Source organism: Streptomyces sp. NPDC006368, assembly GCF_040612535.1.
Classification (GTDB): domain Bacteria; phylum Actinomycetota; class Actinomycetes; order Streptomycetales; family Streptomycetaceae; genus Streptomyces.
The window spans coordinates 1-57,671 of sequence record NZ_JBEXQK010000033.1 but is presented as its reverse complement, the minus strand read 5'-3'; the positions used below and the strand labels follow the sequence as shown (position 1 = coordinate 57,671).

33 protein-coding genes and 14 pseudogenes (1 of these 47 running past the window's edge) are annotated in these 57,671 nt (G+C 69.2%); 19 read left to right on the top strand and 28 right to left on the bottom strand.

Going from position 1 to position 57,671, the window contains the following annotated elements; genetic code table 11:
• The 5 genes from ABZZ38_RS22435 to ABZZ38_RS22415 all read right to left on the bottom strand — a co-directional run.
• Nucleotides 1-3,152: the 5' end (the start) of an SDR family NAD(P)-dependent oxidoreductase gene (locus ABZZ38_RS22435; protein ID WP_356742694.1), read on the bottom strand. It extends 4,300 nt beyond the left edge of the window; the window shows 3,152 of its 7,452 coding nt (coding positions 1-3,152); its start codon is at nt 3,150-3,152; its stop codon lies beyond the left edge, outside the window.
• Nucleotides 3,153-3,215: 63 nt separating this feature from the next.
• Nucleotides 3,216-4,364, bottom strand: a complete 1,149-nt coding sequence (locus tag ABZZ38_RS22430) for an SDR family oxidoreductase (protein WP_356742692.1) — start codon at nt 4,362-4,364, stop codon at nt 3,216-3,218.
• Between the two features lie 284 nt (nt 4,365-4,648).
• Nucleotides 4,649-6,448: an ABC transporter ATP-binding protein gene (locus ABZZ38_RS22425; protein ID WP_356742689.1), complete on the bottom strand. Its 1,800-nt coding sequence runs from the start codon at nt 6,446-6,448 to the stop codon at nt 4,649-4,651.
• Nucleotides 6,445-7,260 carry an SDR family NAD(P)-dependent oxidoreductase gene (locus ABZZ38_RS22420; RefSeq protein WP_356742686.1) on the bottom strand — a complete coding sequence of 272 codons (816 nt, stop codon included), beginning with the start codon at nt 7,258-7,260 and terminating at the stop codon, nt 6,445-6,447. The genes ABZZ38_RS22425 and ABZZ38_RS22420 overlap by 4 nt, the downstream gene beginning before the upstream one ends.
• A 36-nt stretch (nt 7,261-7,296) precedes the next feature.
• The gene (locus ABZZ38_RS22415; protein ID WP_356742684.1) at nt 7,297-8,697 is read right to left on the bottom strand and encodes a hypothetical protein; all 1,401 of its coding nucleotides are present in this window, start codon (nt 8,695-8,697) and stop codon (nt 7,297-7,299) included.
• Nucleotides 8,698-9,215: 518 nt separating this feature from the next.
• On the opposite strand from ABZZ38_RS22415, the gene ABZZ38_RS22410 reads away from it, so the two are divergent.
• From ABZZ38_RS22410 to ABZZ38_RS22400, 3 genes are all read left to right on the top strand, one after another.
• The gene (locus ABZZ38_RS22410) at nt 9,216-16,691 is read left to right on the top strand and encodes an SDR family NAD(P)-dependent oxidoreductase (protein ID WP_356742681.1); all 7,476 of its coding nucleotides are present in this window, start codon (nt 9,216-9,218) and stop codon (nt 16,689-16,691) included.
• Between the two features lie 31 nt (nt 16,692-16,722).
• Entirely contained in the window at nt 16,723-19,089 is a 2,367-nt protein-coding gene (locus tag ABZZ38_RS22405) for an MMPL family transporter (protein ID WP_356742677.1), read from the top strand.
• 371 nt (nt 19,090-19,460) lie between these two features.
• Entirely contained in the window at nt 19,461-20,063 is a 603-nt protein-coding gene (locus ABZZ38_RS22400) for a hypothetical protein (RefSeq protein WP_356742724.1), read from the top strand.
• A 186-nt stretch (nt 20,064-20,249) separates the two neighbouring features.
• Here ABZZ38_RS22400 and ABZZ38_RS22395 read toward each other — a convergent pair.
• The 3 genes and pseudogenes from ABZZ38_RS22395 to ABZZ38_RS22385 all read right to left on the bottom strand — a co-directional run.
• A pseudogene (locus ABZZ38_RS22395) lies at nt 20,250-20,660 on the bottom strand (hypothetical protein); the annotation flags it as partial.
• A 530-nt stretch (nt 20,661-21,190) separates the two neighbouring features.
• Nucleotides 21,191-22,063, bottom strand: a complete 873-nt coding sequence (locus tag ABZZ38_RS22390; protein ID WP_356742675.1) for a helix-turn-helix transcriptional regulator — start codon at nt 22,061-22,063, stop codon at nt 21,191-21,193.
• A gap of 334 nt (nt 22,064-22,397) precedes the next feature.
• Nucleotides 22,398-23,492 carry a hypothetical protein gene (locus ABZZ38_RS22385; RefSeq protein WP_356742673.1) on the bottom strand — a complete coding sequence of 365 codons (1,095 nt, stop codon included), beginning with the start codon at nt 23,490-23,492 and terminating at the stop codon, nt 22,398-22,400.
• 1,245 nt (nt 23,493-24,737) lie between these two features.
• Between ABZZ38_RS22385 and ABZZ38_RS22380 the strand changes: the two are divergent.
• Nucleotides 24,738-24,902 (top strand): annotated as a pseudogene (locus ABZZ38_RS22380) (IS5/IS1182 family transposase); the annotation flags it as partial.
• A gap of 191 nt (nt 24,903-25,093) precedes the next feature.
• Here ABZZ38_RS22380 and ABZZ38_RS22375 read toward each other — a convergent pair.
• From ABZZ38_RS22375 to ABZZ38_RS22360, 4 genes are all read right to left on the bottom strand, one after another.
• Nucleotides 25,094-25,510, bottom strand: coding sequence for a hypothetical protein (locus ABZZ38_RS22375; protein WP_356742668.1), 417 nt, complete (start codon nt 25,508-25,510; stop codon nt 25,094-25,096).
• 403 nt (nt 25,511-25,913) lie between these two features.
• The gene (locus ABZZ38_RS22370; RefSeq protein ID WP_356742666.1) at nt 25,914-26,375 is read right to left on the bottom strand and encodes a hypothetical protein; all 462 of its coding nucleotides are present in this window, start codon (nt 26,373-26,375) and stop codon (nt 25,914-25,916) included.
• A gap of 97 nt (nt 26,376-26,472) precedes the next feature.
• The gene (locus tag ABZZ38_RS22365) at nt 26,473-27,498 is read right to left on the bottom strand and encodes a hypothetical protein (RefSeq protein ID WP_356742664.1); all 1,026 of its coding nucleotides are present in this window, start codon (nt 27,496-27,498) and stop codon (nt 26,473-26,475) included.
• A gap of 107 nt (nt 27,499-27,605) precedes the next feature.
• Entirely contained in the window at nt 27,606-27,830 is a 225-nt protein-coding gene (locus ABZZ38_RS22360) for a hypothetical protein (protein WP_356742662.1), read from the bottom strand.
• 11 nt (nt 27,831-27,841) lie between these two features.
• Here ABZZ38_RS22360 and ABZZ38_RS22355 point away from each other — a divergent pair.
• Nucleotides 27,842-28,006 (top strand): annotated as a pseudogene (locus ABZZ38_RS22355) (IS5/IS1182 family transposase); the annotation flags it as partial.
• A 73-nt stretch (nt 28,007-28,079) separates the two neighbouring features.
• Here ABZZ38_RS22355 and ABZZ38_RS22350 read toward each other — a convergent pair.
• Nucleotides 28,080-28,268, bottom strand: a complete 189-nt coding sequence (locus tag ABZZ38_RS22350) for a hypothetical protein (RefSeq protein ID WP_356742660.1) — start codon at nt 28,266-28,268, stop codon at nt 28,080-28,082.
• A 244-nt stretch (nt 28,269-28,512) separates the two neighbouring features.
• Here ABZZ38_RS22350 and ABZZ38_RS22345 point away from each other — a divergent pair.
• A pseudogene (locus ABZZ38_RS22345) lies at nt 28,513-29,269 on the top strand (IS5 family transposase); the annotation flags it as partial.
• A 37-nt stretch (nt 29,270-29,306) separates the two neighbouring features.
• On the opposite strand, the gene ABZZ38_RS22340 reads toward ABZZ38_RS22345, so the two are convergent.
• Nucleotides 29,307-29,483 carry a DUF6193 family natural product biosynthesis protein gene (locus ABZZ38_RS22340; RefSeq protein WP_356742654.1) on the bottom strand — a complete coding sequence of 59 codons (177 nt, stop codon included), beginning with the start codon at nt 29,481-29,483 and terminating at the stop codon, nt 29,307-29,309.
• A gap of 381 nt (nt 29,484-29,864) precedes the next feature.
• Between ABZZ38_RS22340 and ABZZ38_RS22335 the strand changes: the two are divergent.
• From ABZZ38_RS22335 to ABZZ38_RS22320, 4 genes and pseudogenes are all read left to right on the top strand, one after another.
• A pseudogene (locus ABZZ38_RS22335) lies at nt 29,865-30,140 on the top strand (transposase family protein); the annotation flags it as partial.
• Nucleotides 30,141-30,167: 27 nt separating this feature from the next.
• Complete coding sequence (locus tag ABZZ38_RS22330; protein ID WP_356742722.1) at nt 30,168-30,338, top strand: hypothetical protein; 171 nt, start codon at nt 30,168-30,170, stop codon at nt 30,336-30,338.
• Nucleotides 30,338-30,592: pseudogene (locus tag ABZZ38_RS22325) on the top strand (transposase); the annotation flags it as partial. The gene ABZZ38_RS22330 and the pseudogene ABZZ38_RS22325, both read left to right, overlap by 1 nt.
• A gap of 172 nt (nt 30,593-30,764) precedes the next feature.
• Nucleotides 30,765-31,478 carry a transposase gene (locus ABZZ38_RS22320; RefSeq protein ID WP_356742717.1) on the top strand — a complete coding sequence of 238 codons (714 nt, stop codon included), beginning with the start codon at nt 30,765-30,767 and terminating at the stop codon, nt 31,476-31,478.
• A gap of 50 nt (nt 31,479-31,528) precedes the next feature.
• Here ABZZ38_RS22320 and ABZZ38_RS22315 read toward each other — a convergent pair.
• Nucleotides 31,529-31,937: pseudogene (locus ABZZ38_RS22315) on the bottom strand (serine/threonine-protein phosphatase); the annotation flags it as partial.
• 255 nt (nt 31,938-32,192) lie between these two features.
• Here ABZZ38_RS22315 and ABZZ38_RS22310 point away from each other — a divergent pair.
• On the top strand, nt 32,193-32,573 hold the full coding sequence (locus ABZZ38_RS22310) for a RidA family protein (protein WP_356742652.1): 381 nt from the start codon (nt 32,193-32,195) through the stop codon (nt 32,571-32,573).
• A gap of 28 nt (nt 32,574-32,601) precedes the next feature.
• Here the strand turns inward: ABZZ38_RS22310 and ABZZ38_RS22305 are convergent.
• Nucleotides 32,602-32,982: pseudogene (locus ABZZ38_RS22305) on the bottom strand (IS5/IS1182 family transposase); the annotation flags it as partial.
• A gap of 67 nt (nt 32,983-33,049) precedes the next feature.
• Here ABZZ38_RS22305 and ABZZ38_RS22300 point away from each other — a divergent pair.
• The gene (locus ABZZ38_RS22300; RefSeq protein WP_356742714.1) at nt 33,050-33,373 is read left to right on the top strand and encodes a hypothetical protein; all 324 of its coding nucleotides are present in this window, start codon (nt 33,050-33,052) and stop codon (nt 33,371-33,373) included.
• On the opposite strand, the pseudogene ABZZ38_RS22295 reads toward ABZZ38_RS22300, so the two are convergent.
• Nucleotides 33,260-33,963, bottom strand: a pseudogene (locus tag ABZZ38_RS22295) (IS5 family transposase); the annotation flags it as partial. The gene ABZZ38_RS22300 and the pseudogene ABZZ38_RS22295 sit on opposite strands and share 114 nt — an antisense overlap.
• Before the next feature lie 210 nt (nt 33,964-34,173).
• Here ABZZ38_RS22295 and ABZZ38_RS22290 point away from each other — a divergent pair.
• Entirely contained in the window at nt 34,174-34,371 is a 198-nt protein-coding gene (locus tag ABZZ38_RS22290) for a hypothetical protein (protein ID WP_356742650.1), read from the top strand.
• A gap of 15 nt (nt 34,372-34,386) precedes the next feature.
• Here the strand turns inward: ABZZ38_RS22290 and ABZZ38_RS22285 are convergent, their stop codons facing one another.
• Nucleotides 34,387-35,664 (bottom strand): PQQ-binding-like beta-propeller repeat protein, encoded by a 1,278-nt coding sequence (locus ABZZ38_RS22285; RefSeq protein ID WP_356742648.1) that lies wholly within the window; start codon nt 35,662-35,664, stop codon nt 34,387-34,389.
• 883 nt (nt 35,665-36,547) lie between these two features.
• Nucleotides 36,548-36,706 (bottom strand): annotated as a pseudogene (locus tag ABZZ38_RS22280) (snapalysin family zinc-dependent metalloprotease); the annotation flags it as partial.
• Nucleotides 36,707-37,220: 514 nt separating this feature from the next.
• On the opposite strand from ABZZ38_RS22280, the gene ABZZ38_RS22275 reads away from it, so the two are divergent.
• Nucleotides 37,221-38,603: a S41 family peptidase gene (locus ABZZ38_RS22275; protein ID WP_356742646.1), complete on the top strand. Its 1,383-nt coding sequence runs from the start codon at nt 37,221-37,223 to the stop codon at nt 38,601-38,603.
• A 195-nt stretch (nt 38,604-38,798) separates the two neighbouring features.
• On the opposite strand, the gene ABZZ38_RS22270 is transcribed toward ABZZ38_RS22275, so the two are convergent.
• Nucleotides 38,799-39,887, bottom strand: a complete 1,089-nt coding sequence (locus tag ABZZ38_RS22270) for a hypothetical protein (protein WP_356742644.1) — start codon at nt 39,885-39,887, stop codon at nt 38,799-38,801.
• 157 nt (nt 39,888-40,044) lie between these two features.
• Here ABZZ38_RS22270 and ABZZ38_RS22265 point away from each other — a divergent pair.
• Both ABZZ38_RS22265 and ABZZ38_RS22260 read left to right on the top strand, forming a co-directional pair.
• Nucleotides 40,045-40,397 (top strand): annotated as a pseudogene (locus tag ABZZ38_RS22265) (hypothetical protein); the annotation flags it as partial.
• A gap of 35 nt (nt 40,398-40,432) precedes the next feature.
• A pseudogene (locus tag ABZZ38_RS22260) lies at nt 40,433-41,277 on the top strand (IS5 family transposase).
• A 321-nt stretch (nt 41,278-41,598) separates the two neighbouring features.
• On the opposite strand, the gene ABZZ38_RS22255 reads toward ABZZ38_RS22260, so the two are convergent.
• The 3 genes and pseudogenes from ABZZ38_RS22255 to ABZZ38_RS22245 form a co-directional block, all read right to left on the bottom strand.
• Nucleotides 41,599-42,303: a replication-relaxation family protein gene (locus tag ABZZ38_RS22255; protein ID WP_356742642.1), complete on the bottom strand. Its 705-nt coding sequence runs from the start codon at nt 42,301-42,303 to the stop codon at nt 41,599-41,601.
• Nucleotides 42,304-44,573: 2,270 nt separating this feature from the next.
• Nucleotides 44,574-45,097: pseudogene (locus ABZZ38_RS22250) on the bottom strand (HNH endonuclease family protein); the annotation flags it as partial.
• A gap of 645 nt (nt 45,098-45,742) precedes the next feature.
• The gene (locus ABZZ38_RS22245) at nt 45,743-46,894 is read right to left on the bottom strand and encodes a hypothetical protein (RefSeq protein ID WP_356742640.1); all 1,152 of its coding nucleotides are present in this window, start codon (nt 46,892-46,894) and stop codon (nt 45,743-45,745) included.
• Nucleotides 46,895-47,093: 199 nt separating this feature from the next.
• Here ABZZ38_RS22245 and ABZZ38_RS22240 point away from each other — a divergent pair, with 199 nt between their 5' ends.
• Nucleotides 47,094-47,354 carry a hypothetical protein gene (locus ABZZ38_RS22240; RefSeq protein ID WP_356742638.1) on the top strand — a complete coding sequence of 87 codons (261 nt, stop codon included), beginning with the start codon at nt 47,094-47,096 and terminating at the stop codon, nt 47,352-47,354.
• Between the two features lie 1,179 nt (nt 47,355-48,533).
• Here ABZZ38_RS22240 and ABZZ38_RS22235 read toward each other — a convergent pair.
• A complete protein-coding gene (locus tag ABZZ38_RS22235; protein ID WP_356742636.1) occupies nt 48,534-48,686 on the bottom strand; it encodes a hypothetical protein in 153 nt (50 codons plus the stop codon).
• Between the two features lie 82 nt (nt 48,687-48,768).
• On the opposite strand from ABZZ38_RS22235, the gene ABZZ38_RS22230 reads away from it, so the two are divergent.
• Nucleotides 48,769-49,071, top strand: a complete 303-nt coding sequence (locus ABZZ38_RS22230; RefSeq protein WP_356742710.1) for a hypothetical protein — start codon at nt 48,769-48,771, stop codon at nt 49,069-49,071.
• A gap of 413 nt (nt 49,072-49,484) precedes the next feature.
• Here ABZZ38_RS22230 and ABZZ38_RS22225 read toward each other — a convergent pair.
• From ABZZ38_RS22225 to ABZZ38_RS22215, 3 genes and pseudogenes are all read right to left on the bottom strand, one after another.
• A pseudogene (locus ABZZ38_RS22225) lies at nt 49,485-49,940 on the bottom strand (TniQ family protein); the annotation flags it as partial.
• Between the two features lie 539 nt (nt 49,941-50,479).
• The gene (locus ABZZ38_RS22220; RefSeq protein WP_356742634.1) at nt 50,480-51,418 is read right to left on the bottom strand and encodes a hypothetical protein; all 939 of its coding nucleotides are present in this window, start codon (nt 51,416-51,418) and stop codon (nt 50,480-50,482) included.
• Nucleotides 51,415-51,765 carry a hypothetical protein gene (locus tag ABZZ38_RS22215; RefSeq protein ID WP_356742632.1) on the bottom strand — a complete coding sequence of 117 codons (351 nt, stop codon included), beginning with the start codon at nt 51,763-51,765 and terminating at the stop codon, nt 51,415-51,417. The genes ABZZ38_RS22220 and ABZZ38_RS22215 overlap by 4 nt, the downstream gene beginning before the upstream one ends.
• A 99-nt stretch (nt 51,766-51,864) precedes the next feature.
• On the opposite strand from ABZZ38_RS22215, the gene ABZZ38_RS22210 reads away from it, so the two are divergent.
• Nucleotides 51,865-54,906 (top strand): CHAT domain-containing protein, encoded by a 3,042-nt coding sequence (locus ABZZ38_RS22210; protein ID WP_356742627.1) that lies wholly within the window; start codon nt 51,865-51,867, stop codon nt 54,904-54,906.
• 582 nt (nt 54,907-55,488) lie between these two features.
• On the opposite strand, the gene ABZZ38_RS22205 is transcribed toward ABZZ38_RS22210, so the two are convergent.
• The gene (locus ABZZ38_RS22205; protein ID WP_356742623.1) at nt 55,489-57,543 is read right to left on the bottom strand and encodes a Helicase associated domain protein; all 2,055 of its coding nucleotides are present in this window, start codon (nt 57,541-57,543) and stop codon (nt 55,489-55,491) included.
• Between the last annotated feature and the right edge of the window lie 128 nt (nt 57,544-57,671).

The window sequence follows — 57,671 nt, the reverse complement described above, 5'->3', positions numbered from 1 at the left end:
ACCTGGAAGGTGGGGCCATAGGCGAGGCCGGCCTGTCTCGCGTGCGCGTAGTGCGGGCCGGCCTCGACCACCGGTCCGGTAAGACGGGCGCGGACCGCGGCCACGTCGAGCGCCTCAGGGCGGGACATGAGCAGGCGCCGTGCCCGCCCGCGGGCATGGAGGGTCCACTCGCTGCCGGAGCCGGTACACGAGGCGAAGGCCACGATGCCATCTTCGACGGACAATGAGGTCTGTACCGTCAGCTGCGCGGGATCGTCCTCTCGCGGGAGGGCAAGGGGCCGGACGATGTCCAGGTCGGTGACCTCGCATGGCGTGGTGAACGCGTGCCGGGCGGCGGCGAGGGCGGCCTCGAGGTAACAGGTACCGGGCATGACGGTGCTGCCGTCGACCTGGTGGTCGGTCACCCAGGAAAGGCGGGCGGTGCTCAGCGACTGGTGCCACGTCGGTTCCGCGACTGCGGCGCGGCGTCCCAGCAGAGGGTGGACAAGCGTCTTGTCCTGCGGCACCGTCACCCACCAGTCCGGCTGGCCGTTGAAGCAGCGTTCCCGCTGGAACGGGTAGGAAGGCAGCGACACCACCTGGCCGGGCTGCGGGAAGCAGCCCTTCGGCTGTGCCCCGGCGGCGATCAGCCGGGCGGCGGCACGGCGTACCGCGGCAGCCGCGTCCTGGTCGCGGCGGCAACCTGGCACGACCGCCTCGGCTCCCAGCAGACGGCGAAGATAGCCGGTCAGAACCGTGTGCGGGCCGATCTCCAGGAACTGCGTGCACCCTTCGTCGGCCAGTGTCTGCACCGCTCGAGCAAACTGCACCGGTTCACGTACGTTGCGCCACCAGTAGTCGGTGTTCAACTGTCGGCCGTCCAGCAGTCCGCCGGAGACGGTCGACGCGAAGGCACACCGGTGCCCGCCGGGCCGCAACCCGGTGAGGGCCTGCCTCACAGACTGCTGGATGGGGTCCATGGCCCTGCTGTGGAAGGCGTAGTCGAGGTCGAGCTCCCGGAAGAAGACCTCCCGCGCGGCCAGCTTCCGCCCCAGCTCGATGATGGCCTGGGCGTCACCGGCGACAGTGACGTCCCGGTCGCTGTTGATGCCAGCGATCTCGATACGCCCGTCGAACGGGTCCAGCTCCTCAAGCGCCGCCTCATAGGTCAGTGCGGCGGCCGCCATCCGTCCTGTCCCGGCGGTCACCGCCTGGGACGCGCTGCGGGCGGCCACCACCTGGCATGCCTGCCGCAGATCCAGACTGCCGCTCGTGTAGGCGGCGGCGATCTCTCCGACACTGTGCCCGGCCACTGCGTCCGGCTCCATGCCGTAGGACGCCAGCAGCCGTACCAGACCGACCTGGACGGCGAACAGCAGAGGCTGCGCCACTTCGGTCAGTTCCAGGCGCGGTGCCGGCGCGGCCAGCTCCTCGAGGACCGACCAGCCGACCAAGGGCCGCAGTTCCCTGTCGACGGCCTGAACACCAGCGCGGAACGCCGGCTCCTGCAGCAGGTCACCTCCCATGCCGGGCCACTGCGAGCCGTTGCCGCTGAAAACGAACGCGACCTTCCCCGGCCGGCCTGCCACGCCCGTCACCGCACGGTCGCTGTTTTCGCCGACGGCCACAGCCAGCAGCGCTTCGGCCGCCTCGATAGGAGTCGAGGCCATGACGGCGGCGCGGTGCTCGAAGCGGCGCCGACGCACAGTCGCCGTGTAGGCCAAGTCGTAGAACTCTTCGGGTTCGGTGAACTGCAGGTGCTGGGCCATCTGCTCGGCCGCGGCCCGAAGGGCCTCACCGGTACGCGCCGACACAACCACGGGCAGGCAGCCTGCGGTGATTCGCCCCGTTTGCAGTGCCGGTCCGGGAACGTCCGGCGAAGGGGCGGCGAGCACGATGTGGGCGTTGGCGCCGCCGAACCCGAAGGAGTTCACCCCCGCCAGCGGAAGACCCTCGTGTCCCAGACGTTCGCCGCGCGTGACCGGCCGGACGTTGAGGCCGGCGAAATCGATGGCCGGGTTGAGCTCCTCGGCGTGCAGCGTCGCCGGGATCCTCCGATGCTTGAGCACCAGCAGCGCCTTGAGCAGACCGGCCATGCCCGAGGCGGCCTCCAAGTGCCCGACATTGGACTTGACCGAGCCGATGGGCAGCTCTCCACGGTGGCGCCACCGCCCCAAGGCCTGGCCGATGGCCTCACACTCCAGTGGGTCGCCCACCTGGGTGCCCGTGCCGTGCGCTTCCAGATAGGCGACATCGTCCGCAACCAGGCCGGCGCCGTCATACACCCGGCGCAGTAGCTCCCGCTGGGCGGTGCTGCTGGGCAACGCAAGCCCTGGGGTGCGGCCGTCGTTGTTGGTGCCGCTGGCAAGGATGACACCGTGGACGCGGTCGCCGTCGGCGCGAGCGTCGGCCAGGCGCTTGAGCAGCACCAGCCCGCCGCCCTCAGCACGCACGAACCCGTCCGCCCGTGCGGAGAAAGCCCGGCACCGGCCGCTCGGCGAGAGCATGGAGGCGCCCGAGAACGCTGCAAAGCCCTGCGGGTTGATCAGAATATTGATTCCACCGGCGACCGCCATGCGGGAGTGGCCCGAGCGCAGATGCTCACACGCCTGGTGCAAGGCGGTCAGGGCCGAGGAACAGGCGGTGTCGACAGTGACGGACTGGCCCGTCCAGTCGAAGTGGTGCGACAGCCGGTTCGCCACGATGGAGGCTGCCATCCCGGAGACGGTGTAGGCGTTGCCGGACTCCGGCACGCACGCCTGCAGTTCGCCGTAGTCACGGCTGGAGCAGCCGATGAATACGGCCGTGTCCGAACCTTCCAGTTCGGTGGAGTCCAGGCCTGCGTCGTCCAGAGCCTCGACCGCCATCTCCAGCAGCAGTCGCTGCTGCGGGTCCATGCGGGAGGCTTCCCTGGGGGAGATGCCGGTGAAGAACGACGCGTCGAAGCCGGTGATGTCATCGAGGAAGCCGCCTGCGGCCGTGTAGGACCGCCCGTTGCGACGCCGTACCGGATCCACGAAGTCTTCGGGCGGGAAGCGGTCGGCCGGCACTTCCGTGACGACATCGCGGCCCGCGGACAGGACCGCCCACAGGTCTTCCAAGCTGGAGATGCCACCGGGCAGGCGGCAGGCCAAGCCCACGATCGCCAAAGCATCATCGGGCAGGAACGACACACGCGAAGACAACACTGATCTCCCCATGGGAAAGGAACATGCAGGACAAGACGGAACTGTCGGCTAACGCCGGGAAGCGGACGATGACGGCGCTTTGTAAGGTCGAGGCGGCCCGAAGCCCAGCGCGCGCCGCAGGTACGCGGAATCGACAGTGGCGGGCTCGGCCAGGCCCGGGGTGGCGGCCAGGGTGTGGGTGCGGTCGTAGGTGCGGTCGTGACGGCAGTAGCTGAGGAAGCCGTTCAGATGCGAGGCGATGAACCGTTCGGCGTCGGTCGGATCGGGAACCTCCTCGACGCACTCGATCCGCAAGCCCGGAAAGTGGTCCTCGAGCACGCCGACGAGCCGGCTCATCGGCGTCGGTTGGGGATGCACCACGTGAAACGTCTGGACGTCCTGCGGACCACGCGGCGCGTCGCATCCGATGCGGACCATGGCCTCCGTGGCGTAAGAGTCCGGCAGGATGTTGAACGTCGCTCGCGGCGATGCCTGCAGCCGCAGCCTCACACGCGCTCCCTGGGGGCGCTGAGCCGGGATTCCGGGTGCACCGCCGCGAGCGACCGTCTCCAGCAGCTGCCCGAACACCGAGAGAGGATGGCCCGGCGCTCCGTCGGACAGAGGCCTGTCGCAGGCGACCACGCTGGGGCGCAGGATGACAGCCCCACGCTGCCGGCTCCGCGCCCACTGCCGGACCAGCTTCTCCCCCTCGTACTTGGACGCGTCGTAGAAGGTCGCGAAGCCGTAGGCGTCCGTCAGATCGTCTTCCATGATGTGTCCGCGGCTTCGTCCACCGGCAACAGCCATCGTGCTGACGTGAACCAGGCGGCAGTCGGAGGTTGTCGTGTCAATGAACTCCAGCATGTGCGCGGTGCCCTGGGCATTGGTGGCGAACAGCCGTTCGCGTTCACCGGCCAGAGCGATATCCCCCGCGCAGTGCCACACTTCATCGACTTCCTGCGCCAGGCGCGCGTACAGGGCCGGCGGAAGCCCGAGCCACTGACGTGTGATGTCCCCGCTGACGCACCGCAGACGGCCAAGAGCCTGCTCCTCCAAGGCCCCCGCGCCGCAGGCCTGCAGAGCGCGCACCGTGCGTGCGCGCACCGTCGAGAGTTCCCCGCGGCCCAGGGCGATGACCCGCTGCCTCCGGTTGGTCAGAAGTGAGTGGGCGATGCGAGAACCCAGGAATCCGGTGGCTCCGGTGATCAATACCGTCACGGCAGCAGCATGTACCAGGACCTCACTCAGCACCAAACCCACAGTGATGGATCGAACGCATTGTGTATTTGCAGGATCGTGCCGCGTTGCTGCGACAGTGCAGAGCCGGTCACAGACTGCCGACATGCCCCAAGCGTGTCGCCTCCTGCCCTCATTTATGGGAACGCAGGGGCTTGCCTGGACTTCGCTGACACGTGGGACTCGGGATGGTGACTTCTCCGCGATCATGACATGCCCGGGCGGCCTTCCGCGGGAGGCGCGCCTCAGCCAATCAACGGGTGTGGTCAGAACCTGTAGCGCGCACGCGCGTTGGCACCGGCGACGAGTGCTCTGTAATGGCTGCTGGTGGTGAGCAGGGCTTCATGGTCGCCGGCGACCACTGTCCCGTCCTCCTCGAACAGGATGATGTGCCGAGCGTTGCGGACAATGGACAGTCGGTGGCTGGCGGCAATGACGCAGCGGGTGGCCGCCAGGTGATCGATGGCTAGGCTGACGCGATGTTCGCTGACCCCGTCGAGCTGGGAGTTCGGCTCGTCGAGGAGCACGATTTCGCTCTCCGTGAGAAGCGCGCGGGCCACGGCCAGGCGTTGGCGTTGACCGCCGGAGAGGTCCAGGGACCGGCCGAGGGGAGTGTCGAGGGCCCGGGGGAGGGACAGGACGGCCTCGCGCAGGCCGACCGTCTCCAGGACGTTCACCAGCTCCTCGTCGTCGACCGGTCGCGTGAGGCCGATGCGGAGGTTCTCGCGGACCGTGCCCTCGACCAGGGTGGAGTGCTGATCGACGTAGGTGGCGCGCCGACGTAGCTCGCTGAGCGGCCAGTTGTCTGCGGGCCGTCCCAGGACACGGATCTCGCCCAGGTCGGGTTCGGTCAGACGGTTGATCAAGGTCAGCACCGTGGATTTGCCCGCCCCCGAGGAGCCGACGAGGGCGGTCAGGCCGGTCGCGGGGGCGTGGAAGCTCACGCGGTCCAGGACCGGGCTGCCCCCGGGGTGGGTGAAGGAGACGTGCTCGAAGACCACCGCCGCCACTTCCCGGCGGGGTGGCGGTCGCGTGGCGGGCGGTGCGCTGTAGTCCCTCTCCGCCGCGAGGGCGAAGAGGTGGTGGAAGCGGCTCCGAGCAGCCAGACCGGTCTGTAGATGGCCGATGCCGACAGCTGCGACGGCGACGGGAGAGGAGAGGTGCAGCAGGTACAGGAAGAAGCCGCTGAAGGAGGCCAGGGACAACTCCCCGCGCGTGATCCGCTGCCCGGCGGCCAGCGCGACGGCCAGGACCGCGACCTGCTGGCCCAGGCTCACGACCGGACCGATGAGGCACTGGAGACGGGAGGCGGGCAGACACGCGGCCCGTACGTCGGCGGCGGCACGCCCGAGTCTCTGTCCGGCCGCGGCCTCGTAGCGGCAGGCCTTGACGATGACGAGTGCGGTGAGGTGGGAGGTGAGGCCTTGGGCGAGATGCCCGAGGGCGCGCTGCTGGGCACTCGCGAGGTGTTTCATACGGGCCGTCATCAGAGCGACGCAGACGCCGGCCAGGCCAAAGGAGCCCACGGCGACCAGGGTGAGCACGGGGTCGATGACGGCCATGGCGGCGAGCGTGGCCACGGTGGCGATCAGCGCCACCGGGAGGTGGACGAGGCCGCTCTCGATGAGTAGGCGCAGCAGCACGGCGTCCGAGGTGACCCTGGCGGTCAGGCTGCCGGCGCCCTCGTCGCGGACCGTACGTAGAGGCAACCGCAGGAGGTGGTCCATGGCCCGGCGGCGCAGGCGCAGGACGGTGCGCTCGCCTACCCCGGCCAGCAGCCATCCGCACAGGGCCTGGAGCGCGGCTGCGCCCAGGACGGCGACGCTCATGCCCACGGCGGGACGGATGACCGACTCGCGTTGAGTGAGGGCATCCGTGACATCCATGGCCAGCCACGGCCCGGTCAGAGCTGCGGCGGCCGAGGCCAGGGACAGGGCGGCGGCCAGAGCGAGCAGTGCCCGGTTGCCGCGAAGGAGGTCCCGGCCAATGCTCCGGCCGGATGGTGTGCCGCGGGTGGGGGAGAGGGGCGTCTCCGTCTGGTGGGTGCGAGCCGTCGGGAGGGTCACCCCGTGTCCACGGAGCGGGCGGTACCGGCTGCGGGAGGGATCGGCCGGCCGCGTGCGAGGTCCAGGCTGAACGCGGTCGTCAGGGACCGCGGCAGGTGGCGCAAGCCCCAGGCGCAGGCCCTGTATCGGCGGCTGGGAATGCTGATCAAGCGGCCTCTGGCCAGGTCCCGCAGGGCGGCAGTGACCACCTGCTCGCTGTTCAGCCACATCAGCCGGGGCAGGCGACCGACCTCTAGACCCGCCCGCTGGTGAAACGCCGTACGGACGTAGCCAGGCAGCAGGGCCATGATGCTTACCCCGCTGCTCCTGACCGGCGCAGAGCGGGCGACGGACTCGGTGAAGGCGAGCACCCAGGACTTGCTGGCGGGGTAGGTGCTGCCGAGCCAGGTCGGCCCGCAGGCGGCGACGGACGCGACGTTGATGATGCGGCCGGAGCCGCGGCGCATCATGGCGGGGAGAACGGTGTGGGTCGTGCGCAGCACACAGCCGATGTTCAGCTGCATGAGGGTCTCCTCCTCACCTAGGTCTCCGGCGGGGAAGGGCGCAGCGAGGGCCATCCCGGCGTTGTTGACCAGCAGGTCCGGGACGTTCTCGGCCAGGCTGTCGGTGAGGAGGCGACTGCCGGCGGGGGTGGCCAGGTCGGCTGCGAGCGTGGTGACCCGGCGGCCCGGGTGCCCCAACCCGGCAGCCGTGCTCTCCAGGTCGTGTTCGGTGCGGGCGACCAGGGTCAGGTCGTGACCGGTCCTGGCCAGGTGTGCGGCGAAGGCCAGTCCGAGGCCCGAGGTGGCACCGGTGATCACCGCTGAGGGCATGACGGCCTCTCGCTTCGGGGGAGGGTTGGCGTCCGTTCACACCGGCTGGGGCACGTCGTCGGGGGTGAACCGTACGGCCGTCCCGTACAGGTCGAGCAGGCCCTGAAAGGGCTGGGAGGGCAGGCCGGGCTTCCACAGTTCGACGGCCATCTCCCCGTGGTACAGCAGGGGCCAGCGGACGTAGGTCCGCGTGTCGGCGGGGCTGTTGACGGCGTGTGAGCGGCGGACAGTGTTGCGGGCGATCTCGACGGTCAGGTCGGTGCCGCAGCCGAACCCGTAGGGGAATTCCTCACGGTCCGCCTCCACGGTCTCGATCACCGTGTCGTCGCTGGAGGTGACGCCGACGTGGGCGTGGATGCCGGCTCTGATGAGGGGAACGTCGCGTTCCCCATTCGGGTCGAGGACCCAGGTACCCGACTGGTCCTTGGTGACGCGGACGGTGGGGCACGCCTCCATCAGGGCGCAAACCTCCCACGTCTCCACCGAGGGCTGCATCGGCAGCACGCCGTTCGGGGCCAGGACGCGCAGGCGTCGGCCGTCGGCCAGGCGCGGTTCGACGGCCACGACCTGCTCGCGCGTCAGGGCCCGTTTGTCGACGTCCCAGGAACCCGAGGCGCTGACCACCAGGCAGTCGAGGTCGGGGTCGAAGGCGAACAGCATGCCCTCGCTGAATCCCCGCACCCCCATGTAGATCTCGTACATGTCGGCCAGCTGCTCGGAGACGAAGTCGGACACCTTCAACGGCGGGGACAGCAGTCCCAGTTCGCCCATCCGGCGGCCAGCGGCGGCCAGGCGCTCGGGGGTGGTGCCGGCCAGCCATGCCTCTGCGGTGATGGCGTCGCGAACAGTGTCGTAGTCCTCGGCGACCTGTTGGGCGCATGCCGCGGTGACCAGCCGGTCGCGCATGCGGTCGGCGATGTCGTCCACCTCCGTGGGGTGTCCGCCCTCCATGGTGCACAGGGTCACCTCCCGCACCTGGCCGGGAGCTTCACCGCGCGACACGAACAGGACTTTGGCCGCTCCCAGCCGCCCCATGGCCGTGCGGGCGGTGGCGACGGTCTCGGCATGGGTCAGGGCACTGAGCAGTTCCGGCACTTCGACCACGGCGACGACGTGGCGCGGGTTGCGGCGAAGCCCGTGGCGTTGGCGCAGCATCGCGCTCAGCGGCGGGTACTCCTCGGGGATCCGCTCCCGCAGAGGATCGGGCCCGTCCGGAACCTCTCCGCAGATGAGCATCAGGTCGACATCGCCGTGGGAGCGGTCGAAAACGGTGTGGCCCTGCACCTCGAACGAGGCGACCAGACGGTCCAGGAACGCCCGCAGTGCCGGCTGCCCGGCCGGCACCTCCCCGATGACCTGCACCGTGCACGGACGCCACCAGCCGCATGCCGTCAGGTCGGTGCGAACGGCTGGCGCGGCAACCGGTGAACTGCTCATGGCCTACCTTCCGGAAACGTCGTCGAGGCCGCCTCAGGGCGGGCCTTCGTCGGCTCGGTGTGCCCGCCGCGCGGGAGCGCGACGGCGACACGGATCCACCTGCCTGCGGACGCGAAGGTGGCGGGCCCTGCGGGGCGGGCATCGGGACGACGGCGACCCTACCGGCGGCCGGTGTGCCGACGGCTTGCCGTCACCCTTCCGAGAGCCGACGCGCGGCAGATTGACGCCACTCCACCTCCCGATCCGGCATGTCCGCAGGTGGAGGCCGGTGGAGGAGCTACGCAGGTTCACCCGCAGTGGTGAATCCGCCAAGGCAGGCACGGGCGCTGGCAGGCTGAAGTACCCCTCGATGCGCGCCGATGTCGCCTGCACCGTTCCCCCGAATGCAGTAACGGGTGAAAGGGCCGTGCTTCCGCTCCCTAAGATCGCGGAGGCCTCGGCGGCGGAAACACATCGCCGGACCGCCTTACATGCGGCGCACCGCTGCCGCCCACCCCCTTGTGCACCGGGAGAACTCCGTGACCGTGGCCCCCGCGAACCCCGACAGGCCGGCTGTGGCGATCGTGGGCCTCTCGTGCCGCCTGCCGGGTGGCATCTTTGGATCGGACGACCTGTGGGCGGCGTTGCGTGAGGGACGCGATCTCGTGGGCGAGGTACCGCCCGACCGGTTCGATCCCGAACGATTCGTCGACACGAAGCGGCGCAAGGGCAACAAGAGCTACACGGCCGCAGGCGGGTTCCTGTCAGACGTGACCGGCTTCGACACCGGCTACTTCCAGCGCATCTCGCCCCGGGAGGCGGCGCGCATGGACCCGCAGCACAGGCTGCTGCTGGAGATGGCGGTCGATGCCCTGGACGACGCCGGCATCGACCAGGCCGCCACCGCCGGCTCGGACACGGCGGTGTTCGTCGGCATGTCGAGCCACGACTACGCCGACCTGCAGGCCTCCGGCGCGGACGCCCCCAACGCCTACACGATGGCCGGTCTCGCGGCTACCAACGCGGCCAACCGCATCTCCCACCTGCTCGACTGGCACGGGCCGAGCATGACGGTGGACACCGCCTGCTCCTCGGCGCTGACCGCCCTCCACCAGGCGTGCGAGACCTTGCGGGCGGGCCGGGCCCGCATGGCGCTGGCCGGCGGAGTGAGCGTCCTGCTCAGCCCGTTCGGCTTCACCGGCTTCTCCGCCGCCTCCATGCTGTCGCCGACCGGCCGCTGCCGAGTCTTCTCGGCCGAAGCCGACGGCTACGTGCGCGCGGAAGGCGGCGGCGTGGTGGCGCTCAAGCGCCTGACCGACGCCCTCGCCGACGGCGACCGCATCCACGGGGTGATCCTGGCCAGCGGCGTCAACAGCGACGGCAGCACCACCGGACTGGCACTGCCCAGCGCCCAGGCCCAGGCGGCACTGCTGGAGCAGGTCTACGCCCAGGCCGGAGTGACGGCCGACGACCTCTCCTACTTCGAAGCCCACGGCACCGGCACCCCCGTGGGCGACCCCATCGAGTGCGACGCCATCGGGCGAGCCCTGGGCAGCCGCCGCACGGTCAGGCCGCTGCCGATCGGGTCGGTCAAGAGCAACACCGGCCACCTGGAAGCCGCCTCCGGCATGGCCGGGCTACTCAAGGCCCTGCTCATCCTGCGCCACCGACACATCCCACCGACCCTTCACGCGCAGCCGCTGAGTCCCCACATCGACTTCAACAGTTGGCGACTTGACCCCTGCACCGAGGCCAGGCCCCTGGACCAGCAGCGGCCGGTGGTCGGCGTCAACTCCTTCGGCTTCGGCGGCTCCAACGCGCACGCCGTCCTCGCCGCCGCACCGGCGGCTGCCGTGACCGGCCCACCCCCGCAACACGGCGGCCCGCTGCCGGTGATGGTCTCGGCCCGTACCCCCGAGGCGCTGGAAGCCGCAGCCGTCCGCATGGCCGAGCGGCTCCGGGAAGAAAATCCGGAGGGCTTCTACGACGCCGCGTGGACCGCCGCACGCCGCCGCACCCTGCACCCGCACCGGGCCGTCGTCCTCGCCTCCGGCGCCCAGGAGGCAGCCGAAGCGCTGGAGTCCATCGGTCGGGGCGCGCTCCCGCTGCCCACCGCCACCGCCACCGGACAGGCGGTGACGGACGGCCGGGTGGTCTTCGCCTTCAGCGGCAACGGCTCCCAGTGGGCCGGCATGGGCGCGGACCTGCTGCGCGAGGAGCCCATCTTCCGCGCCGCGCTCACCCAGGTCGACGACGCACTCGCGCCCCACCTGGGCTGGTCGGTACGTGAGGAGATGGTCGGAGCCGACCCCCTCCGCATCCAGGCCACGGAGATCGCCCAGCCGTTGCTGTTCGCCTTCCAGATCGGCCTGGTGGAACTGCTCAAGGCCCGTGGTATCCGCCCGGCCGTCGTCCTGGGCCACAGCGTCGGTGAGATCGCCGCCGCCCACGTAGCAGGCGCCCTCGACCTGCGCACCGCCGCCCGGGTGGTCGCCGAACGCAGCCGTGCGCAGGCCGCCACCCGCGGCCGGGGTCGCATGGCCGCGATCGGCCTGTCCGCGGAAGAAGCGGCCAAGGAACTCGCCCCCTATGCCGGCAGCCTGGAGATCGCCGCCGTCAACGGCGACCACGACGTCACCGTCTGCGGTCCCGAGGACGATCTCCGCGCGTTGGGCCGTGACCTGGACATGCGCGCGGTCTTCTTCCGTATGCTGGAGCTGGACTACGCCTTCCACAGCCGCGCCATGGACCCCGTCCAGGACGATCTGCTCGCCTCCTTGGACGGGCTGCGCCCCGCCGCCACCGGCATCCCGTTCGTCTCGACGGTCACCGGTACCACCTGCCCGGGCGAGGACCTCGAAGCCCGCTACTGGTGGCGCAACGTCCGCGAACCCGTCCTGTTCGGACCGGCGCTGCACACCCTGCTGGACGACGGCTACGACACCTTCGTCGACATCGGCCCCCACCCGGTCCTGCGGCCCTACCTCCGCAAGGCCACCAAGGACCTGGAACGGCCGGTACTGGCCATGGGCACCTGCGCCCGGGCGGTGCCCGGGCCCGCCGCCGTCGACACCGCGGCTGCACAGATGCTTGCCGCCGGCGCCCGCGTCCACTGGGATGCCTTCTTTCCCCGGCCGGGCCGCACAGTGGACCTGCCCGCCTACCCCTGGCAGCGCGAACGGCACTGGCGCGGCGACCCCCAGTGGTGGCTGCGCGTCACCGGTGAGACCACTCCCGTCCAGCACCCGTTGCTGGGGGCACGCGTCTCCGTCCAGCACCCCGCCTGGTCCAATTTGGTGGAGCCCACCCGATTGCCCTGGCTGACCGACCACCAGGTGGGCGGGGCCGTCGTCATGCCCGCCGCCGCCTACCTGGAAATGGCGCTCGCCGCCGGCCGGCTCGTCCACGACGCCCCCGTCGAGGTCAACCACCTCCTCATCACCCGCGCCCTCGACCTGCCCTGGGACGACGACACCACCGACGTCCGCGTGCAGGTCTCCCTCCACGAACCCGACCAGGCCCTGGAGATCGCCGCCCGCACCGGCGACGACCTGCCCTGGCAGCCGTACGCACGAGCCCGGGTGAGGCGTCTGCTGGCCACCGCACCGGCGTCCATCGACCCCACCGCCCTGCGCGCGCGTCTGCACACCCGGCTGGACGCCGCCGAGCACTACGCCCGCGCCCGCCGCGCCGGTCTCGCCTACGGCCCCGCCTTCCAGGTCCTCACCGACCTTCGCCTGGGACAAGGCGAAGTCCTCGCCTCCTACACCCTGACCGAACCCGCCGACGACTACCACGTCCACCCCGCGCTGCTCGACGGAGCCCTGCAGGCGGGTGGCTGCCTGACCACCGTCGACGGCGAGTACCTGCCGTTCCTGCCGGTCGCCGCCGAAGCACTGCGCCTGTGGCACACCCCACCGCAGACCGGCCTCATCCACGTACGCCTGCGCGAGAGCAGCCCCCAGGAACTGTGCTGGGACATCACCCTGTCCGACACCGAAGGCCAGGTCTGCCTCGAACTCACCGGCTGCCGGCTGCGCCGCATGGGTAACACTCCCACCGAACCCGTGCAGCACCTCGTCAACGTGCTGCGCGCCGCCCCCAGCGCCACCGAGCCGGCACGGCCCGTGCCCCTGCCCTCGCCGACCGCCTTGGCCCAGGCATGTCTGCCCCACCGCGACCGGCTGGAGAACGCCTGGCGCGCAGAGGGCCACGGGATCGGACTGCAACGCCTCCGTGAGTGCTGCTCCCGCCTGACCGCCGACGCGTTCGCCCAGCTGCTGCCGCCGGGACAAGCCGAGTTCGACACCAGTGACCTGGTGGCGGGCGGCATGCAGCCCCAGCACGCCCGGCTGGCCGAGCTGCTCGCCCACGCCACTCGCGGCCTGGTGCGCCAGACCCGGCCGCCCCAGGCAGACCGCCCCGCCCGCTGGCACCTCCCCGAGACGGACGGCCCCCCGCCGCTGGAACTGTTCCAGCAGCTCGTGCGAGATTTCCCCCACCAAGCGGTTGAAATCTCCCTGTTCGGCCGATGCTGCCGGCACCTGGCCGACGTCCTGCGCGGCAAGCGCGATCCGCTGACGCTGCTCTTCGACGAACCAGATCGCCATCTGATCGAGTACTTCTACAGCGACGCGGTACAGCCCCGCTTCCACAATCAACTCTTGCGCACCCTGGTGCGGGAACAGATCCGCACCTGGCCGGCCGATCGGCCGCTGCGGATCCTGGAGGTCGGTGCCGGCACCGGCAGCAGCACGGCCCTGCTGCTGCCCCACCTCCCGGCCGAAAGGACCGCCTACACCTTCACCGACCTGTCGGCCGGGTTCTTCCCCCACGCCAAGGCCCGCTTCGCCGACTTCGACTTCGTCGACTACCGGACCCTCGACCTCAACCAGGACCCCGCCGAGCAGGGCTTCACCGAGGCGTCCTTCGACGTGGTGATCGCCACCAACGTCCTGCACGCCACCCGGGACCTGCGCGCGACCCTCGCCCGCATCACCCACCTCCTCGCCGACGGCGGGCAACTCCTCGCCCACGAGACCCATGAGCCCGGCTTGTTGGCACCCTGCTTCGGAACCCTCGCCGGCTTCTGGGACTTCACCGACACCTCGCTCCGGCAGGACTCCCCCCTGCTGTCCGCAGACGCCTGGCAACCGCTGCTGCGGGAGTGCGGATTCGACGAGGTCGCCCAGCTCGGACACGACGCGCCCCTGCCCGGTCTCGAGTACTCCGTGCTCTGCGCCCGCCGCACCGAACGGGCCGCCACCGCCGACCCCATCCCCGGTGAGCTGCCCGCCGCCCAGGACACCCGCTGGCTGCTCGCCGGCGAGAGCCCGGACAGCAACCTGATCCGCACCCTCGCCGACGCCCTCACCGGCACGGGCGCCGACGTCCACCTCGCCGGCCTGGACGACGCCCCCCAGCACTGGGGCCGGCTCGCGCGCGCCCAGCAACCGCCCCACACCGTCCTGGTCTTCGACGCCGGGCACCCCGCCGCCGACCCTTCCGAGGCATCCGAACAAGCCGTCACCCGTCTCGGCGCGCTACGGACCCTCGCCGGCACCGCCTCGCACCTGCCAGCTGGATCAACCACCAACCTGTGGATCATCACCCGCCCCAGCGGCATCCACTCCGCTCCCGAACAACCCCAGGTTCCCCAGGACGCAGTGCTGTGGGGCGCCACCCGCTCCCTTGCCAACGAGATCCCCCACCTCACCATCCGGCGCATCTCCCTGGACGCCGGACTCCGCCCCGCGGACGACGCCCGGCGCCTCGCGGCCGAACTGCTCCACCCCACCGACGAGGACGAGGTCGTCCTCACCCGTGGCGGACGCTTCCTCCCTCGCACCGTCGCCCTGCCCACGGTCACCGACACCCACGACGCCCCCGCACCCGTGCCCTTCACCCTGCGCCTTCACGACGCCGGCCTGCAGCCCCGGCTCACCTGGGCACCCGACCGCCCGCAGCGGCCCGCCGACGACGAGGTCACCATCGCCGTCGAAGCGGCAGCGCTCAACTACCGCGACGTCATGCTGGCCGTAGGCCTCCTGCCGCCCGGAGCGGAAACACCGATGCCAGAGGGCCCAGCCCTGGGCCTCGAATGCGCCGGCACGGTCACCGCCGTCGGCAGCTCGGTCACCCACCTCGCACCGGGCGACCGCGTCTACGCGCTCGCACCCCGCAGCCTCAGTTCCCAGGTGACCGTCAACGCCCGCCTCGTCGGCCCCGTCCCCGACGGGATGACGTTCGCCGAAGCCGCCACCCTGCCCGTCGTGTACTTCACCGTCCACCACGCCCTCGAACGCCTCGCCCACCTCCAGCCAGACGAGACCGTCCTCATCCACGGCGCAGCCGGCGGCATCGGGCTGGCCGCCCTCCAACTCGCCCGGGCACGAGGCGCCACGGTCATCGCCACCGCCGGCACCCCCGCCAAGCGCGACCTGCTGCGCATGCTCGGCGTCCCCCACGTCCTAGACTCCCGCACCCTGGACTTTGCTGCACAGGTCCGTGACCTCACCAGCGGCCGAGGCGTCGACGTCGTCCTCAACTCACTCGCAGGCGAGGCCATCAGCCGCAGTCTGGAACTGCTGCGGCCCGGCGGTCGCTTCCTGGAACTGGGCAAGCGCGACATCTACGCTTCCACCCCCCTGGGACTAAGGCCCTTCGGCAACAACATCGCCTTCTTCGGCGTCGACGCCCACCAGCTCATCTCCAGCCGCCTGCCCCAGGCCGGCATCTGTTTCGACGAGATGGCACAACGGATCACTGACGGCACCTACGGACCACTGCTGCACCTGCCCTACCCCGCCGCCCGGATCGGCGAAGCCCTGCGCGCCCTGCAACGCTCCCGCCACCTCGGCAAGGTCGTCATCACCTTCGAGGAGACGCCGCCCCTCGACAGGCCCCACCCGCCCCTGCGGCTGTCCCCGGACGCCACCTACCTGATCACCGGCGGACTCAGCGGCCTCGGAGCCGCCCTCGCACACCGCCTCGTCGACCACGGCGCCCGCCACCTCGCCCTCCTGGGCCGCAGGGGCGCCGACACCCCCGGCGCCGACGACCTCATCCAAGCCTTGGCCGATCACGGCGCCCAAGCAACCGCCCACACGGCCGACGTCACCCGCGAGGAGGACCTACGCCGGGCGCTGGACGCCATCGACACCGGACCCCACCCGCTGCGCGGAGTGATCCACGCCGCGATGGCCCTGGACGACGCACCGCTCGCCGAACTCACCGACGAACGCCTCCGCACCGCCCTGGAACCCAAAATGCTCGGTGCAGCACACCTGGACGCCCTCACACGCGACCGCGACCTCGACCTCTTCGCCACCTGCTCCTCGGTCACCACCTGGTTCGGCAACGCCTACCAGGCCAACTACACCGCCGCCAACGGCTACCTCGAAGCGCTCACCCGCAACCGGCGCGCCACCGGGCTGCCCGGCACGACCATGGCCTGGGGCGCCATCGGCGACACCGGCTACGCCGCCCGCCACGGCATCACCGACATGCTCACCCGCCTCGGCCTGGACAACCTCACCCCCCGCGAAGCCTGCACCGCCCTCGAGGACGCCATCGCCCGGGACACCGACGTCAGCGCCGCCGCCCGGATCGACTGGGCCCGCATCCGCAGCATGATGCCGGCCGTACAGACGCCCCGGCTAGCCGGTCTCATCCCCGCCCACACCCCCCAAGACGACGGCCCCGACCACCTGCGCCACCGTCTCGCCACCGCCACCCCCGACGAAGCCGTCACCCTGGCAGCCGACGCCATCACCCAGGTCCTCGCCGACATCCTGCAGACCGACCCCGCCCGACTCGACCGCGACCGCCGGCTGGACCAGCTCGGCCTGGACTCCCTCATGGCCGTCGAGGCCGTCATCGCCGCCCGCCGCCGACTGGGCTGCGAACTGCCGACGCTGGAGTTCCTCAACGCCCAAGGCATCACCGACCTCGCCAGGCGCGCGCTGATCCGCCTCGGCTACCAAGCCCCCAACCAGACCCCGCCCACCCACTGATCCCGCCGACGTCCCCACTTATCCCCGCACCGTGGAGGAGCCACTCGTGATGTGCGAGCAGTCCCAGCACCCAGACCGCGCGCACACCCCCGGCCCCCTCGCCGCGCTCGCCCGTTGGACCGTGCGCCGCAACCGGCTGGTCCTGGCCGCCGCCGCACTGTTCGTTGCCATCGCAGGCTTCCTGTCCAGCGACGTTTCCGCGCACCTCGGTGCCGGTGGCTGGATCGCGGAGGACACCCCGTCGGCCCGTGTACGCAGCATGCTCGGCGAGGCACCCCACGGCGGCATGCCGCCCCTTCTGTTCCTCGCCCGCACCACCAACTCCGTCGACGACGCCCCGGCGCGCGCCGCCGGCATCCGGCTCGTCGAGGACCTGCGGCACGAAGCGGGCGTCACCGCCGTCGACTCCTACTGGACGGGCCCACTCAGCCCGGCCACCGAGGTCCTGCCCGCACCTCCGCCCGACCCGCTGCTGCGTTCCACCGACGGCCGTACGGCCCTCGTCGCCCTGTGGTTCGAGGCGGACGAACGCACCCAGCTCGACGTCGCGGAACGTGTGCTCGCCCGGGCCACCGAGCGCGACGGCCCGTTGGAGACCCGGGCCGCGGGCCAGGCCGCCGTCACGCGCGCGCTGCAACTCCACAGTGAGCAAGACCTGCTGCGCACAGAGCTGCTGGCCATGCCCGCCACCCTCGTACTGCTCCTCCTCGTGTTCGGCAGCGTCCCCGCAGCGCTTCTGCCGCTGGCCGTCGGTGCCGTCGCGGTGACCGGCACCACCGCGATCCTGCGCGCCATCACCACCGTCACCCCCGTGTCCGCCTTCGCCCTCAGCCTCACCACGGCCGTCGGCCTCGCCCTGGCCGTCGACTACAGCCTGTTCATCGTCGCCCGGTACCGCGAGGAAAGAGCCTCCGGCCTGTCACACGATCGGGCCCTCATCCATGCCATTCGCACAGCCGGTCGGACCGTCGCCGTCTCGGCAGGCATCGTCGCCGCCGCGCTGCTGGGACTCCTCCTCTTCCCGCTCACCCTCATGCGCTCTCTGGCCATCGCAGGCATCAGCGTCGTCCTTCTGGCAGCGGTGGCGTCCCTGCTGATCATCCCGGCCGCCCTCGCCTGCTTCGGCGAGCGCCTGGCGAGCCGTGACGTCCTCGCCCGCTGGCGCCGCGCCGCCCGAAGCGCAGGCCGATGGCGCGCACTGGCCACCGTCGTCATGCGCCGCCCCCTCGCTGTCTTCACCCTCACCAGCGCACTGCTGCTCCTGCTCGCGCTGCCCTTCCGAGACGTCGCCTTCAGCCTCAGCGACGAGCGGGCCCTTCCCCCGCACTCGCCGGTGGTCAGGGCCATGCACGACCTGCGCACCGACTTCCCGCAAGTGGGGACGGGGGTCGATGTCGTCCTGCCCGACTGGCACCCGACGGGCCGTGACGGCGCAGCCCGTCTCGACGCCTACGCCCGCCAGCTCTCCGGTCTTCCAGGGGTGCAGGGGCTGCGCACCGCCACGGGTACCTACCTGAACGGGGAACCCCTCGGCCCGGTCTGCGTACGCTCTTCCGACCCGGCCCCCAAGGGCCCGTGCACAGGGCTGCGGCAGTTCACCTTTCCCAGCGGCACGTGGCTGGCCATCAGCTCCAAACCCCGGCCCTACAGTCCCCAGGGCATCGACCTGCTGCAGAGCATCCGCGCCCAACCAGGCCCCGCACCCGCCATCACCGGCGGAGTCACCGCCGAATTCCTCGACACCCGCACTGTGGTCTTCCAACGGCTGCCGGGCGGGCTCGCCGCCGTCGCCCTCGCGACACTGGCCCTGTTGCTCGTCTTCACCCGCAGCCTGTTCCTGCCCGTGAAGGCACTGCTGATCAACCTCCTCAGCCTGACGGCGACCTTCGGTGCGATGATCTTCATCTTCCAGCAAGGACATCTGCGCTGGCTGGTCGGTGACTTCACTGTCACGGGGACCACCGACCTCATGCTGCCGTTGATCGCGTTCTTCCTCGCCTTCGGTCTGTCGATGGACTACGAGATCCTGCTCCTCGCTCGCATCACCGAGGCCTACCACCGCACTCGCGACACGACTCGTGCGACAGCCGAGGGACTCCAGGCCGCCGCGCCCCTCTTCACCGCTTCCGCCGCCGTGGTCCTCGTCGTCCTCCTGGCGCTCGCGGTGACGGAGGTGGCCATGATGAAGGGCATCGCTGTCACGGTCGCCTTGTCCGTCATCCTGGACGCTGTGGTGATCCGCCCGCTCCTCGTACCGGCTGTGATGAAGTTGGCCGGTGCTGCCAACTGGTGGCTCCCTGCCCCCCTGCGACTTCGCCTGCCACACCCTCCGGACTTGTCATCACCCCGGCATCCCGCCACCTCGGTGACCGCAGCCGACACCTCCGCGTCGACATGAGGGCCTGGAGCACGCCGTCGGCTGCGACGAACCCGGCGGTGGTCTCGGTGTCGCCGGTCTGGACCGCGCGGAGGTGGTGGAAGGTGCTGATCACCGCCTGACATCGTTGTGACCCGTGTTCAGCTGCGCTGACCGGTGCAGTGGTAGCCGGTTCATTCCTTGGTGTCCCGGGTGGTGAGGTGACGGAAGGCGCAGGTCGTCGATGACGATCCAAAAATGCGACTTTACAGCCAAAGATCAATGGTTCCGTCGATTTACAGACATTGGATCAATGCGCAGAGTATGCAGTGTGTCGCGCTTCCCTATGTTGAGGGTTGTCGAGTGGAGACTCTCTCCACCCGCACAAACAAAGGACGTACACCATGCGCGCCATGCGCACCGCGGCCACTGCCCGGACTCTCCTGATCGCGGCGATCGCCGTGGCCGGCCTGACCGCCACTCCCGCCCTCGCCTCCGCCCAGCCCGGCACGGGCAGCGCCCGGATTCTCAACGCCGTCGGGGCACCCGGCAGCAACGGCGCCAACGGGGTCGGGATCCTCGGCGGTGTCGGCGGCCTCGGTGGCACGGGCGGCGCCGCGGGTGCCCACGGCAACGGAGGCACCGGAGGCGCTGGTGGCAACGCCACCGGCATCGCCAGCGTCGGCGGGTCCGGGGGCGCCGGGGGCGCCGGGGGCGCCAACGGCAACGGCGGCAACGGCGGCTACGGCGGAGCGGCCAAGCTCGGCGGCACCGGTGGCAAGGGCGGCGTGGGCGGCGTCGGCGATGCCGGCGCCGGTATCGCCGGTGGCAAGGGCGGCAACGGCGGCGCCTCCATCGTCGGTGGCGGCCACACGGGCGGCACGGGCGGCGCCGGCGGCGCGGCCAGCCCGGTATGCCCCGGCAAGCCCGGAGGCAACGGCACCGCCGCCACGATGTTCGCGGACGGCACCACCGGCGCCACCGGCGCTGCCGGGAAGACCACGCTCCCCTGCTGAACACCTCCGGTGAGCGGGGCGCCGCGCCAGCACAGAAGCACCGGCCCGGGACGGCACACCACCCGGCCACGAGCGGACCAGGTCAACGGTGTGTTTGTCGGCGCCCCGCGGCAGCAGCCGGCCCCACTCCCAGTACCGGCGCAGCTTGTGCACCAGGTCGTGGGCGTCCTCGGTACGGCGGTCGATCTCCAGCAGCAGCACCGGCACCCCGGCCTCCGGCGCCCGCACCAACAGGTCCGCCCGCTGCACATAGCCGCCTGCGAGCCGGTGGCCGATCTCGGTCTGGGAGCCGATCCGGTGCCCGATCCCGGCACGGTGGAGTCCGGCGGCCGTCGAGGTGACCGCCGCGGCGTGGTCGTCGTAGCCGGCACCGAGCAGCTCCCGGGTGACCGGGTCGTACCTCTCCTCGCGCAGCGCCGAGACTCGTATGCCCTTCGGCTCCAGCAGCTTCTTTGCCTCGCCGTGTCCTCGCCGGGTCAGCACCCACACCTGCCGCTGGTCTTCCCGTACCAATTCGATTCTCACCAGGTGGTGGTCCTGAAGATCCAGGAGGTTGTCCCGCGTGAGCTTGTCGTGCTGGTTGTCCGGACGGGTCAACTTCCACAACTGATCGGGCGTCGCCCTCTGGAAAATCCCCAGCGCTTGCAGCAGCTCCCGGCGGCGAGGCTCGGTCGAGTTCTTCCTATGAGTAGGACGCCTTTGGACATGAGGGTTGTCGGCGCTCCGAGGCCCCCTCGCCCGCCGGGCCTGACCTGTGGGGACGCCCGGACCCTGACGACGGGCACGGAGGGGGTGATGGAGGGGTCCACGGAGGGGGCCTCTCCGGTCCGGTCAAGGGGCTGCTCGGGCTCGTCTGCGGTGCTCGCCACAGGGTGCTCCTGAAAGGTGGGGCGGGCCAATCACGCCGTTCACCTTCTACAGGTCCGGCTCTCCGTTCTCGTGTGACGCCGGTCTTGAAGAACCCCTCCGTCGTGACCGCCTCGTGATCAGCCGGGAGGGGGGAGAGTTCTCGCGCGCGGGACACCGTGGTGGAATGCGGTGGCGGGTACGGGTTTCGCCGGCATTGCCAGTGCGACTCGTTCGGCGCCTGTCAGCGGCCAGTCAGGGCCCGCGTCTGGCCGCGGCGATCAGGGGTGGTTCGTCGCTTCGAGGTACGACTTGATGGCGTCGGTGATGAGCAGGCGGGTGCTGTCAGGGGCGAGGGCCTGGGCCTGGAGATGGGTGTACATCACGCTGTAGTGCTGCACGTCGGACGGCTTCTCCAGGTAGAGGTCGCTGGTGAACCGTTCCAGGTACACCACCCCTGCCTGGGGGCTGTCGGCGAACCGCAGGATGGAGAACTGTCCTGACAGGCCCGGGTGGGCTCCCACGTGGTGGGGGATGACCTGCACGGTGATGTGCGGCTCGGTGCTGAGTGCGTGCAGGTGTTCCAGTTGTTCGCGCATGATGTCTCGGCTGCCGACGACGCGGCGCAGGGCCGATTCGTCCAGGACGACCCACAGTCGCAGCGGGCGGGCTGGGTCGTAGATGCGGTGCTGGCGGCGCAGCCGCACCCGAAGGCGCATGGCGGCCTGCTCGGCAGTGACCAGGGGAATCGTTTCCCCGATGACCGCATCGGCGTAGGCCGGGGTCTGCAAAAGGGCGGGGATCACCATGGGCTCATAGGAGTGGACCGAAGCGGCGTCCGTTTCCAGGCCGATGTAGACGCTTTGGGGGATGTCGCCGTAGGCATGCCACCAGCCCTGCTGCCCGGATTCCCTGGCCATCTCCATCAGGGAGTCGACGACCTGCCGGTCCGTCACCCCATAGAGCGCGCACAGGTCGCGCACATCGCGGGGACTGGTCGCGCGGCGGCCGGTCTCCATGTGACTGATCTTGGGCTGGGAGACCCTCAGCCGCTCGGCCACTTCGGTGCTCTTCAGCCCACTGGCCTGGCGGAGCCGGCGCAGCTCAGCGCCCAGGCGGCGTCTCCTGACGGTGGGATTGCTGCTCGCCGCCACGGGCGGGGTACCTCCGACTCCACGTCATCGTCGTCCTGATCCGCAGACTGCCACAGGACAAGCCTGTTGATCATGCGCCATACCCCCGCGCGCGGCGCAAACCGGACTGGGCAGTGACGTTGTCATGCGCCCCTACGGGCCGCCGCCCGCAAGGGGCCTGTCCTCGATGACGGCATCCTGGCCGACACCGCTTAAGCCGTCTGAACAGCAAAGGCCCGGCAGCTGTGATGACAGTCAGCCAGTGACCACCGTGTGGTGGCCACCGGCCGATGCGAGTCAGCGGCGGGGCTGATGCGAAGGTGTCGCCCTGCGCGGGATCCGGCGATTCGGTTCGTTACTGGACCGCTGTGATCTTGGCGAGCGGCTTTCTGTCGGTCCAGCAGGGTGAGTCGTACCTGAGGAAGCCGGTGCCGCCGGCACCGCCGTCGCAGTAGGCCGAGGGGACCGAGGAGTCGAGGAATGCCGCGTCCGGGTCGACGTCGGTGCCCTGGTACGGCGCCCCGGGGAAGGTCCGCGCTCCGACGTTCAGGCTGTCGTAGGGGCAGCCGGTCGGGGTGCTGTAGCACGGTGCACCAGTGCCGATGGGGTTCGCCCCGGCGTTCGTCGTGTTGAACGCCACCGTCCAGATGACCCTGTCGGGCAGGGTGGTACCCCTGGGGAAGTCGAACTTCAGCCGGAAGGCGAAGCCGTTGTAGCAGGTGCTGTTGGTGGTGTCGAACCACCTGCCGCCTGTGCAGTTGGTGTTGTCGGCCGACGGGCGGAACGGGATGCTGCTGTTCTCGGTCCTGGAGGCCAGCAGGGCGCCCGGCGCCGGAGTGGTTCCAGAGTCGTCCACCGCGTAGATGTTCATCGTGATGGGGTGGGTGAACGTGGCGCCCGGAGTGGTCGTGCAGGTGGTCATGCTGCCGCTCTCGCATGCCCAGCTCGACATCACGACTTCCATGGAAGCCAGCTCGCGTTCGGTGCCGCCGAACTGCACGTCATCACCGAACTCGCTCGTACGCTGTGCCTGATAAGCCATGGACGACACATTCCCGGGCAGCACGTCCGGAATCGAATTGTAGATCGGCACGGCCGTCGGCGTGGGAGTTGGCGTGGGTGTCGGAGTTGGCGTGGGTGTCGGGCCGGGCGTGTTTGTCGAGGTCTGGTGGCAGTCGTTTTTCTGGTTGCCCTTGACCGTGTTGGCGTTACCGACCTGCCCGGAAACACAGTACTGAGGGGAAAGAATGGGGCCCAGGAGCCCCTCGTTTGTCGAGGTCTGGTGGCAGTCGTTCTCCTGGTTGCCCTTGACCCTGTTGGCGGCACCGACCTGCCCAGAAACACAGTACTGAGGGGAAAGGATGCCTCCCAGGAGCCCCTCGATGGGGTCCGGGTCTTGCGCCACGGCGGCTCCGGCCCCGGCGAACACGACCACTGTCGAGGTGAGCAAGGCAGCGGTATGACTTGCTCTTTTCGCCATTCCAGCACGCCGGTATCTATCAAAAACTGCGAGCACTTGCCCTCCTGAGGGAGATCCTCTGACCGGTCGGAGCGGATGCTACTGCCGGTCCAGAGGAAACCATCCAATCAACTCACCACTCGTCGACAGCTTCACTACGACAGGCGGATGAATGTCGCACCAAGGAAAACACAAAGACGCTGTCGCTTTGGAAGCCGAGATTTCCTGATTACCGGAACGGATACTGAGCGCGGTCACCGGAACCATGACCGATGCAGCACTCGCCTTGACGCCGGGGAAGAACCGAGGGCCGCAGGACAACGCACCTCACCGAGCGTTGTCTCATGGCGGGAGCGTTCAACCGTCGGTTGCCGCCATGAGGTTCAGAAACAGGCACTCACCTTGTTCTTTATCTTCCGTCCGCGTCATAGGGCGGGGACGGACGGTTCCAGACGGCGTCTGACCGGCTGACAACCTTTCGACGCTCGCGGGCGCTTCGGGGTGACATGGCCTGCATCACGGGGGCGGTCTTCGCCGAGGACATCGTCGCCAACTACCAGCGGTTCCTGAATCACCGCCGATCGCTCCGACCGGACCCCACGGGGGCGAGCGTCGCATGATCCGCCGTCGGCAGTTGTACTGGAACGGGCGTCCGGCCCGGGTGCTCGTAGCGACCTTCGACGTGCGCAACCAGGGTGGGCAGCAGCGGCTTAACGGGCCTGCTCAAGAAGGCCCGCGCGGTCGAGCTCGGAGCGATCTTCGAGCACGAGGGACACCCTTACCGGCGCACGGACAGCGCCCCCTTGAGCTCCTGCGGCCGGATCGGGCAGGGCACGACCCACTGAGCCCACTGCTCGGGCTCGTCGATCCGCCTTGAAGTCGTCCGGGTCATAACCGGGCGCAATGCTGGGCTGGACGCGGGGCCGGTGGCCACATGTTCGCCCGCAGCTGCGAGGATCTCGCCGAGACCCACCGGCTCTGCCTGCGGGTCATCCGGCCGTCGATCTCCGGCTTCCGCGCGAACAAGTTCCGGGACTACCCGCAGAGATTCCGCGAACTCCAGCCCGATCCGCTGCTGGAGAATGGCGGACCCGGATGCGGTCGGACATCCGCTGGTGGATCTCCCGCTTGCGCTTGGCGAACTCAAGCGGTGGGACCGCGACGAGCGTTGGACCCGCGCGGACGACTCCGGCATCCTTCTGGCCGTCCGCGCCCTCTATCTCGACCTGCACAGCTGGGCTGGGCAAGTTCCGCTACGTCGTCGAGCAGACCTTCGCGCTGCTGCACCAGTTCAAGCGCCTGGCCGTGCGCTGGGAACGACGCCTCGAACTCCACGACGCCATCCTCTCGCTGGCCTGCAGTCCCATCTGCTGGAGGTGCCTCAAGAAGGCCGGATCGTGATCGCGGTGCAAGCACCAGGTGTGTCCCCGTTGTTTTCACGTGGAGGGACGGATGACGGGCCGGCGACGAGTAGCCGGTCCGTGGGGAGTGCCGAAAGGCCTGTGGGCCACCGGGCGTCCCCGGTGGCCCACAGGTGGTGGTGCCCGACGCCCTGGCTGGGCGCCGGTCTCAGCTCACTGTTCGTGCGCGAATCAGTGGTCGTTGACGAACTTGACCGTCCGCGAGCCGTTGAGGGAACCGCCGCTCGTGTAGCTCTTGAGCTCGACGGTGACGGTGACGCCCTCGGGGATGTTGCGCTTGACGGGGTAGCCCTTGCCGCTGGCGGACGAGTACGCGCAGTTGTTGGCGTCGTCGCCGTCCGTCAGGGTGAACCGCGACGAGCCGCTCCAGCTGACGACAGCCTTGACGTACCCGCCCCGCTTCACGTCGCAGAGGATCATCTCGTCATTGTGCTCGATGGCGCGGAAATCGCCGTGCTTGGTGCCGCCGTTCGTGTACAGGTAGGCGGTGTGCGTGGTCGCGGCGGAGGCGGACGTGGCTGCGCCCAGGCCGATCGCGCCGGCGGCGGCGACGGTGCCTAGGGTGGTGAGGATGCGGCGGAGGTTCATGTGTGTCCCCGTTGTCTCGGAGCGATTGATGATTGATCGACGCCCAGGGTCGGTCGGTGAGACGGTCCGCGGCCAGTTGAGACGGCCAGTGGCGGATCATGATCGAAAGCTTGCTCGAACCGCAATTCTGGATCAAGTCCGGTGTCCGAATCGTTCACCGTGCCGCGCCGATCGCTACGGGTTGCACACAGGCCTGAGACGGCGGCGTGACATATGCCCGCGTACGCCGCCGCGAGCGCCCTGGAAGGTCCGGCGAGACGCACCCAACTCACGTATTCAGCCTGCGAGCTGACCCCAGATCATCACACCGGTCACGTCCGACCAGCCCCAGCGACCAAGATCTCGTTACGAGCTCTGCGTGCGCGGAGTCGCGTTCGGGGACGGCCGCCGTCCGGTCAGCCAGTCATTGAAGGACGCCCAGGAGATGCAAGCCTCCCCGCGAGTCGAGCCGGTACGAGCGGGCCCGGGTCCCCAGCCTCGCCGTGCAGAACGCGATCCGCGCCGCCCGGCCCCCGCCCGCTGCCGCACAGGCCCCACCCTGACTGGCGATCTTCTGCAGGGCACGGTCCAGGCGTGGCGCTTGGGCGGCGAGCAATCCGATCAGCTCGTCGCGCCAGCGGCGGACGGTCGACTCGGAGACGTTGTTGCCACCAGCGATGTCGGCCAGGCGCAGGTCATGCCGCAGCACGGCCAGGACGATCACCGCGATCTTCCCCGGAGGCAGGCTTCGCCACCGGGACCGTATCGCCTTCAGGTGGCGCCGCAGCAGACCGGCGAGGTGGCTGACCGTGCTCGTGGACAGCGGCAGACGGCACTGGTAGACAAGCGGGCAGGTGTCTTCGGCGCGTTCTTTGGTTTTGGTCACATAAATCCAACATCCGCCAGGGGCCGTGGTTACGCCTGCATCGCGCGTCTCCGGGGGCTCTGTTCACTCCGTTTCGACAGCACTCGGGCTCGAGGGGTTACTGGATGCTCCAGCGGTGCGGATGCTCGGGATTGTTGGGACAGGCGAATACGTTGAGCTCACCCCAGCGGCCCACAGTGACCTCCGTGGGGGTGGCACAACGGTGAGTGGGCTGGTTCCGGTCCTCCAGCGGTTTCCAGCTGCCGCCGTCCCATTCCGAGCTGTCGATGGCCAGCAGCAGGTGCATCGGTGTCGTGCAGGTCAGACAATCCATGGGATACGGGTCGGTCGCGTGCCAGGAGGCGAAGCCGCCCACGCGCCAGCCTGGCGGGATGGACAGGTCGTACTGGTAGCCGAGCGGCTCTGTCGTGCTTTCGTCCGCCGACTGCTCAGCTTCCTCTTCAAGGGCTTCCTCCCAAGCGTCGATCCGGGCACACAGGTTCTCCGGCAGAAGGCCGGCAAACGGGTAGGTGACCACCTGCTCCGGGTGCAGCACACAGGGCTCGGGCACGAAGCCATCGGACCCGACGACCAGCGGCTGCGGCTGCACGGTCAGCACCTCGCCGACCTCCCACGACCGCCGCCAGCGCAGGTGCAGCTCCAGGTCGTACCGGCCCGGGCCGTGCGCGTTGAAGGGACACCAGAACACTTGAAGTAGATCGCAGTCGCCCGGCCCTGCCGGCAGGTCTGGCACATCCCGCCGGTACAGCTGCGCGAGGCCGATCATCGGCAGCGGGTCGGTCTCGGACGCCCCGGGGATCCGGTGCTCCCGGTGCAGCTCGCCCAAGAGCTTCCGTTCCTCATCCGTCGGGCCGGGAGACTGCTCGCGGGCCCATGCGGAAGCCAGAACCTGCCGATAGCGGCGGATGTCAGCCGGGCGCCGCCCAGGCCCACGCCCATGGGCCTCGCGGCACACCGGCCACAGCTCGTCCGCCGGCCACAGCATAGGACCGCCCACGGAACTGGCTGAAAGGTCTGGTCTGCCCGGCCGTGGATGGAGCCGAGTCGTCGTCCCTCGAAAGGCGGCCAGTTCCGGGAAGAGCGCCTCGACGTCGAGAGGGCGCGCGGGCGTGGTCCTCGTCATGGACGCGACCTTAAGGGTTGTCCCGGAATTTGGCGCCGGGCCGAGGCGCGACTCACCGCATCAGCCGCCTCGTCCGAGCCACGCAAACCCTGTTGACCTGCGACCACTCAGGGCGAAAGAGGTTCGTTGGACCGCTCCTGGCGGCGGCCAACCACACCCGCGAGCACGAGGGCGGCAAAGAGGGTGCCCGCAGCCACGTAGCCCGCGAGGGTGTCGGTGGTGACCAGTACGAGCAGGACCGGGATCAGCGTCATGCCCCCGGTCCGGGACGTGGCGAAGGCGTCCAGGCGGAGGACGAGGCGCAGGAATCGTGAAGGTGCGGCGTCGGTCATGGGTTCTCCCTATCACACCGAAGATCGCCCGCCGAGACGTTCCACATGGCTCCGGTGTGGGCAAGACGCGGGGGAGTGTCGAGCACGCCTTCGCCTGCCTCCATCAGTTCAAACGGCTACGGATCCGCTACGAGATACGTGCCGGTCTTCATCTCGGCCTGCTTCAACTCGCCTGAAGCATCGTCTGCTTGAGACGACCCCGAACTTCATTCTGAAACGATCAGTTAGACCGTCTCTGTTGGATCTTGCCTATTCGGTGGCGTCCCACTCTGCGACCCAGGTCAGCTGCCCGTCGCTCAGAGGGGGGACGAACCCTGCCGGGAACATCAGCATCTTCGGCTGCGGCCACATGTTCTCCGGCCCGTGCTCGTCGCAGTGCAGAGCAATGAGATGCGGTCCTTCCCCGCAGGACTCGTGCCAGTAAGGGCGGTCATGCATCTGGCAGAAGTACCCGAACCTCCAGCAGTCATCTTCTTCGGTCGGCTCGTAGAAGCTGGGATCGCGAACGATCGTGGTTACCGGCTCCTGCCGGTTGAACCGGGGGATGGGCCGGGGGTCACACCACAACAGTCGGGGAGGTATCACGAGCCCATCCTGACCCAAGGTCGACCTGTTCGGACCATTGGGTCGTTGGCCAGGCTGAATCCCACCTCGCAGGCATCCTCATCCGGGCCGCGCGTTGATGAGGCGGGTGGTGCCGCCGACGGTGGTGATACGTCCGCAGGGTGGCGGCGACGTCGAGCGGGTGACCGTGAAGCCCTGGCCGCGATCACCTTTGTGGCGACCTCGGGCTGAACGTGGCGGTAGCTGCCGCCGGTGTTCGGTCCCGCCTGGCCCACGGTCTACCGCAGGTTCGCCCAGTGGAGCCGGGACCGGGTCTGGGCGAAGCTCTACCGCGTGATCCTCGACGGACCCGGAGTGTGGGGCGAGCTTGACTGGTCGCGGTGCGCGATCGACTTGGTCAGCCTGCGGGCCGCAAAAAGGGGGCCACTGACCGGATTGAATCCGACCGACCGCGGCAAGCTGGGATCGAAGATACACCTGATCTGCGACCGGAACGGACTGCCGCTGTCCCTGGGCATATCTCCGGCGCGAACATGCATGACAGCCAGGGCCTGGAACCACTGGTGCGCGGCATCCCGCCCATCCGATCCCGCCGCGGGCCCAGGCGGCGGAGGCCGGCGAAACTGCACGCGCCAATGGCTCCGACCACGACCACCTGCGCCAATGGCTCCGCGAGCGGTATCCGCCACCGCATCGCACGCAAGAGTGTCGAGTCCTCACAACGGCTGGGCCGGCATCGCTGGGTAGTCGAAAGAACCGTGTCCTGGCTGGCCGGCTGCCGACGGCTCCACCGCCGCTACGAACGCAAGGCCGAATACTTTCTCGCCTTCGTCGGCATAGCCGCAACTCTCATCGGCTACCGCCGACTCACCAACCAAACCAGTGTCCGACCTATTGAGGTGCCGGCCCCCGTCACAGGGAGTCGTCAGGTCCGGCGACGGCTGGGCCGAGCCCCACGGGAAGGTGGCCGGTTGCCAGAGCGACAGCCTCGCCAGCCGTTTCGGCTTCACCGATCACGCCGCCGTCGTGAAGGAACTCCTGAACCCGGTAGGGGCGGCCGTTGTACGCGGGGACGATAGCGATCTCCACCTTGGACGAATGGCCAGTGCTGACGCCCAGCGTCCAGTGAGATGCGGAGAACGTCGCCCGTCAGGACAGCTTCCCGCACACAGCCGTATGGGGTGCCCTGCCCGGCCGTGACCAGGCAGTGTGTGTCCATCCCGAGGGCGACCTCCTGGTCATCGGGCTCCTCTTCTCCCGCCATGAACATCAGGATGAAACCGCTGCCATCAGCACCCTCGGCAAGAACGGCTTCGGTGAAGTAGCCGTCAGGGTCGATCTCGGTCCTGGCGGCGCGGGCGGTGAACCGGTATGTCATGACGGGGTTCTATCAGTGTGCCCAGCCGTGCCGTGAGGAAGGGGCGAGCCCGATGTTCCACCGTCACGCTGAGGTGGTGACCGCGACACCACGTGGGGTATTACGCGGGCGTCCACACGGGCAGCGTGTGGCTGTGCTTTGTTGAACTTGCCGGTCTGTTACCGCAGTTAGCCAACGTGCTGGTGGTTTCAGCCGATGTCTCCGATGCTGTCGTGGCGGTTCGCGCCCGCACGAGGTCCGGTGTTCCAAGGGCATGTACGGGATGCGGCCAGCTCAGCGGGTGGTGCCACAGCCGCTACGTACGGCGCCTCGCCGACGTCTCTCTCGGGGGCCGGCCTGTGCGTATCGACTTGTCCGTACGCCGTTTGTACTGTGAAAACGCGACGTGCCCGAAGGTGACCTTCACAGAGCAGGTGGCGGGGCTGACCGTGCGCTACCAGCGGCGCACACCACAATTGCAGCGCCTGGTGGAGGCGGTCGGTGTGGCGCTGGCGGGCCGGGGCGGTGCTCGGATGCTGCGGATCTTGAGCACCAAGCTCTCGCGGTGCACATCCTGTCTCAGCTGATGCGGGTGCCTCTTCCGCCACTGGAGACACCACGGGTGCTGGGGGTGGATGACTTCGCGCTTTACGGCGACACCTACGGCACCCTCCTGGTCGACGCCACCACCCGGCTCCCGCTCACACTTTGGGAAGGACGCGACGCCGAACAGCTCAGCCGGTGGCTCCGCGAGCACCCTGGTGTCGAGGTCGTCTGCCGCGACGGCTCCCTCACATACCGGCAGGGCACTGCGGCCGGCGCCCCCGATGCCATGCAGGTCAGCGACCGCTTCCATCTCTGGCAGGGCCTCTTCCGCCGCGTCCAGGACCTCGCCTCCACCCACCGCCGCATCGGCCGAGGAAACCGCCGCCGACACCCGGGCCGGGCGCCATGCCCGCAGGCTGTTCGAGGCCGTCAAGGCCCTGACCCGCACCGGCCGGAGCCACAGCTCCGTGGCCCGGGAGCTCGGCCTGGACCGCCGCACGGTCAGCAAGTACGCCCGGGCCCGTACCTGGCAGGAGGTGGGGGGCCGCCCGCCCCGCAAGCCCTCCAGTCTGGATCCCTACCTCGACTATCTGCGACAACGCTGGGAGGAGGGCCAGCACAGCGCGAAGATCCTGCACGAGGAACTCCAGGCCAAGGGCTACCTCGGCCACTATCAGCGCGTGAAGATGGCCGTCGCACCCCTCCGGCGGGGCCTGCCCCTGGACGAGCCGCGCGAGCGGCCGCCTTCTCCGCGTGAAGCCGCCCGCTGGATCACCACCCACCCGAGCCGGCGCAACCTCCGCATCAACGACCGTCTGCCCCGTCTCCTCGACCACTGTCCTGAGCTCAGGCAGACTCACGACCTGGTCCGCCGTTTCGCCACCATGCTCGACAACCGCGACGCGACACCCCTCCAGGGTTGGTTGGACGACCTCGGACACAGCGGACTGACTCCTCTTGTCAGTCTCGCCGGAGCCCTGCGCGAAGACCGACACGCTGTCGCCCAGGGAATCGCCACCCCTTACAACTCCGGCGTCAACGAAGGCCGTATCACCGACGTCAAGCTGCAAAAACGACTGATGGCCGGTCGCGCCGGCGCCCCTCTCCTCCGCCACCGCGTCGTTCTGATCGCCCACCTCCGCCCCCGCTATGCGGACCGGCTGACCGTGTCACCGAGATGATCTCCGGCTACGAAAATCTTGCCAGAGCCACTATCACCAGTACGCCGACATGCCACTGCGTGCGCGGCCTCCACCACCGGTTCCGGCACCTGCGGTGTGACCTCGGTGAGGAACAGCTCCATGACGCCGATGGTGTAGCCGACATTCGTCACCGGGGCCAGCACCCGCGGCCCCTGCCCGTTGTCCGGCGCCCACACCTGCTTCTGGGTACGCAGAACCTCGTCGTAGACGCCGCTGTCGGCGAGGGGGATCCGCTCGGCGCGGTCTTCCGGAGGTGTGCCAGCGGTGTCATGGGCCCAGCACGCCCGGCCCAAGATGTCGACATAACAGAAACGACACATACCGCGCGCCGAACCGGTCCCGCAGGTTGCGCGCGACGACGAGATCGAGGGAGTCCACCGGCGCGGCAGCCTCCGTCGCCACCAGCACCTCAGCCAGCCCGATCCGATCACGCGCCACAACAGCCTCCAAGGTCGCGGGCTCTACCTCCCGCGAGACGACACATGTGGCGCGCTCGTGTGCGTGGGAAACTCTCACCCCGGCCCTGCACCATGACCTGTGCCGAGGTGAACTGTGAGCCCTCGGGAATGGATCTCGATGTTCCGTGGCTGTCGTAGGTGGATCAAGTCGGGGCTGGACCCAGCTACCCGGCTGCTGTTGCGCATTTTTGAGGGAGTGTCAGCAATGCCCGTTACACAGCCTGCTACCGAGCGTGTGCGCGTCTCCGCAGAGCACGACTGGTACGAGTCGGCCGGCATCTCGCTCGGCATCCGAGTCGGGAATTTGGTCTTCACATCGGGGCAGGCGCCCATTGATGCCCAGGGGGCCACGGTCGGCGCCGGGGATTTCGAGACGCAAGCTCGTCAGGCACTCGCGAATCTGTCGACGGTCCTGACGAACGCGGGCTCCAGCCTCGCCGACGTGGTCAAGGCGACTGTGTTCGTCACCGACATCGCACAGCAGGGCATCTTCGCCAAGCTGCGCGCGGAGCACTTCCCGGACAAACCCCACCTCGCGGAGTCGTTCGTGGAGATCTCCTCACTCGCCGACCCTGAGTGGATGATCGAGATCGAGGCAATCGGAGTCGTCCGGTGAACATGAGTACTACAGACTCCTCGGTGGGTCAGGAGTCAAACCTTAGGCGTAGTGCTGCGACGGCCACCGTGCCGTGAAAGATGTAGGTGTCGAACCCTGCTGGCCCACCGCCGGCGCTGCCGCGGCGCCAACGGTGGGCCCACTGCTCCCGGTGCTCGGGGATAGTGAGCTTGATCTGCCGACGGCACAAATACGACGATTGCGGCGTCATGGCTGTGCTTTGTCGCCCGGCAGATCATCAGGCCGTATACGCGGGCGGCCGCCGACCAGGCAGGGAACGTGTGTACCATCCAGGAGCGGTATCAGCTGTGGTGCTGTGCCCCCACTGGCGCGGTGTGATCACGAACGCGAGCGAGCCCCGCCCGCACTCACTGACCAGATGAGTTTTGGAGGTCAGTCCGCCGCCGCGGGGAGGGCCGTCTCTTTGGTCTAGGGAATAGGGCTGCCCTGGGTCGACCGGCCGGACAGCACGCTGTGTGGCTGATCTTCTGTGGGATGACGTGCGGCATTTCGCCGCCGCCGAGCCCCAGGTTCCCGAGCCGACCGCTGCCCGCATGGCTCATCCATCGCCCCGCCCGGTTCCCCCCGGCACCCGTGTGCCCATGACCTCCTACAAGAACGCCCGGCAGCAACACCTCGGCAAGATGCTCACCCGCCTCCAGCAGCATGCGTACCCTCTCGTCTGGCGGCGGACGGCCACCGAGTCGGCCTCGCCGCAGGCGGTGCCCGACTTGGTCGGACGGCTGCAGGATGACCGCGCGGATGCCCCGGCGCCGCAGGTGGCCGCGGATGGCACGTGAGGAGTACGCGCGGTCGGCCAGGACGGCCAGGGGCTGATTGCGGGGCCTGCCCAGGCCGGTGCGGGGCACGCGGATGCGGGACATCACCGTCTCGAAGGCGGGTGCGTCACCTGCCTGGCCGGCGGTGATGGTGAAGGCGAGGGGCCGTGCACGGCCGTCTGAGGCCAGGTGGACCTTCGTGCTCAGCCCGCCGCGGGAGCGTCCGAGCGCGTGATCGGCGGGCTCCCCGGAGTGAGCCGCCCCTTTTTGAGTGCTCCGGCAGCGTGCTGGTGAGCTCGGACGACCGTGGAGTCCACCGACACCGTCCAGGCGAGGTCGTCGTCAGCGTCGTCGGCAGCTGCCAGGACCGCGGCAAGGATGCGTTCCCAGGTGCCGTCCATGGCCCATCTGATCAGCCGCTTGTGAGCGGTCTGGAACGGGCCGAGCTCGTCGGGCAGGTCCCGCCAGGGCGAGCAGGTGCGGTACTTCCACGCGATGGCCTCCAGGGTCCGGCGGTGGTCGGCCCACCGCCGACCGCGGACCGGATCGGCCGGCATCAGCGGCTCGATCCGGTCCCACATCGCATCAGTGATTACTAACCGGACAGTCACATCCGATCAACTGACCAACCTCAAAGAGACACGCTCTAGTTCCAGTTCGATGGCCGGCAGGACGCCGTCGGTGTCGACCAGTGGCTTGTCACGCATCGCCGATCGGGTAATCGAGAGCCCACACCCCCGTGGTGACCCGCACCAGCTGGCTGGCGCACCCTCCCCGATACCGGCTTCACCTACATCTACACCTACCCCGAAGGCCGCTTCGTGCGGCTCATCGGCGCCCCCGAGAAGCTGCGCCGCACCGCCGAACCCCTCGACCGCACCGTAGGCGACGCTGCATGTCGCCGGGCGATCGCCGACATCGCCGCGCATGGCTGGGCGGGCTTCCTGAGCCTCGCCCCGCCCCTCGTCCCCGCTGGCTCTGACGTCTTCACCGTCGTAGCCAAAGGGGCGCGGAAGTAGTCCTTCCGACCGTTGTCACCAGGTCCGGTATGCCGAGAAGGGCCGTAGTGTTCCGTCGCCCCTGCGGACGGCGATGAACAGGTCCTCGTACCGGAACAGGCCCGCGAGCTCAGCGTTGCCGTCGTCCGTGTCACGGTCGAAGGTGCGGTCGTCCACCGTGTCGCCCGTGGCTGAGTCGTAGACATACAGCTCGTCGAGGCCCTTCCGGGCGCGGGTGAAGACCGTCACACGGCCGCTGCCGACGTGCATCGCCGTGATCTCCCGCCAGGCACCGAAGGAGTCCGAGCTCCACACCTCGCGCCCGCTCGCCAGGTCGAAGGCGACGACGCCGCCGGAAACAACGAAGAGCTTTCCGTCGGCGACGGCCGCGTCGCTGCCGATGACGTCGATCTGCCCCTGACGGCTGCCGTCCTGCCCGAAGGCGAGGTAGGCGTGCACGCCGTGCTCCACCGGCTCCTGGACCTTCAGCACCGTCGGCTCGTCGGACAGGAAGGACATGAAGGAGTTCGCCGCGACGGGCCGACGGCCGCCCAGCGGAACGGTCCATCGCTCCTTACCGTCGGCCGGGTCGAAGGCAGCGAGCTTCGCTTCGGTCTCGCACTCCAGGGCGGCGAGCACCTGCTTCGACGCAACGGCGACCTGGCGCGGCAGGCAGCCCTTCGGTACGGCGGCCCTCCAGCGCGGAGTGCCGGTCCGCAGGTCGAAGGCGCGGAGCGCCTGGTCGCCGGCGAGCACGGGCGGCATGCCCGCCTCCGGTTCCTCGCGCCAGCGCTCGTCCTCGTCGAGGAGCACGGCGAGGCCGGCCCCGGTGGCGACGACGTCGGAGTCGTCCTTCGCGTCACCAGAGCCCGGCCTGCGGTCGGTGCGCCACAGCTCGCGGCCGTCCTTCAGGTCGATCGCGGCGACGGTGCCACAGCCCTTGCCCTCCATGAGGCCGATCAGCGCTACGGAGTCAGCGGCGGTACTGGTAGCGCAGATCTCGGCCCGCCCGGGCACGGCATACTCCCAGCGCCGCTTGCCTGTTCCGGCGTCGAAGGCGGTGACGGCGTCGAAGCGGCTGCGGACGACGATGTCGCCGACGGCCCAGGCCGCGTTGCCGTACTCGGCGGCCTTCCGGTCGCGCGGAGCGTCCCAGACGCGCTCCATCGAGTCACCCGGCATGTGGCCCATCTCGGAGGCCACGCAGGAGGCGATGCCTCCGACGAGGGCGAGCGGAACACCGATCAGGACCAGCACGGCGAGCGCCCATCGCCATGGCCCCCGTGGTGTGCTGTCGTTCGTGCGCGTTGCCATACGGATCCCCACCCCTGGCTCGAGAAGGTCGAAGCCCCGTCAGGGTAGAGGACGCGTGATCATCCGCGCCGCTCGGTCGAGACGATCCGACAGACCCCGGCAACGACTGCTGCTGGAGATCGCGCTCGACACTGGCCTGTACCCCAGCGGTCTTTTCCGCCGCTGGGGCGACTGAACACCCCTACCTACAGTCGGGAGTGGGACGGGGAGCACGCGTCGGTGAGAGGTATTGCCAAACGGTCGACCCGAGCAGCCGGCAGCGCGGTCGCTGTCGGCCTGGCTGGGTATGCGGTCCGCGATCGGATCCGTGATTCGGGTGCGAAGTTCGTCTTCGGTTCCGCGCGGACATTGCGCCAGCGGACGTAGGCGGCGATGGCCGCGTTCTGCTCGGTCGCGGCTGCGATGATCGGTGCCGTTGAGCGTGCGGTAGCGCAGGGCCGCGAAATCGGCCTCGATCCACTTCAGCCAGGAGCCGTAGGTCGGCGGGAAGACCAGGGATGACATCGCGGACGTAGTCCGCACTGACCTGCATCAGCGAGGTGATGTCCTTGATCGTCTGACCCTGGGCGGACATCAGAACCACGATCGCCCGGCGGAGTCTCACCGGGCCCTTCGCCCTCCGGCTGATCCTCTGCAGCCTCCGCCCCTCCTCCATGCTCAGCGGCCGGACGAACACACTCGGTCGACGCCCCACGGCCACCTCCAAGATCAGCTGTTGGGGACAGTGTGCTGGCCGGCGGGCAGCAGGTCGATTACCCGACCGACGATGCGTGACAAGCCACTTGGTCGCCCCGGATTCGACCTCGACGTCGTAGGGCACGGCGTAGAGGTCGGTGATCTCGCCGAGGCCCCCGGGAAGCCCGTCCGCTCGACGGCCGTGTGGTCAGGGCGCGTCGATGAGGGTCAGGTCGGTGGGTGCGAGCGCGGGGGTTCCGCTCGCGTAGGCGGACTGTACGCGGGAGCGCTCTGTAGTGTTCGGCGTGGCGTTGGTGCAGGCCGTGCCGGCGCTCGACCCCGACATCAGATTGGCCAGCAGGCCAGGGGCGATGGAGGGGGCAACGGGCAGCCATGTCACGGCCTCAAACACGGGGCTGTCAGCCGCATCGAGGGAGGCGCGGCCACAGCCCCGACGTGGGCCTCTGGATCCCCAGAACACGACGATTCCGTTCACCCAGGGCCCATAAGCGAGCGCAGGATCACCCTTCGGCCAGTAGAAGGCCGTCCCGCCGCTCTCGTCCCATCGCTCGGCGGGCTGCAAACCCGCGGTCTCGGGAGCCTGAGCCGAGGCTGAGCAGTACTGCCGAACCTCGGCATGGCTGGCGGCAGCCGAGGCGCCATCCCAAATAGTCACGACCCTCCTTCACCCGGAACGACTCAACCACAGCGACCGCTACCAGCACTTCCACAACAGGCCCCTGGATGTGTGTTCCCGGGTACCGCGGGTAGCGGGGGCTGGCCACACCCCCGATCGGCCGGACAGCCGGATGGCCCGGTGGATCCCGTGTCGGCGACGATGGGGCGGTACCCAGCAAGTCGCCTACAGAGAAGGCAAGATCGTGCGCATCGTCACAGCCACCGCCGTCGTCCTGGCCCTCGTCGGCGCAGCCGCGCCGGCCGCCACCGCCCACCAGCCGGCCACCGACGGAATCTGGCGCACCGACGGCTACGGCACCGTGCTGTCCATCCGGAACGGAACCCTCCAGGAGTACCAGACCACCGCCGTCAGCTGCATCGCGGGCGACACCGCGCAGCGGACCGGCCCCGGCGCCTACACCACGCCTGGAGGCACCGTCCTCACCGTGCGCACCCGCGGGGACCGCGACCGCGCTTCCGTACGGCTGGACGGCGACGTTGGCGAACGGAACCTGCGCCGGATGACGGAACTACCCGACGCCTGCACGCGTTCCGCCCCCGGGGGTCCGCTCGCCGCCTTCGACGTCTTCTGGCAGTCCTTCGAGGAGAACTACCCCTTCTTCGCCGCCAAGGGCATCGACTGGCACGCCGTACGAGACCGGTACCGGCCCACGGTCCACGAAGGGACGACCCCCGACGAGCTCTTCGCCGTCTTCAGCAAGATGGTCGAGCCGCTCCACGACGCCCACGTCGCCGTCTGGGACGGCGACGGCGACGGCGACGGTGACCCCGACCGGGCCTTCGCGCAGGTCCGCCCAGGCACCGTCCGGCCCGACGGGAAGCTCGACGCCAAGGTCAAGAAGCTCGTCGTGGAGCGCGACCTCAAGAACGCCCGGAACCTCCAGGACTTCGCCGCCGGGCGGATCACCTACGCCGACCTCCCCGGCGGGCAGGGTTACCTGCGGATCTCCGGCTTCGGCGGCTACGCGGGTGGCGAGGCCTCCTACGCCGCCGAGCTGGCCGAGCTCGACAAGGCGCTGGACACGGTCCTCGGCCAGGAGCGCACCCGACACCTGAAGGGCCTGGTCATCGATCTGCGGATCAACGGTGGCGGCTCCGACGCCATGGGGCTCCACATCGCCGGGCGGCTGACCGACACCCCCTACCTCGCCTACTCCAAGCGGGCCCGCAACGTTCCCGCGGACCCCACCCGGCACACGCGCCCCCAGCCCCTGTACGTCACGCCCGCCCAGGGCCCCCGCTACACCGGACCGGTCGCCGTGCTGACCGGCGGCTCGACCGTCAGCGCGGGAGAGACCTTCACCCAGGCCCTCATGGACCGGCCCGGCCGGACCGTGCGGATCGGGCAGCCCACGCAGGGCGTCTTCTCGGACATCATGGTGCGCAAGCTCCCCAACGGCATGTCGGTCTGGCTGCCGAACGAGGAGCTGCTGACCCGGTCGGGCAGGACCTTCGACGGCGCGGGCATCCCGCCGCACCTCACCGAGCCGGTCTTCACCACGGAGGAGTTCGACCAGAACAAGGACTCGGCCTTCGACCGGGCCGTGAAGGTCCTGCGGGACTAGGACGGCTCCTCCCGGAGACGCCCTGGCCCCGCAGCGCCTCCTCCGACTCCCCGAAGACGGGGGAGGGGTGGCGGATCTCGAGCACGTCGATCTCGAAACCGGCGAGGATGCCCCGGCTGGTCCGGACGGTGCGCACCTTGCGGGTGTGGGCCAGGTGGCAGTCTCGGCCCGGCGAACCTGTCGGAGCGCGACCCGTCAGCAGGCGCCCCGTGCCTGTAGCACGCCCAGGAGCAACGACATGTGCGCGCGGCGGGTGATGACGTACACCGGCACGCCGTCGTCCTCGCACTCCAGGATCAGCAGACCCGGGCCACCGTAGAAGTCGCCGCTGGGAGCCGTCCAGGTCGCCGGACGGACCCGGAGCGGGGTCAGGCTGCTGGGCACCTCCCGGCGGTATGCGACACCGGCCGGGTCCGGGGTGGACGCCAGCGAGCCGTCGGGGGCCACGACCAGGGTGGCGCCGCTCCCGGCATACGGGACGTCTCCGTGGACCCTGCCCGGGAAGTGCCGCTCCTTGGTGGGCACGAGCGTCGCCACGGCGACGGTGCGATCGGGGCTCAGGCGTCTTCTCATGACCGGGGCTGCGATCGCACAGGCCACGAGGACGACCGGAACGCCGAGTCCGACGAACCCGAACGCTGCCCCGATGCCGTCGGTGGGCCACGGCGCGAGCGCGCCGAGCACGGCAAGACCGAGCGTGAAGAGCACGACGAGACCGCCCTTCCAGGGGCTCGGCCTGGCGGCGGTCCGGGCAAGCCGGGTCGTCGACACGACTCCCAGTCCCAGGAAACCCGCCCCGAAGAAGCCGACGCCGAGTCCCAGGGCCAGGAGGGGCTTGTAGTCGCCGCGTACGTCCGCCTCCGCGTACTTGCGGACGGAGCCGATGTCGACGTACCGGATCTCCCCCCGCCAGTACGTGGCCTTCAAAAGCGCGCCCGGCCCGGAGAACGGCAGGCTCTCCGGCTTGCCCCTGAGCCGGGCGCGAGCAACCGTGCCGTCCGCTTCCGTGACGTACAGCCAGTACGTGGTCTTGTTCTTCATGACCTGCTCGCCGTCGGTCCGGTCGAAGCGCACCTTGACCGTCCGCAGGCAGTCGTCGTCATGGCGGCTGGCCGGGGAGGCGCAGTCGACCGCGGCTCGGTAGGCGAGTTCCTCGTCGTACGCGGCGCGCGCGGGAAACAACACCATCCAGGCCGCCACCAGCAGGAGCACACTGAAGATCACGGAGGCGACCCGCTCGCCGCGAAGCGTCGGGAGCTGCGAGGAGTTCGACGTAGTAGTCACCCGTGCATGGTGTGCCGCTGGTGGCGCCCGGCACCATGGGTACTCCGCGCACACTTCGCATCCCTGTTGGTTGCCGGGAACCGGCAAACCGTGCGGGCCCAAGGCCGGGGGCCACCCCTCGCGAGCGGTGACGTTCGTTCCGACCACTGGAGGTGTGGTGGCCGAGCCTGTGCGGGTGCGCGGACTGACCAACCAGGAAGGGCAGAAGCTGCAGAAGATTGTGCGCCGGGGCAGTGCGAGTTCGCTGTCTACCGCCGGGCGATGATGCGCTGGTCGATCCCCAAACTCGCCGCCTGCCTGCGCCGCGTGCACGGACGCATCATCCGCATCGGCCGGGAAGCCTTACGGTGCCTGCTGCTGCGCCGCGGCATCACCTTCCAGCGCACCAAGACCTGGGAGGAGTCCCCCGACCCGGAACGCGACGTCAAGCTCGACGGGATCGAGCACGTCCTGGAGCACCTCCCGGACCGGGTCTTCGCCTTCGACGAGTTTGGGCCCCTGGGAATTAGGCGGTTTCGTTTGGATCAATCGGCCGTTGTCCGGGTGTGCCGTTGACTGACGCGCAGTGGCGCGGATCGAGCCGTTACATCCCAGACCGGACACCGAAGCGGGGTGGCCGCTGGCGGGATCATCGTGAGGTGATCGACGCGATCGCCTTCAAGTTCGAGACCGGCACGCAGTGGGTTCACCTGCCGGAGAAGTACGGCAACTGGCGGGGTGTCTACAACCGGCTGCGGATGTGGGCCGTCGATGGCACCTGGGAGCGGGTGTTCACCGCTCTGGTGGCCCAGGCCGACGCGGACGAGGACCTCAACTGGGCCGTGTCGGTGGACTCCACGGTCGTGCGCGCTCACCAGCATGCGGCCGGGGCCCGCAAAAAGGGGCCCCGGCCGGCGAACCGGCCGACCACGCCATCGGCCGGTCCCGCGGCGGACTGACCACGAAGATCCACCTCGCTGCCGATGGCGGCTGCCGACCCCTGGCGTTCGTTCTTACCGCCGGACAGGCTGGCGATGCGCCTGCCTTCACCGATGTCATGGCCCGCCTAAGCGTTCCCCGTCGACGAGGAAGGCCCCGCACGAGGCCGGACCTGGTCCTGGCCGACAAGGCGTATTCTTCCCGCGCGATCCGCGAGCACCTGCGCAAGCGCGGCATCCGGGCAGTGATCCCCGTCCCGGCGGACCAGCGCGGCCACCGGCTCCGTCGCGGCAGCCGAGGCGGCAGGCCACCGGCCTTCGACCGCGAGACCTACAAGCAGCGCAACACCGTCGAGCGGTGCATCAACCGCCTCAAGCAGTGGCGAGGCATCGCCACCCGCTACGAGAAGACCGCCACCATCTACCTGGCCGGTCTCCACATCGCGGGCATCTTCCTCTGGTCCGCTCGGTGATCCGAACGAAACTGCCTAGTGACCTGAGTCAGAGATTCTTCGGTAGATCGTCGGCTGCGGTCCATCCGCTAGATCCGACGGCGCTCACGAACGCCGCTGGCCACAACCTCTATCGGCCGCCGTCGATGCACCAGGTATCCAGCAGGAACTACCTAAGGATCTCCGACTCGGGACACTAGGATGCGACTCAGGGCGCGACCAGCGAACGGCACGGCCAGGGCCCGGCACGTCGCCATGACAGCCTCCGGGCCCTCGGTGCACCTTCTACGTGGGCGCCCGGCCCAACGAGGGGCGCCCAGGCCGGTCACGCGGCCAGCCGCTTCACCTGATCGTCGGGGCAGCCGATCGCCCGCCACTCCCACTGGTCGTACGTGGTCGCCGAAGCATCGGCAGCGGGGCGTAGTCGATGCGGATGCCGATGCCGCGGATTCGCCGCTCCAGCCGCGCGGCCCGCCGGTTCAGCGCGTCCTCGTCGCCGTTGTCCAGGACCAGGCGCACGACGGGGAACTGCTCGCTGCGCCGGTACCGCTGCCGCCACAGCAGACGGGTGGTGCCGATCGTGCCGCGCTCGCCCTCCTGGTACGTCGCCCGGCTGTACGCCTCGTACGCGTGCAGCTTCTCGACGAGCCGGGACATCGACATCGTGAAGCGGTCGACCTCGACGAACTCGACCTTGGCGCCGCGGTTGGGGCGGTACAGCACCGCATCGGAGATGACGCCGCGCACCTTGTCGATGGGGTGGGCGACCTCGACGTCCCAGTCCATGAGGGCGGCGTTCCACTGCACCAGGGTCTCGGTGACGGCCAGGCCGTGCTCGGCGAGGCCGGCGGCTATCGCCTTCTCGCCCGTCGCCGCGTTCGGACGGATCGGGATCTCACCGCCCTCCAGCACCGCTCGCTGGCCGGTCGTCGTCAGGTGGTAGACGTTGCTCCGGCCGGACTTGCCGTGGCCGACGAACCCGAGCGTCTCCAGGTCGCGCAGCGCCCTGCGGACGTAGCCGTCGCCGACCCGGTTTTCGGTCGTCACCGTGGCGATCTGCAACGCGCCATCCGCACGCGGGCCAACATGGCCATCGCCAGGCCACGCTGACGCGGGGTGGAAGTCAGAGACCTCACTCCTTCCTCCGCCGGATCGGAGTCAGGAGTAGAGGTGTCCTGCTCCCCAGACCCCCTTGACCAGGCTGCTCACCTGCGGATTCGTTGCCATCTGCGCGACGGGACGCGGACCCGGGGCCGTTCCCGGACGGGCGCCCGCCAAGCTGCCCGCCGGCAGGCCCGTCGCCCGGGGTGTCCTGGTGGTCGTGGTCACGGTTGTTCAAGGCGGTGCTCCCTCGTGATCGCGGGGCCCTCGAGCCGGGCGCCCCTCTCACCTCCTACAGGTGTGGAAGATCGGCTCGGTGTGACACTTCGCGCGGAGAACTTCGGAGCGGACGGCGACAGGGCGGGGCATGGAACTGGCGGATCGGGCAGCACCAGGCGTTGAGCGGCACGCCGAACAGGCCGCCGAGGCTGCCCGTCACCTGGCGGACGCCTCTGGCCCTGGCCGCTGGTGCCCGGCGCGTCCGGCTGCCGGGTGGCGCGCGTCCTGCCGAGACGTTGACCTCGGCGGAACACCGCGGAACACAGCCTGGCGGTGTTCGAGGCCGTACGCAGTCTGATCGGGTGATGTCGGCGTTGTTTGATTGATGCAGGTCACCGCCGTGTGCGGGGCCATGGTGCTGACGTGACTCAGATGACGCCGCCAGCGGCCCCCAGCCGGGAGAACTCCGCGCCGGAACCGCCGTTCCTGTCCCTGCACACCACTGTCGTCCTGCTCACCGCATTTGTAATTGGGATCACGGTGGGTTTCCTGACTGTCCTGACCCAAGTGCCCGTGGCGGGCGCCGTGCTGGCTGGTCTGACTGCGTCGGGTTCCTCGGTGCCTGCGCTGCGCTCCTTGATCGGGCGCCCTCAGTGAGCGGCCCCGGGCTCGATCAAGCCCTGCTAAGTGATCTTGTTTAAGAGCCGGTCGACGAAAGCATGTCGCTTAGCGAGCTTCGAGCAGCGGGCCAGCTCACCTCGGACCTCCACGGTCCACTTGGCCTGCGGGCCCATCCGCCTCTCAAGGATGTGAAGCAGCTCAGTGAGGGCGGCTGCCGCGCCGGCCGCATCTCCTGCCTTGACGCGCCATGCAGCGATCTCTTCCCAGGTGTGGAGGGTGTCAGTATGGTCCGGCCCCAGTACTTCCTGACGTACAGGAAGCAGCTCAGTGAGGGCCGCTGCCGCGCCGATCGCGTCCCCTGCCTTGCCGCGGTAGACGGCGATGAAATATTGGGTGCGCAGTGTGTCGGGATGCTTGGGCCCTAGCACTCGCTGGCGTACGGCAAGCAGCTCGACCAGTTCTGCTTTCGCGCTGACCGCATCCCCGATCCTCCCCCGCGTGTGCGCCAGGTACTCCAGTTCGGTGAGAGTGCGCGGGTCCTCCAAACCAAAATGGTCAACCGCCTTTGTGACAGTCGAGGTGGCCAGCTTCAGTGCCTCTTGGTGGTCACCTCTATCGGCCGCAGCCATGATGAATTCCGAGTAGTCGGGCAGCACGTAACCGCGAGCTTTCCGGTTGTCCGGATCCGCCTCGATGTCCGTTTCCTCGGCGACGTCGTCTGTGACGCGCGGCAGCACGCGGTCGTCGTGCTCGTTGCTGGTCGAACCCTGGGCCAGCGCTTTGGCGACGTCGTCCGCGATCGGGTCCGCATTAGCGCCCGCTCCTGCGGGCTGACGTGCCTGCGGCTCAAGGATGTCCGCAGCGGGGAGCGCGGGGCGGCGGCGGGCGGCCGCGCGCAGGGCTTCGAGGGTGTTCCAGTGCTCCCGCCATGGCTGTAGCCGGGGGTCTCGCCGCTCGGGTGGGTCGATCTCTTCGCCGTCGTCGTACGACAGCAGCGTGCGCACCAGCCACAGCAGTCGGTCGAGCGACGCGGGGCCGCGTTGTCCGGCGAAGATCTCGCTCATCGACGCTTTCGATACTGCCGAGTGCGCGCCGAGATGCTTCACCCCGCGGGTGCGGATCCTGTCGTAAGAGGGGGCCCCGCGTCGCCGTTTCAGGTCGACGAGCGCCTCTCCGAGCTCTCGGAGCGCTGCCTCGTAACTGCCGTCACTATTCCTGCCACTGACCGCCACGCCGCCCCCCGGCTTGATGCTGTGGGCAGCAGGGTAGCCCGCTGCCTCCGCAACGTCGACACGACGGTAGGCCGGGCTGGTCGATCCGCGGTCGGCGGCGGTGGCCGCTACCACCGACGTACGCGCAGTGCTGGGCCTGGGCCGGGGCATCCACTCGGCTGGGTCCTGGTCGGCCTTGGAGCGGTTGGTCTTGGCGGTGACGGCGGTCAGGGAGCGCTCGGCGTCCAAGTCGTTGGCGTACGCCTGGCGCCGCGCTGGCGTCCAGGCGCTGGCGCCGGAGTCCCAGGCCTTCGCGAGCGGGACGATGTGGTCGACGTCCAGCGTTGAGGCGGCGGTGATCCGCTGCTCGTCGTACATCGACCACCACACCCCGCCGGTCAGCGCGCACCGGGCGCCGACGGTCGGCGGCTCGCTCGCCGCGGTGATCAGGACTTCGGCGCGGGTGTTGCACCCGCCGCGGCCGGCGTCCACCCAGTGCTTGAAGAGGCTGCGGGTATCACCGTTGCGGGACTCGGCCGCATCGGCAGAGAGGCGATGGTCTGGCCCAGCGGCACGGTCACCACGGCTCGCGGCGCGGGAGCCGCGTCCGCCTTGGCCGGGGCGGTCGTCAGCGCGGTCAGGGGCAGCACGGTGAGCGCGGCCGCGGCGCGGAAAAGAGAAGTGATCATGGGGCGAGGTGTACCGGCTCCGGGGCCCTACGCCGAGTCGCTCGTCGAGGGTGTATCAGTCGCGCGGGGTGGGCAATTCGCCGGGGAAACGTTCGAGCAAGTGGTCGGACCCGTGCTCGGCTGCCGGGGTTGCCGGTTGTCCCAAGCCGAACAAGGCGGTGGCCCGCGCGTACGCGGGGCCACCGGGAGTCGCCAGCGGGGCCGGGACGGCGGAGCAGCGGTGGCGGTACGGAAGAACGGTGGCGGACTCAACGGCGCCAGCATGCGGGCGAGCGACAGACCCCGGCGGTCTCGAGAAGAGCGGCGGGAACAGCACGACGTGCCCCCGACGACGGCTGCAACGGCACGACGGCAATGCAGCGGCGGCACAGCACCGGCGGGCCGGCCGGGTACAGCGGGCGGGACCAGGGTGGCGCGGCCGGATGGCGGCAGTACAGCGGCAGACATGCCACGGATGCGGGCCAGCACTGCGGACACCGCAAGCGGCAGCCGGACGGCGAGGGAGCGGCGGCGGAACGGCGGCAGTCGCGATGCAGGACCGGCGCGGACCGTGGGAGGGAGCCGATGCGCAGTGCGGGACGGGAAAGGCCCGCCGCGTGAGGCGAGCGGCGGGCCCTTGTCATCCCGGGTTTCTCAGCCGATGGATCAGAAGCTACCCCGGTAGCCGGTCAGGTCGGCCTCCGGGCAGGCGATCGAACCGATCAGGCAGGCCGCGCTGTTGTAGCTGCGTGTGTAGACGTTGGTGACCCGTCCACCGTCGTAGATATAGATGTGGTGGTTCGGCATCAGGCGGTGCTTTCCGGAGCGAATGGTGTAGTTGCCGCTCGTGGTGAGCTGCATGGTGATGGCCCCGTCGATGGCCCCCCTGACTCCTCCGAGCCCCCTGCAGAACGGGTTGGTGGCGTGCGTGACCATCCGCACGTCTACGTAGTTGCTGCCCGAGCCCAGCTTCTTGACGTTCATGTCCTTGGCACTGGCGGTCTTCGTCGCGACCTTGCGGCCGTTCCGCTTGTCGCACACGGTGGTGGGACTTACCGACACGTTGCCCGTCACTGCCTTGGAGCTCCACGTGACGGTCGCGTGCGCCGCGGTGCGGTACTTGCTCGACTTCCAGTCGAAGGCCGTACGGTTGTCACCCCCGAACTGGTAGTTCGAGCCGTAGTCGCAGCCGGCCGCCGGGGCAGCGATCTTCGCTTGCGGGATAAAGGTCACCCAGGACAGCGTGGTGGTCCGGGCGACCGCCGCCGCCGCGGCCCTCGACGCGGCCTCCTTACGCAGGCCTGTCAGCGAGTCGGAGGCCGGGACGGACGCCTTCACCCCCCACAGCCGGGCGTCCGGGTGCCCCTCCTGCGGCAGAACCGGCACCACTTGGTAGTCATAGTCGGTGCCCGGCTTCACCTGCACGTCGCGGAACGCGGCCACCCCAGCTTCGAGGCGGGCCGCCGGCACACCATCTCGTATCACTACATAACGGGCGTCCGTCTTGTACGGCTTCCAAGACAGGTCCACGAACGAGGCGCCATATGCCACGGTGATCCCCTGTTGCACCATGGAACGGTCGACGACGGCCGCCGCACCCGAGGGGGTCTGGGCCACACCGAAGCCGTGCGTCGACGCGGGCAAGTCCTTGGTGCTCCGCGCGCTGGTCCCGGAGACTTCCTTCATGTCGTCACCGGCCAGCGCGGATATGGTGAACACCGGCGTGTCCGGCTGGGGGGCCTTCTCGGATGCTGTGGCCGCCGGCAAGCCGGTCGTCAGCAGTGCCATCGGCACCAGCGCCAGTGAAGCCAGTTTCATCGCAGACGTTCCATGCTTTTCCTCCCGTTTTCCTTCTTTGCGCTACGCCTCGCACACAGGGGCGTGAGCTTGCTCTCACAGGTTTCTTTCAGGGTGATACAGGCCGGGGACATGTGAGAGAAGTGCCATCATGGGGTCTGCGCGGGACACCTTTCCCGCGGCCTGGACGACGCTGAAGACGACCAGCGAGGAACCCGATATGACTATCCGACCCACGGACGACGCCACGGCGCTCTACGGGCGAGCCTCACTCGTTCTTGGCGCTCTCGCCCTCATCACCGCAGTGTTCACCGGCTACGTCGGTATCGCGTTCCCGCTGCTCTTCGGCAGCCTGGCCGTGACATTCGGGACGATCGGGCTGACCAAGCGGATCGACCGCGTCCAGTGCGCAATCGGGATGACCATCGGTGGCTTGGCCGTGCTCTACCCGGTCTTTCTCCTGATGACCTTCAGCGGCTGAGGCGCTCCCGCACGGCGACGTGTCGAAATGCTGCTGAACTAATGCACTTCATTCGTCCCCGCGTACAGGCCGAGCCCAAATAATGGCGCTGGTCACCGTCTGCCACGATTCCCCCGTTGTATTCCCCGTATAGTAGCCCGACGGTCCGGCCGGGCACTCAGAGTTAGATTATCTTCGGGTTTGATGACGATCAATACCCCGCCGCGTGAGCAGCATCACAGTATACTGTTTGACTTTATATCGACGTTCGCCGCGTGGGCGCCTGTCATCAATTGGAAATTCAACTAACGGGAATGTCCCGGCGCACGTCGGGTATGCCCGGACCTCCGAGAACGTTGGATGCACCAGCGGTGCATACATCGGTCGTCCGAGCAAGGACGGATGATGGACAGTGCGATACAGGCCCTGAAGTGCTCAGCAACCCCGTACGGCCCAAGAGCTACGGGGGTTGGTTGCACCTATCACCCCCCTGCGGCAAGTAGGCCGACGACGATCAGCAGCATGTCACTACGCGCCAATATGCGGCTGGATCCCACTCGGCTAGGCCGCCCTGCATGGGGCGAAGGTCGTGGAGTCAGTGTCACTCTGGGTCACTTTAATGGCTGCGTTCTGGTCGGTGACTGCCATGTTGCCAATCGGTTTTCGGCCGCTCCGGACGTGTGCCGGTCGTTGAGTAGCAATCCCGGCGACGCACTTAGCGACCGAAGCGACCTATTCAGGATTTTGCTCCGCTGTCACGCCGGAGGACATACTCCACCGTGTCGGCCAATGCGTCCCGCCACACAAACGGGCTCGGCAACAGCCCCCCGCCTCGGCAACCAGCAAGATGCTCTCAATACCGGCTCCCAGGTCGCAAAGTCGCACCCGAGTGCGTGCCCGACTTCTTTAGGGCCCCGCAGCGCCCAGGTCGATCTCCGACCGGGGCTCGTCCTCCGGCTCCGGGGCGGTCGTGGTCGGCATCCCGGTGGGCGAGCAGCAGCTCGGGCATCGCCGCTTGCCATCCGCAGCGACGGCGTATACCCCCTCCCGCGCGGCCGTGGCGGTGGAGTTGCGCAGGGGCGTACCGCAGCGCGGTGGACAACATATTGTGCACCGGCCCGGTGTCCGGTGGGCCGGCCTGCCGAGCGCGGTCGGTGGTCCGTTTCTGGAGCTGGCGGAGCCGTATGTGACTGCTGCGGTTCACCCGTTGGTCGGTACAGAGCAGCTGCCCTCCAGGTCCTCCTCCGCGCGCCCCAGGACCAGATGCGCGTTACCGCACTGAAGGTTGGCCAGCATCCTGCCTATCGCTGGCTTCTTCACCACGCGGCCCGCCTCATCAGTCGCAATCAGCATGGCGTGATCCTCCAACACGGCTCTGACATTGCCCCGGCGAGCAGACAGAGCATGTTGTCATCATGGGCTGGTGACGACATGGATGCGATGCTACTGGGACGAGGAAGACGTCTGGTTCTACTTCGAGGTCGATGCCGAAGGTTGGGTAACCCGGCAGATCGAGCTCGAAGGGCCTGAGCTGATCCCGATCGCAGCCGCCTCCCTCGCCGAATGGCAGTCAGCCCGCGACACAGGCCGCCTCGACGAGTACGACAACAGGTTCGGGATCACAGCAGAACTACCCGTCTCTGAATGGGAAGGCCACGATCCGGAGGAGCTGACCTCTGACCAGTTCGAGGAGGTCTGGGACTCAGCCCGTCGGCAGATCGCAGCCCTGCCGTCGTGATTGCTCGCTCGGGGCGGATAGTCACTTGCCGCACCCGCCCTGCCAGCTCGATCGAGATGGCGGCGCGATTCAGTGATGATGCGCTCTTGCACGGTGCGGTCGGCCAGCAGGCGTGCGAGGACGACGGTCTCGGGATGGGTGATCAGGTCGCGGGCGGTGACCTTCCACCAGCCCGGATCGGCGCCGGCGGGCCGGGTGGCCTCGAGACGGGTCGGCCACAGATGCTCCTCGTCCGGCCAGGGCTGGCCCCGCCAGGAGCCGGTGATGGCGCGGGCGACTTCGAAGGCCTGCGCACCGGCGGGGCAGTGGCGCAGCAGTTGGACATGCCGTCGCTGGGCGTCGACCACCTCCGGGCACGGGCCAAGAGGCACGGGCAAGCCGCTGGTTCCGGGCAGGAACAGCAGCCAGTATCGGTGGCGTGCGCAGACCCGCTCTCCGGGTGTCAGGTACCGGCGTGCGGGTACACGGCGTCCGGTGCGTGCGGCGGTGCGTGCGGCGGTGCATGCGGGGCATGCGGGGCATGCCGGCCCCCAGGCCGCGACGGCTTCCTCGCCGCGCATCAGTCGTCCGACGGGGCCGGCTCCGTACTTGCCGCACGGTTCTTCCCGCCTCCATGCGGGCAGGGCCTGCTCGAGCACCCGTGGTGGAACACGGCACAGGGTGGCTACACGGGCGCGTGCCTGGGCGTTGAGGTGGATCTCGCTGTCCAGGTACAGCATGCCGGTGAGGTTCTGCTGGCCGCCGACGTCGGTGACAGCGGCGAGCAGGTCGCGGATGGTGAGGTGGTAGCGGGCGGCGAGCCTCGTCAGGAACGACAGCGTCAGCTCTCCCGGCAGCGGAGCCACCCGTCCTGCCGCGCCGCAGCCCATGGCAGGCACGACCCCGCCGGACGCTGCTGGCTTGCGTCCCGTACGCCCGCTTGCGGGCGTACGGCGGGTCGCACCATCCAGTCGAAGTCGGCACGGCGGACCCGGAGGCGGGTGGCGGCCTGCTCGGGTCCGGGGGGCGACGAGGCCGGCTGGGTCCGCACGCTGGCAGATCTGGCCGACTTGACCGGGCTGGTGCAGTGTCCCCTCCGGGCTCGCGCTCACGTCGACCAGCAGCTCCCGGTCGGCGAACCGACGTGTCCCGAACGGTGTCATGTGCGCTCTTTGCCCGCTCGTGTTCGGGGTGCCCAGTGCCCGGGAGTAGCCTGGTCGTAACGGTCGATGTATTCCGGTTCTGTCGTGTTGGCCGCTCAGCGTCTCGGTGGCATCTGCCGTTTGCCGCTGTCCGCGTCCTGCCGCCTCGTTTTCACCCCCGTGGCCTGTGCCGAGCGATTGCTCCGCCTGGGCCCGCTCCGGCCGTCGGCAACCGGATTCGGTTTCGCTGAAGCCGTGCCACCCTTGCCGGTGGGGGCGTTGTCGCTTCACGCGCCTTTACGGAAGCGTTCGCTCAGTTGCCTGCCCACTGCGGGTGTGACGTGACCCGAGGGCAGGTCGACGCCGAGCAGGAGGGCGAGGTCGGCCGCATAGAGGTCGACGGCCGCCTCGGTCAGGTCCGCTAGGTTGGCTGCCGCCTCCCGTCCGCGCCGCCATCCCAGAAGCATCAGCCCGGTCCCTGCTAGGGCACCCGGCCACCACATGAAGCCCAGGCAGAGGTAGAGCAGGCCCCAGCCGCTTGTCGTCGCCGCGCTGACCATCGCCTCGCGCGCCGCGATCAGGTCGTTGCGGCAGACTTCCGGCAGTAGCGTCCATAGGCGGGGCCAGGTGAACGTGAAGTCAAGGCCATACTGAGCGTGGACTCGGGCACCCACGCCCCTGAGCCGGTCACCGATCCACGTCGGCCTGGCGGGCCGGGTGAGCGCGATGGCGTTGCGCGCGTCGGAGAGGGCCGCCCGATCGGCGGCTGCGGCCTCTTCGACATCGGCGGCGGCACTGGCCCGGCGATCTTGGCGCATGCGAGTGAGAAAGGCGGCCCGATCGGCGGCTGCGGCCTCTTCGACATCGGCGGCGGCACTGGCCCAGCGGTCCTGGCGCCTGCGAGTGAGTCGGCCGGTCAGCCATTCCGGCCCAGAGATCAGCCACGCTCGTTCGACCGCCGTACCGAGAGCGCGAGCCAGAAGTCCCGCCGTCGCGGCCGCCACCAGAATCGCCACGAACAGCAGGACAGCCGACACCGGGCGCCGGTCGTAGTGGGCGGTGAGTTCCTCGACAGCATGGTCAAGCATTCGCCCGTCGAGGGCGTGACGGTGACCGAGTGTAGAACCCGCCGCCGCGAGGGCGATGAACAGGGTGCCGGGCACGACCAGCAGACTCACCCAGCGTTCGGCGAGCTTCTTGCCCAGCTCGGACAGGAAGGCGTTCATCCGAGAGTCAACGGCTCGTCGAACACGGCACATTCCGGCAGCAGACCGCCCGGTTCACGGCGTTCCACCCGCGAACAGCGCCCGCTCGGGCACGTGTAGGCACCGCTTGGCGGCACTGTGGGGTCCTGGCCGGGCACTGGGGTGTACCCCCTCAACCGCACCGGCAGGCCCAAGCGATCGCAAACCCGTTCCAGGGCGGTTGTCGCCGGCAATGTACCGGCACGTAGTTCTGCCAGCATGCCGAGCAGTTCTGTGGACCATCCGTCCTGGCGCGCCTGCTCGCGCAGTTCCAACAGGTTGTTGCAGAACCACCTCAGGTCATCTGCCTCCGCAGCGGAGTTTTTCACCCGTTCCCCCTTCCCCCGGACGTCGCAACGAATAATCTCATTCGCCGTACCTACCAGTCATACATTCGGTGACATTCCAGGCGGCCGTACGGGGGCATCGTGAACACGGAGGATCTCACTTTCGCCATGGAGGACCGGCTCGACGCCTATGCCTCCAGCGGTGACGCAGCGGTACTGCAGGGACCGGAGGCCCAACGGCTGGCGGACAAGTTGTACTACGCGGTCGACTGGCTGTCGCCCCTCAGCGAGCCGGCCGAGACCGCGCGGGCGTTCAACGTCGCGGCCCTGCTGGGGACGTTCCACTGGTATCGCTTCGAGCACGACGGCACGCGGGCCGACGTCAGGCGTGCCGTTCTCTGTTTCCAATTGGTGCACCCGGTGGCTCCACACTGCGTGCCCGAGGCCTTCCGCACCGTGTACGCCACCTCAGGGCTCCCGGCGGGTGACGGGCTCGACGAGAGGGAACTGGCCGCGTACACCGCGACCGCTGTCAACCTGCTGAAGGCTGCAGAGAGGAACGGAGATGTGCACCTGCTCGACGACGCCGTCGAGCTGTGCATGTTCTCCGCACGGGCTAACCCTCGGCAGGATGTGGTGCGCGCGGAAGCCCTCGTCACGCTCGGCAACGTTCTGACCCGCCGGTATGAGTACACGGGGAACCCCGACAGCCTGGACCGGGCTGTCGTGGTGACCGTTAAGGGCGGGGAGATGATTCCGGAGGGCCACCCGTACCGCCTGGCATTCTGCTCAGGCTTGGGGCACGCGTTCATTCGCCGGTTCCAGCGCACCGGGGACCTCGACATCCTCGACCTGGCGGTGGGGATGCTGCGCGAAGCGGCATATGAGGCACCCGACGACCACCCGCACCGCGCCGCCTTCCTGACCAACCTCAGCACGGCGCTGAGCCACTATCACTGGCACACAGGCCGGACAGAGACCGCCGACGAAGCGTTGGCGGCCCGGCACGAGGCTGTCAGGATTACCCCACGCGACCATCCGGACCTGCCCAGCCGGCTGTTGAACCTCGCCGCCATGCTGGAAAGCCACCCCGAGCTGCTCCCGACCGGGGCGGAAGCCGTTTTCGATGCCGAAACCAATGGGCAAGGACCAGTCGTCGCCCTGCTGCGTGACGCCCTCTCCCTCGCCGGCGACGGCCACCCCGACCGGCCTGCCTGCCTGCACCTGCTCGCCAGCGCGCTTCGAGAGCGGTTCGCCCGCGAAGGGTGCCAGCGGGATCTGGAAGACGCCGTCGAGGCGGCCCGATCGGCGATCACAGCAGCCCCGACCAACGCCTACGAGCGGCCGATGTTCCTGCGGGAACTTGCCCAGTCCCTGCGCCGGTATGCCGCCCACTTCTCGGCGCCCGGTGCCCTCACCAAGGCCGTCGAGGCGCTGCAGGAAGCGGATGCACTGCTGCCCGAGAACCATCCGGAACGCAGCGTGACCCTGGCCGACCTGGGATTCGCCCTGGCGGACCTCGCCGAAACCACGGGAGCCTCCGAAGACCGCAGCGCGGCGCTGCGCGCCCTGCATGATGCGTCTCTGGTGTCCTCCGCCTCGGCGCACGCCCGGGCCCGGGCCGCTGCCGCTGCCGGGCATCTCGCCGCCAGCACGGGGAACTACACCGAAGCCCTCGACCACTTCACGCTGGCCCTGGAGCAGTTAGAGCTGACGGCGTGGCGTGGCCTGGAACGCGATGACCGCGAGCGCCTCATCGCCGAGTACCCGAGCCTTGCCACGGACGCCGCGGCCGTCGCCCTACGGGCCGAGCAACCGCAACGCGCGGTGGAACTCCTCGAACAAGGACGTGGCATCCTGCTAGCCCAGGTCCTGGAGAGCCGCACCGACCATGTCGACGTGCGTGCGAAGGCGCCAAAACTCGCCGACCGGCTCCGACAGGTCCTCGACGAACTCGACCAGCTGCCCGACGGCTCCCAGAGCTCCTCGGGCGCGGCCACCCTGGACGTGTGGGAGCGCCGGCGAGTGGGCGAGCGCCGGGTGGCCCTGGCCCGAATCCGGGAAGAGATCCTGGCCGAAATCCGCGCCTTGCCAAAGCTCGGCCACTTCCTGTGTGCCCCGGCGTTCGCCACTGTACGCACCGCGGCCGCTCAGGGCCCTGTAGTCCTCCTCGTCCCGAGCCAGTATGGGTGCTCCGCACTGCTCCTGACCGGCGACGGCGTACGGGCGCTGCCCCTGGCGCTCGATGACCAGCAGCTTGCTGCGCGGACACTCACATTTACTCAGGCTCTGAGCGATTGGCGGTCACCGCTTGAGGCACGCAAGGAGATCATCGACACCCTCTCCTGGCTGTGGAAGACCGTGGCCAAACCAGTGCTAACCACGCTGGGGTACACCGAGCCGCTCGGCGCTGACGCCGCTGGCCCGCGCGTGTGGTGGTGTCCTGCAGGGCTGTTCACCCTGCTGCCGCTGCACGCCGCAGGACGCTTCCTGCAGGGCGGCGAGGGCGACACCGTGCCCGACCGAGTCATCTCCTCGTACACACCCACCCTGCGCACCCTGCTACACGTTCGCGAACGGCACTGTGCGGCGGCCGGGGGGCGCGCTGGCGGGCTCATCGTCTCCCTACCCTCCACCCCCGGCTGGCCGGACCTCCCGGCGGCCGGGGAAGAAGCCCGGGCCCTGCGCCGACGACACCTGAACGTCGAGTTCCTGACCGGCGCGGCCGCCACCGGGCCAGCCGTGCTGGACGCCCTGTCCCGCTGCTCGTGGGCCCACTTCGCCTGCCACGGAGAGCAGGACCTCGCCCGCCCATCGCGCGGTGCGCTCATTCTGCACGACGGGCCGCTGAGCTTGCGGGCCATCACAAACCTCCGGCTGACCCGCGCCGAATTCGCGTTTCTGTCAGCCTGCGAGACCCATCGCGGCAGCATCATCCTCGCCGACGAGGCGATTACCTTCGCCACCGCTTTGCAGCTCGCAGGCTTCCGCGACGTCGTCGGCACGCTGTGGCCCATTGATGACGCCTTCGCGGCGAAGGTCGCCGACCTGGTCCACGACCACCTGCTCCAGCCGGAACCCCCGGACCCGGCGACCGCCCTCCACACTGCACTGCGCACCCTCCACGAACAGCGGCCGCAGGCCGTACTGAGCTGGGCACCGTACGTCCACGTCGGCCCGTGAAACGCACCACCCGGATCGGCCGGAGACGGGTAGGGCCGGCGCCCTCAGCCAGAGCTCACTCGGGCGGGCGCCCGCCGCCAGGCGCTGCGACCACTGTCTTGTCGCGCCTGCGGACCACTCCCCTCTCGGAAGTCGGGAGTGTGCTTTGAAACACCCTGTCGCCCTAATGGTCCTGGTGCTGGCAGAACCGGATCGGCAACGCGGCCGCGCGCCGCGATGCGTTTGCTCTGTCCCGGGCGCGGCACTCAGGCGCCTGGCTGCGGTGACGATGCCGGACATCATCCACCGAGTGGACGCCCCCCGTGCATCGGATGACGACGAACGCCACTCGCGCGCACCGCGATGCCCGGCACTACATCCGGTGCGCACCCCGTTATCTTCTTGGCGGTCCTGCAAGAGGGCCGCTGGCCTCCGGGCCCGGCATGACTGTTGCCCCCTGTCGATCGGATGACCTGGGGTGTCACCGGGTCTGAGGGGTGCCGTCGGAGACGACATCCTGCACACGTACACGACCCGCCGCTGAGACCACACAGCAGCGGGGCCGGGCAGAAGTCCTGCCCGGCCCACCGCTGCGCCTCCGCGCTACGTCCAGCGCATGCCGATGCTGGAGAGTTGTTCGATTCGTTCGGGTGTCAGGGTCGTGGCCCGGGAACGTTGGTTGCTGATCCATGCACCAAGCCGGAGCTCCCGAACCTCCTGGTCCTCGCTGCTGCCGCCGTTCCCGTCGTTGCCGCCGACGGTGATCCGTTCGATGTGCTTCCTGGGCACCTTCAGGTGTTGCTCGCGTTCGTAGAACTGCTTGGCGGCCTGGTAGTTGAGGGCCCATTTGTCGGCTTGCGTGCGGCGTGGCTTGGGTTTCTCTTCCTTGCTGGCGGGTGTGATTCCGAGGACGTGTTCGCACATCCACTGCTGCGCGGTCGTGAGCTTGTCCCACCCGAGCCGGACCGAGCGCACCCATCGTCCGAGGTCTTCGCCTTGGTGCATGACGTCGCCGGGCTCGGTGGGCAGCGTCCAGCCGGCCTCGAGGTGGAGCCGGACGAGGTGGAAGGCGCGCTGCCATTCGACCGGCCACCTCGGGCACCAGGAGGGGTCGATGTCCTCCAGCTGCTCGCGCCGCTCGTCCGACAGCGCCCCCGTCGTCGACCCCACCGGCAGCCCTTGGGCACGCCGCTGCTCGATCTCGGCTGCCCTGCGGGCGGCGGCCCGCTGGTTCTTCAGCCAGATGCCCACTCGGTAGCCCTGGTAGGTGGCGTCCAGCGGGGCCAGGAGGTGGCCCGCTTGGGCAGCCCACCCGCGCGCCGCCGCGAGGCCTTCCTCCCAGGCGACGTCGAAGTGCGACCAGACCATGCCCAGGTTCTCAAGCTGTGCGACGCGGTCGGCGTCCATGTCGCCGCGGGCGTAGAACCGGCGCGTGTCGGCGATCCACTGCCCGAGCGGGAACCCCGCGAGCGACGCCGGCCACCCCTCGCCTTCCGCCTCCTGGTCGTCGCGGCTGGGGACGCGGTAGGTGAACGGCACTTTCAGGTTGCCGCGGATGCGGTTGTAGATGGTGGCGGCTTCGATGCCGCGGCGCCAGTGGGCGTGTTCGGGGTTGAGGACGCGCAGGTTGATGAACGCGGCCAGGGTGGCCGGGTCGCGGGGTGTGGAGAATTTCAGCAGTGCCCGTGCCGGCACTGATAGTCCACGGTCGCTTTGGCCGCTCTCGGATCCCTGGTCCTCCTGCTTCCCGCTGCGGCTCTGTACGCCCCGCACGCGGCTTTGGGCCTGCTGTTCGGCGAGCTGCTCGACGACGCGGGTGTCGTGTGCCCTGAGCGCTTCCAGGAGCTTGGCGAGCCCGCCGTAGGCCCGGGAGGTGAGCATGTTGTCCGCCGTCTCTCCGGGCCCGAGGAGGACCGGCACGACGAGGGATGCGACCTTGCCCTCGCCGGGCTGCATCCGCAGGGCGCGGCCAACGGCCTGGACGAGGTCGGGCATGGAGCCGCGCACGTCTGCCCAGTACACGGAGTCGCAGTTCTTGGTGTCGACCCCTTCGCCCAGCACCCGAACGGAGCCCAGGAACCCTTTCTCCACGACGGTACCGTCCGCGGCGATCCCGGCCGCGAACTCCCCGAGAACCCGCCGCCGGTGGTTGGGCTTGTGTTCCCCGCACAGCCAGTTGGCCCAGATCATCCTGGGGTACAGCTCCGGGTCGGCGGCGTGCAGCTGCGCGGCGACGTCGGGAAGGCCGGTCGCGAAGGCTTCGGCTTCCTTGACGACGTGGTGGAAGACGAGCGTCCTGCGGAAGCCTTCCTCGGCCGACGCCTTCACCAGGGCGGTCTGCAGTGCGGCGAGCCGGGCCCCGCGGACCTGGTCCGAGCGGCCCTCGGCGCCCAGGAGCTGGGCTGCCTGGAGCTGGGTGTCGGTGATGTCCACGCACACCACCTGATACGGCGCACAGATGCCCCGGGAGATGGCCTCCGACAGGGTCAGCGTGTAACAGCGGCTGCCGAACGGCCCCTCCGGATCGTCCTCCATCGAAGCCACCAGCTCACCCGGCGCGCCACCCTGCTCCTGTTCCTCGTCCAGCTGCCACAGCCGGGGCGTGGCCGTCATGTACAGACGCCGCAAGGCCGGGATACGGGTGTTGTCGTGGACCATCGCCCACGGCTTGCCGATCCGCCCCGACGTCCGGTGCGCCTCGTCCGTTTTACCGAGCGGAGATGTGTACGGGTTGGAGCTGACCTGGGCTCTTCATCATGCACATGTTCGTGATGTATGGCTTCCAT

Bases quoted from the DNA above. Each gene is read 5' to 3' on its own strand.
- ABZZ38_RS22420 (WP_356742686.1), bottom strand. From the start codon at position 7,260: ATGCCCTCAGCGGTGATCACCGGTGCCACCTCGGGCCTCGGACTGGCC.
- ABZZ38_RS22415 (WP_356742684.1), bottom strand. From the start codon at position 8,697: ATGAGCAGTTCACCGGTTGCCGCGCCAGCCGTTCGCACCGACCTGACG.
- ABZZ38_RS22400 (WP_356742724.1), top strand. From the start codon at position 19,461: ATGCGCACCGCGGCCACTGCCCGGACTCTCCTGATCGCGGCGATCGCC.
- ABZZ38_RS22375 (WP_356742668.1), bottom strand. From the start codon at position 25,510: ATGAACCTCCGCCGCATCCTCACCACCCTAGGCACCGTCGCCGCCGCC.
- ABZZ38_RS22365 (WP_356742664.1), bottom strand. From the start codon at position 27,498: ATGACGAGGACCACGCCCGCGCGCCCTCTCGACGTCGAGGCGCTCTTC.
- ABZZ38_RS22360 (WP_356742662.1), bottom strand. From the start codon at position 27,830: ATGACCGACGCCGCACCTTCACGATTCCTGCGCCTCGTCCTCCGCCTG.
- ABZZ38_RS22350 (WP_356742660.1), bottom strand. From the start codon at position 28,268: ATGCATGACCGCCCTTACTGGCACGAGTCCTGCGGGGAAGGACCGCAT.
- ABZZ38_RS22285 (WP_356742648.1), bottom strand. From the start codon at position 35,664: ATGGCAACGCGCACGAACGACAGCACACCACGGGGGCCATGGCGATGG.
- ABZZ38_RS22245 (WP_356742640.1), bottom strand. From the start codon at position 46,894: ATGAAACTGGCTTCACTGGCGCTGGTGCCGATGGCACTGCTGACGACC.
- ABZZ38_RS22240 (WP_356742638.1), top strand. From the start codon at position 47,094: ATGACTATCCGACCCACGGACGACGCCACGGCGCTCTACGGGCGAGCC.
- ABZZ38_RS22235 (WP_356742636.1), bottom strand. From the start codon at position 48,686: ATGCTGATTGCGACTGATGAGGCGGGCCGCGTGGTGAAGAAGCCAGCG.
- ABZZ38_RS22230 (WP_356742710.1), top strand. From the start codon at position 48,769: ATGCGATGCTACTGGGACGAGGAAGACGTCTGGTTCTACTTCGAGGTC.
- ABZZ38_RS22220 (WP_356742634.1), bottom strand. From the start codon at position 51,418: ATGAACGCCTTCCTGTCCGAGCTGGGCAAGAAGCTCGCCGAACGCTGG.
- ABZZ38_RS22205 (WP_356742623.1), bottom strand. From the start codon at position 57,543: ATGGTCCACGACAACACCCGTATCCCGGCCTTGCGGCGTCTGTACATG.